Raw genomic sequence first — 57,671 nt, forward strand, 5'->3', positions numbered from 1 at the left:
ACCACCTTGGGCTTTTCAACATGGTTACACTTTTATACCTGAAGGAACAAGAGACAATATTAATTTTCGTGAAGACGAGCAAATATCTATTTATGGAAATTCTTTACCTCCAGCCAATAAGCAAGCGTATCATGATTATATAAAAGCGTTAATGACCGAGTTGGTGAATACTTATGGTGAAGAAAAAGTATTATCATGGCGTTTTAGAGTGGGGTCGGAAATAGAAACTCCCGATCATTGGTTTGGAACCAAGCAAGATTTTATTGAGCATTTTGAAAATACCGAAAAAGCAGTAAGATCAGTGTTGCCAAATGCAGTTATTGGTTTACATACAAGAGCTCCAGATTTTTTATATAAAAACGGGACCATATTAAATTATAAAGGAGAACCTTTTGCTTCTTTTGCTGAAGGATTGATAGAATACTGTTTCGATAATAATATAAGATATGATTTTTGGGGAGTGTCAGATTACGTGGTTTTAGGTAATGGAACTTTGCGTAATATGAGCATAAAATATGATAAACTTTTTGCAGATTTAATAAACCACCCAAAATGGAATGCAAATGCAATTATTGACTTAATGGAATATGCCACTGTTACAACTATGAATGGTGCTGATGACCAAGGACTTATTAATGCAGAAACAACACATTCTGAAATTGTTGAATTGTATTTTTCTAACATTTATTATAAAAATAAAGACAAAGGTTTAGATTTAATTTATAGATGGGGTAATAGAACAGGTTCTGAAGACCCTCCAGCTATTAGCATCTTAAACTCGATGAATACTAAAATTCATTATGATACCAATATTTCAGGTTCACCGGAAACGACAACAAATGACATTGATGCTATTTTTGCAAAACAAGATAATAGTGATGCCTATGATGTTTTACTGTACAATTACAATAACAGCTCGTTAAACTATAGAGATAACGAGGAAGTAAGCGTATCTTTTAAGTTAGGTTTGCCAGAGGGGACAACGCTGTACTACAGAAGTATAGCTTACAGTAAAGACAATAACAAGCTTCAAAATTTTTTGATAGAAAATTCTAGTTTTGTAAAAAGTGGATTTGATGATAAAGGTAGTCCAGATAGAATTTTAACCGAAGAGGGATTTACAGCTTATGAAGCTTACCAAAACCCAAATCCACATAGCTATTCAGATTGGAAAAGCATTGAAACAACAGCCAGAACAGATGGTGAATCAGGGTCTGTAATTACTTTGAATACAGAAATCCCTTCTTTTGCATTTGAAAAAATCGAATTTAGGACTAATACTAATTTAGTAACGGTACTAAATACGCCACAATATAAATGGACAACTAACGATGATTTTCAACAGTTTTCTACATCTCAAATGTCAACTACAATAGCTGGAGATATAATTAATATGACTATTAGTGGTAATTTTCCAAACCTGATTTATGACACATCACTTAATATTGATAATTTTGATAGGTTTAAGATTGATGTTAAAAACGTAACGGATAGTGATCTGTTTTGGTTTGTTTGGTATAAAGATGGTGTAAAAAATCAGCGTCGTTTTCGTCCAGGAATTAATGAAACTTCCTTTAATACCTATATTGTAGATTTGAGTGCAGATGCAGATTGGAATGGAACCATTGATTCTTTTAATGTTGAGGTTGCTAACAGGTCAAGTTTGGGCGGTACTGTAGAAATTAGTAGTTTGGAGTTAGTACTTAAGGCAGGAATTGAAGAGCATACCATAACTACTAATATTATTGAAGGTTCTGGTGTGGTTTCTCCTTCTGGCGGTACTGTTTTTACAGATGAGGAAGTTACGTTTAATGCTTATCCTGATGCGGGTTGGGTGTTTCAAGGTTGGTCTGGTGATATAGTTAGTACAGAAAATCCGTTAACAATAACAGTAAATTCAAACCTAAATATTACAGCAACATTTGCTCAAGATGGTTTGTCTGTGGATGATTTTCAACAAAGCAAAGCCTTTACTGTATATCCAAACCCAAGTAGAAGTGGTGTATTTACGTTAAAAAACCAGAACTCAGAAAACTGGGATGTTTATAATTTTACCGGAACCAAAGTATTATCTGGAAAAGGGGAAACTATAGATATTTCTAACTTTTCACATGGTATGTATATCATTAAAATTAATAATGCTTACAAAAAAATACTATTTAATTAATCCAAATTAAATTAGGATGAAAGTTTTTTCAAAAATTTCAATATTCATATTGTTAGCTATTCTTTTTTTAAGTTGCAATACATCAACTTCACAAAAAAAAAAGGCTGGTGATAAAAAACCAAATCTAATTTTTTACTTAGCAGACGACCAAGATGTATATGATTATGGTTGCTATGGTAATGAAAAAGTAAGTACTTCGGCAGTAGACCGTTTAGCAAAAGAAGGCATGCTTTTTAATAATGCTTTTACCGCTCAGGCTATTTGCGCCCCAAGTAGGTCTCAGCTTTTTACGGGTAATTATCCTTTAAAAAATGGCTGTTTTGCCAATCATACAGCTACTCGACCTGATATAAAAAGTGTAACCACTCAAATGAAAAATTTGGGATATGAAGTGGTTTTAGCTGGCAAAAGCCATGTTAAACCTACAAGTGTGTATCAATGGGATAGAGAATGGGAGCCCGTTCCTAAAAAAGATGTACCTAGAGATTATATTCCTTTAGACAGTATAGAAGGTTATTTCAAAGCGACCAAAAAGCCATTTTGTATGTTTATTACGTCAAAATATCCTCATGGGAAGTATTTTGATGTTGAAAACCCAAATGCTGATGATATCAAGTTTTATCCTTTTAATGAACACAAAAAGAAGGATAAAGCATATGTAAAATCTAAAGCAGGTTATTACCGAAGTATTGAGGAAGATAACACGCAAATAGAAAAGGTCTTAGAAATGGTTGATACGTATTTAGATGATAATACCTTATTTATTTACAGTGCAGATCATGGGGTTTCGGGAAAATTCACGGTAAAAGACATTGGTTTAAAAGTGCCGTTTGTAGCACGTTGGCCAAAAGTGATTAAACCTGGGACGACTTCAAATCAGCTCATTCATTATACCGATGTTCTCCCAACATTTATGAACATAGCAGGAGGGAAGTCAACAGATGGTATGGATGGAAAAAGCTTTTTACCCATTTTACAAGGCGAAGATGTTGAGGTAAATCAATACGTTTATGGCGTAAGAACCAATCAAAATATTTTGAATTCTGAAGTGTTTCCTTCAAGAATGGTTCGCAATCAACGTTACAAATACATTCGAAATTTTAATTCAATAGAAGTTGTTGAACAAAATTTAACAGGAAAACCTAATGTAGATTACTTCATACAAAGAGGTGCTCAAGCATTTAAGAACGAACCATTCGAGGAATTATATGATTTAGAAAATGACCCTTTTGAGCAACAGAATTTGGCTAATAATTCAGAATTGAAAGCTGTAAAAGAAAGGTTGGTAAAAGACTTGTTTGTGTGGATGAATGAGCAAGGTGATATTTTAAATGAAGAACTTGGCAATATGCCAATTATCACACCTAAAGGAAAAAAAGGATTTAAGCTAGATCAAGATACACCAAGACGACAAATACCAGATTCCATAAAAAACACACTTACTAAAGATGATTATATAGTTATTCAACACTGGTAAAAAAATACTTTCAAAATGAATAGATTTCTCAATCTCGCAATAGGTTTAGCAATTCTTTTTACTTCATGTAAAAATGAAAAAGAAACAACCATAGCCACTAAAGAACAACAACCAATGAACATCTTGTTTATTGCCGTTGATGACTTACGCCCTGAACTTAATTTTTATGGTGCTAATCATATGCAATCCCCAAATCTCGATAAGTTAGCTGATGAAAGTTTAGTCTTTGATAGGGCGTATTGTAACATACCTGTGTGTGGTGCGTCAAGAGCGAGTTTGCTTACGGGTTTACGTCCGACAAGACATCGTTTTATAAATTACAGTACAAGGGCAGATAAAGATGCACCTCAGGCAGTTTCATTACCTAATTTTTTCAAGCAAAATGGATACACTACGATTTCTAACGGAAAGATATATCATAAAAGAAATGATGATAGTTTAGCTTGGGATAATATTTGGTTCCCAAAAGGAAATATTCGCGACTATCAATTAGAAAAAAACAGAATTGAAAATGGAGATGCAAATTTAGCTGTTGCAGGAGCTGCTGCTTTTGAAATGGCAGAAGTTGATGATACCGCTTATTTTGATGGTGAAATAGCTCAAAAAGGAATAGCAGATTTAAAAATGCTTGCAAATAAAAAACAACCCTTTTTTCTAGCCCTAGGTTTTATGAAACCGCATTTACCTTTTAATGCTCCAAAAAAATATTGGGATTTATACGATAGGGCAAAAATTGAACTACCTGAAAGTTATGTACAGCCCAAAAGCACACCTAAACAAGCCTTTCACAATTTTGGTGAGTTACGCAATTATGGTAATGTTCCAAAAAAAGGAAACCTTACGGAAGATTTATCTAAAGAATTGATTCATGGTTATTATGCTTGTGTCAGTTATGTAGATGCACAAATTGGTTTGGTTTTAGATGAATTAAAACGCTTAGAGTTAGAAGATGATACCATAGTTGTTTTATGGGGAGACCATGGTTGGAATTTGGGAGACCATAAATTATGGTCTAAGCATTCCACATTCGAGACCGCTTTAAAAACACCTTTAATAATCAAAGTGCCAGGTAAAACTAAAGGCCAAAAAACAAATGCCATAACTGAATACGTGGATATCTATCCAAGTTTAGTGGAACTTGCTGGTTTTGATGCACCAAAGAACCTTGAAGGCCAAAGCTTTATGCCAATTTTAAATGGAGAAATACCAGAAAAAGACTGGGCTGTTAGCAAATTTAAAGATGCTGTAACCTTGATTAAAGGCGACTTATTTTATACCGAATGGACTAAAGACGATGGAATAGCCTTTGCACGAATGCTGTTTGATCATAAGACAGACCCATTAGAACTCGACAATTTGGCCGAAAAACCGGAGTATCAAGAAACTGTTAATCAACTTGCAAAAGAGTTGCGAGCAAAATGGGGAAAAGATTTTTTTAAAATAGAAAGTTGAATCATGAAAAGCGTATCAAATTATATAGGTCTTTTAATCTTTTTCTTAGTGATAACTAGTTGTAAAAACGAAGAAAAGAAGACGCTTACTACTAAAGAAATAAAACCAAACATCATATATGTATATGTAGACCAAATGAGTGCTAATATGATGAGTAATGCTGGTAACACGTATTTAAAAACACCAGCATTAGATTATATTGCCGATAATGGTATTCGTTTTACAAGAGCTTATACTACCAACCCTGTGTGTTCGCCAGCAAGAGTAAGCTTAATCACAGGCCGCTTTCCAAGTTATTTTAAAGATGATAAAGGAAACGAAATTCGAGAAAATAGAGGGTCCATGAAGATTCCGACGGTTACTGAAGAAGTGAAGAATACAACCATTGCTTCCTATCTGAAAAAGGCGAATTATGACTTGTATTTTGGTGGCAAAGAGCATTTACCAGAGTCCTTAACACCTGCAGCACTTGGTTTTAATAAATTTAGTGATGACGAAAGAGGTGAGTTGGTAAACAAAGCCGCTGAAATTATTAGTGAAAAGCATGAAAACCCATATTTCATGGTGGTTTCATTAATAAACCCACATGATATTTGCTACATGGCTTTACGGGAAAAAGCAACCAGTAAAAATGATGCCATACTCTTAAAACGTGCAAAAGTTGAATTAGCAACTTTAGATGAAGCAATGAAAATTCCAGAAGGTGTTAGTGAAGAAGAATTTTATGCAAGTTATTGTCCACCATTACCAAAAAATTACGAACCTCAAATTGATGAGCCTAAAGCTGTAAAAAGCTTAATTAATGCGAGACCGTTTCGTAAAAATGCCAGAGAACATTTTACAGATAACGATTGGAAGCGTCATAGATATGCTTATCATCGTTTGACGGAGGTTATGGATAAAGAAGTACAAGTGCTTATAGATGCTATAAAGAATAGCGGGCAAGAAGATAATACACTAATCATCTTTTCAAGCGACCATGGCGATATGAGTGCAAGTCATCGTATGGAACATAAGTCTACTTTATATGAAGAATCTGCAAACATTCCGTTTATGGCGATGTGGAAAGGCCATATTCCTGCCGGTCAGGTCAACGAAGTAGATTTGGTTTCTAATGGATTAGATTTACTTCCCACTGTGTGTGATTATGCCAATATTAAAGGTGTTTCTGATGTTCGTGGTAAAAGCTTAAGACCACTTTTTGAAGGTGCAGAAGTGGATTGGAGAGAGACCCTTGGTGTAGAAAGTGAAATTGGTAAAATGGTAGTTGATAAAAAGGGTTTGAAATATACGCGTTATGACGTTGATGAAATTGAAGAACAGTTGTTAAACTTAAAGGAAGACCCTTTTGAAACAACTCATTTTACTAATGATGTTGAATTTAAAGATGACCTAGAAAGATTGCGAAAGATATATAATACAGAATGGTTTAAGTAACAAGAACTGGACTATATTATAAAAATGATGTCGATGAAATTGAAATGTTTAAAATCAAATTTTAGGATTGTAGTATTGTTGCTACTCATTACTTTTAAAATGAGTAGTCAGGTTATAGAGCGTCCTTTTATTTTAGTAACATCTGAAGAACGAAGTCAAGTTCTTGAAAAAATAGAGACTCAAGATTGGGCAAAAGACATCTATACTAAACTAAAGTTAAAAACCGATTATCAGGTTGTATCCTTTAATAAGAATCCAAAGGCTTATTTAGAAAAATTACCTTTTAATTGGTCCAAAGGTCAAAAAAATAGCTTTCCCCCTTTTTATAAAACGTATCATATAGAAAATGGAGTTCAAAAAAATCTTGATAATGCCACAGATACAGAAAAGAAATATATGGAATTATTGGATAAATACTTGCAAGTGGCTATTGATTGTGGCTTGATGTATTATTTAACCCAAGATGAAAAATACGCATATGTGGGAAGTAGCATTCTATATTCTTTCACAAAATCAGTTCAAAAATCTAAGCTTTCAGACTGGCATGGTAGAGGAGGTTGGCTGTTTCCTTATGATGGTTTTAGAGAAGTACGTGTTATAGGTTATAAGATTCCTTTAATTTATGACTTTACTGCTTCTTATCTTAAAAAAGGAGGTAGAGTATTTAATATCATCAAAAATAAAAGAGTAGATTTTCCTGTAAATGAGCTTCAGGATGTATGTAGAACCTATGCAGATATCACAATCAATTACGGGCAAATAGGTTCAAATCATTCAGTTTTGGAATCTCCAAGTTTGGTATATAATGCTTTAGCGATGGATGACCAAAATGAACGAGAAACATTATTATCTTATTTTTTAACTAATAGTACTGGTAATCAAGACGCTCTTAATGTCATGGCAAAAAATTATAAAAAAAAGGAGATATTTGGCCTGAGACATCACAATATTTAAATCATTCAACTGCAATTTTAGCAAAGTTATTGTTGGTTGTCAATAAGTATGACCCTACTCTAAAACTAGGAAAAAAATATCAAAACATATTATATGCACTAGCAAGGTTAGACTATTTTGTATATCCAAATAATGAAATTATAAGGTGGGGCGATGGACATAGGAGAGCTCATGCACCATACGAAGCTTATGAAAATGCCTATGTGTTGTCAAAAATAGATAGTTTACCAAATTTGCAAAACAAATTTGCGCCACTAATAAAAAGAGCCTTGACTAAAGGTAAATACCATAGGGAAAATCCTGAAGCTTTGTTTTGGTTTGACAATGATATTAGTGAAGAAGTCGCTAAGATTGATTTACCAAGAACGGATAGAGTATATCACGCAGGTATTGTATTGCAACGTAACTTGAGTAATACTAATAAATCAAAAGATGGATTAATGTGTTTTGTTGGAGGTGCTCACATGGTACATGGACATGCTGAAGGTATGAATATTGAATTGTATGGTGAAGGACAGGTATTAGGTGTTGACCATGGTAGAAAGCGATACGGAAAAGATCTTCATGAAAATTATTCAAGAATTTTTGCAGCACACAATACCGTTATTGTAAATGGAAGTTCTCAAGGAGAAGGTGGATGGGTTAATTTGGGTATAAACAAAGTTGAGTTAATTTCTATGGAACCCCAAGTTGGTAAAGAAGGAGTTTCTCCATATCATTCTTTCAGTCAAACCAGTTTTGAAGATAATAAAGGAGACAAAGCAGAGGCTTCTCAAGAACGTACTTTAGCTTTAATACGTACTTCGCCAACAACAGGTTATTATGTGGATGTGTTTCGTTCGAAATCTAAGCTTTCAAATGAATATCATGATTATCTGTATCACAATATAGGTGATAAGATAGTTTTTGAAAATAGTGACATGGCTTTTAAGAAAACACCAAAGCGCTATATAGCAAATGCAAATGCAAATTGGAAGCATAATAAAGTATATAGGAATCCAGGTTGGCATTTTTTTAAGAATGTAAAAACATCAAAAAGCTACCATAATGATATTAAGGCGACATTTAATACTAAAAAATTAAGTACAGGAAGCGTCTTTATGCAACTACATATTCCAGGTTTTAAAAACAGAACATATACCAAAGTAAAAGCACCTATAACTTTTGAGTCGCCAAAACCGTATAGTAATTTGCCAACACCAACATTAATAATTAGAAACAATGGTTCTGCATGGGAAAATCCATTTGTAGTGGTTTATGAACCATTTAATAAAAATGAGAAACCCACAATTTCTTCGGTAAATAAAATAGAACAAGACGGTATTTATAAAGGATTAAAAATTGAAAGTAATACACCATCAAAAAAAATAATTCAATACATTATCACACAATCAAAAGGAGATATTTTCAAAAACGAAGCTTTAGGTCTTTATTTTAAAGGCTCTTTTGCTATAATAACTTTGGATGAAAAACAGAAGTTGCAAAACATTTATATTGGCGAAGGTCAAAAACTTGTTTATAAAAACAAAATTATTACAGCAAATGAGAATAGCACCTTTTACAAAGAAATGAGTAGGTGAAAATAGTTTGATTTTTAGATTAATTTACACACAAGTATATGAAAATCCAATGGTTATTTTGAATGTATACTACTTAAAGCAGAAACGCTCATTCTATAGAGAATCTCTATCAATAAAGTTAAAAGGCACTTTTACTTTTCCTTTGGTTTTATCTAGTATCATTTGAGCAGCAGTTTCTCCCATTACCTTAAAATCTGTTGAAATAACTGTAATTCCTAGAAGTTCTTTAAGTGGTGTGTCATTGTAGGATATAATACCAATTTCTTCACCGAGAATAAACTCGTCTTCTCTTACTCGCTTTACAAGGTTAACCAAGTCAGCTTCTTCAATGGTAATAAATAAATCGCCTTTTTTCAAAATCATATCATCATAAACTTTGTCTAGGATTTCAAAATCTAGTTTATGTTCAACACAAAATTTTCTAAACCCATGTAAAATCCTTCTTGGGTAAGGATATACTGCCTTTTCAGGGTAGATTAATACAATGTTTTTATATTTTTTTATTTTTGGTAATCCTTCTTTTAATGCAAAATAGATATCGTTTTCAAAATCTTGGTAGATTTCTACTAGACCACTATTTATATTTGGCTTTATATTATCTAAAATAACTAATTTGTCTTTAGGTATTTGTTTTAATGCTTTAATAACTCTATCAGTATGGCTTACATGTTTTAATTGATCTGTTTTAAAATGAGGCATAATGATAAAATAGTCATATGCAGATTTGTTTTTATCTAATAAATTTAAAAACAAGCTTTCATCACAGTGATAGATATGTAAATCAGTATGTGAATTTGCACCAATTGTATTTATAAAATGGTTATAAGTTCGTAGTTTATATGAGCTTAGTTTGTTTACTAAAAATAAGATATTAACTTTAGAAATTAATTTGGTTCTAGATATATAGTAGCCTTTACCTCGAATTGAGGTAATAATATTTCTATCTTTTAGTATACTATATGCTTTTTCAACAGTGTCTCTTGATAAATAAAACTCTTCACTAAACATATTTATAGAGGGAATCTTTTGGTCCATAGTTAAATTGCCTAAAGAAATATTATCTATTATAGAATCAATGATTTGTTGGTATTTTGGAACCCTTGAGTTTTCATCAATTTTTATGTACTTAATTAGATTCATTTTTTGAGAGTAAAATTTAATTTATGAAAAGTAAAGATTTTTCTTTAAAATAAAAGAAAATAATATACTAAAATACTATAAAGGTCTTCAGATAAAAAAATATAATGATTAAGTATAATGTATTTGTATTTTTTTTTAACAATAATGAGCTTCTACTACAATGACTAAAAGGCTAGTGCTTGCTTTTTAATTTTTTTAAAAAGCTACAAGATGTTGTTTGTTAAATTTGTATGTGATATATTTAATAACTGTGATATAAAGTGAGCTTTTTTTTAAGGGATAAAGACTAACTATTACAATACTTATCAAAATCTAAAAACATATTCCTTGTTAACTTAATTATTAGCAAAGGCAATTATTAATCATTGTTGTAGAATATATTTGAAATGCTAATATAGATTTAGTGAAAATATTAAGATACTGTAATTCAGTGTTTTATTTTGTGATAATTAATATTAAAGTGTTTTTTTTAACTTAATATTTACAATTACGGTACAGTACAGGATAGGAAAGTGTGTTTTCAAATATATTTTTGATATCATCATTTATTATAATATAAAACAATGGAGAAAAGTACTAAGAGTTTTAAATACGTAGATTATTTATGGGATGAATCAAAAGCATTGGCTTTAGGTGATAATCAAGTTGAATTATTTTTATATCGCTCAAATATTTTAGGAGCGGATTTAAGAATTACAAATTATGGAGGAGGAAATACAAGTTGTAAGACCATAGAAAAAGATCCTTTAACGAATGAAGATGTTGAAGTAATGTGGGTAAAAGGCTCTGGAGGAGATATAGGTACTTTAACTCGTTCTGGAATAGCAGGATTATATACAGAAAGGTTACGCGATTTAAAAAATGTTTACCAAGGTTTACACGATGAAGATAGAATGGTAGGCTTGTTTAATCATTGTATTTACGATTTAGACAGTAAAGCACCATCAATAGATACACCTTTACATGGTTTATTACCATTTGCACATATAGATCATTTACATCCTGATGCTTTAATTGCAGTTGCTGCAGCTAAAGATAGTGAGCAAGTAACCAAAGAAATTTGGGGAGATACAATGGGATGGGTACCATGGCAAAAACCAGGTTTTGATCTTGGCTTGCAATTAGAGAAATGTTTGGCTGATAATCCTGGAATAAGAGGTATTGTTTTGGGTAGTCATGGTTTATTTACTTGGGGAGATACATCTTATGAATGTTATATGAATAGTTTGGAAGTTATTGAAATGGCTTCTGATTATATTACAAACAAAATAAAAGAAGGTGGTCCTGTATTTGGTGGTCAGAAAGTAGAAAGTTTACCAAAAGAGGAGCGTTTAGAAAAAGCATCACAGCTAATGCCTCTATTAAGAGGTTTGTGTTCTTCTGAGAATAGAATGATAGGTCATTTTTCGGATACAGATGTAGTGATGCAATATATTAATAGTAATGACTTGGAAAGATTGGCACCTATGGGTACATCTTGTCCCGATCATTTCTTGAGAACTAAAATTCAACCTCTAGTATTAAAATTAGATAAAAATGAAGATTTATCAGATGCTGATGCCATTTTAAAGAAATTAGAACCAGCATTTGAAGCATATCGTCAAGAATATGTAGATTATTATAATACTTGTAAAAAAGATAATAGTCCAGCAATTAGAGATGCAAATCCAGTAATAATAATCTATCCAGGTGTTGGTATGTTTAGTTTTGCTAAAAATAAGCAAACAACACGTGTGGCTAGTGAGTTCTATATCAATGCAATCAACGTAATGCGTGGTGCAGAAGCTATTACTGAATATACATCTTTACCAAGACAAGAAGCTTTTGATATTGAGTATTGGTTATTAGAAGAAGCAAAGTTACAACGTATGCCAAAGGAAAAGCCTTTATCGCGTAAAGTAGCTTTAGTTACTGGAGCAGGTGGCGGAATTGGTAAAGCTATTGCTGATAAACTAGCAGCTGAAGGAGCAAATGTTGTTCTTACAGATATTAACGAAGAAGCACTTGTTAAAGCGAACAAAACATATGCAAGAGATGTATCTACTTATGCAATTTGTGATGTAACAAGTACAGAATCTATAGAAAATGCTTATAAGAAAGCAGTGATTGAATTTGGAGGGTTAGATATTGTAGTGCATAGTGCTGGTTTAGCAATCTCCAAACCATTATTAGATACAACAGATAAAGATTGGAATATATTACAAAGTATTTTAGTTAAAGGTCAGTTTGATTTAGCTAAGCAATTTTCAGCTATCACTCGTAAACAAGATTTAGGAGGAGATTATATCGCAATTGCTAGTAAAAATGGATTAGTAGCTGGACCTAATAACGTAGCTTACGGTACTGCTAAAGCTGCGCAACAACATATGGTACGTTTATTAGCTGCTGAATTGGCTAAAGATAAGGTTCGAGTAAATACAGTAAACCCAGATGGTGTAATTGTGGGAAGTAAGATTTGGGAAGGTGCTTGGGCAGAAGGTAGAGCAAAAGCCAATGGTATTACAGTTGAAGAGCTACCAGCATTTTATGCAAAAAGAAACTTGTTAAATGAAATTATTACGCCAGATGATATTGCTAATGGTGTATTCTCTTTAGTTGGTATTCTAGATAAATCTACAGGAAATATTATCAATGTTGATGGAGGAATGGCCAATGCATTTGTAAGATAAAATTAAAAAAGTATAGTAATTGTTTTTAGTTTAGTTGAGTAAAAAAAAGAAAGCTTCCATAGATTTTGTTTGAAGTTTATGGGGTTTTCTTTTTTTATTTTTGAAAGATATTAAAATTATGAAAGTACAAAAAGAGCAAATCTCAGATTATAATAAAAAGGACTTAGAAAGTCATAATGAGAATTTTGATTTCTTAGCTAATAAATTAAGTAAACAAGGTCATAATGTTTCTGATATTGTTACAAAATTAGCCAAATTTCAGGTAGCTATACCAAGTTGGGCATTGGGAGCTGGAGGAACACGTTTTGGTCGTTTTTCTTTTTACGGAGAACCTTCAAATCTTGAACAAAAAATAGAAGATGTAGGAATTCTTCATAGTTTAACTCAAACTGCTGGAGCTATTTCTTTGCACATTCCTTGGGATATTCCTTCTGATTATAACGCAATTAAAGAAAAAGCTAGTGCTTTAAATATTAAATTTGATTCTGTAAATTCAAATACTTTTCAAGATCAAAAAGATGCTCTAGAAACTTACAAATATGGTTCTTTAAGTAATGTCAGTAAAGCTGTTAGAGAACAAGCAATACAACATAATCTAGATGTAATTAATATTGGAGACAAATTAGGTTCTAAAAGTTTAACGGTTTGGTTAGCAGATGGCTCTTGTTTCCCAGGTCAAAATAATTTTCAAACCGCTTTTCAAAATACGCAAAATAGCTTAATAGATATATACAAAGGTTTACCAAGTGATTGGTCTATGTTGATAGAATATAAACCTTATGAACCAAATTTTTACAGTACAGTAATTCAAGATTGGGGAGCTTCCTTAATGCTTGCTAATGGTTGTGGAGATAAAGCTTATACTTTAGTAGATTTAGGGCATCACTTACCAAATTCAAATATAGAACAAATAGTATCTATCCTTCAATTAAAAGGTAAATTAGGTGGATTTCACTTTAATGATAGTAAATATGGAGATGACGATTTAACTGTAGGGAGCATAAAACCGTATGCCTTATTCTTGATTTTTAATGAACTGGTTTATGGAATGCAAAACAATCCACAAAACCCTGATTTAGCTTGGATGATAGATGCAAGTCATAATGTAAAAGATCCTTTAGAAGATTTAATACAATCCTTAGAGGCTATTCAAGAAGCTTATGCTAAAGCAATGCTTATAGACCAATCTGCATTAAAAGCAGCACAGTTAGATAATGATGTAGTTAAATGTCAAGAAATTTTGCAAGAAGCTTACAGAACAGATGTGAGACCTTTATTAGAAAAAGCTCGATTAAATGGTGGAGGTGTATTAAGTCCAATTGATGCTTACAGAACTTTAAATATTAGAGAAGGTCTAATAAAAGAAAGAGGTAAAAACACTGTAGCTACAGGACTATAAATTTTTCAAGAATGAAAAAAGTAACCGCAGTTTTTGATATTGGTAAAACCAATAAAAAGTTTTTTCTATTTGATAAGGATTTTAAAGAAGTCCATAAAGAATATGTTTCTTTTGATGAAATAGAAGACGAAGATGGACATCCAACCGAAAATCTTCCTGCACTCCAAAAATGGTTAAAAGACGTTTTTAATCGAATTTTAAAATCAAAAAAATTTGAAGTTAAAGCCATTAACTTTTCAACTTATGGAGCTAGTTTAGTTCATCTTGATGAAGATGGAAATCCATTAACCCCTCTTTATAATTATACTAAACCACTTCCAGAGAATATTATATCCTCTTTTTTTGAAGCTTATGGACCAAAAGAAGAATTTCTTAAAACTACAGGTTGTGCAGATTTAAGTATGTTAAATTCTGGACTCCAGTTATATTGGTTAAAAAATACAAAACCAGAAGTTTTTAAAAGGATAAAATTCTCATTACACTTACCTCAGTATCTAAGCTATATATTTACTGGTATTGCTTTAAGTGAATATACTAGTATTGGCTGTCACACTGCATTATGGGATTATAGTAAAAAAGATTATCATAATTGGGTTTATAAAGAAGAGTTTGATAAAATTCTACCACCAATAGTATCTACTGAAACAAGTATAAATATGAACTACAATGGCAATCGAATTAAGATAGGTGTTGGCATTCATGATAGTTCAGCTGCTTTACTTCCATATGTTAGAAGTATCAAGAAAAAATTTGTTCTAGTATCTACAGGTACTTGGAGCATTGTTTTTAACCCATTTACTGAGAATCCAATTTCTGAGGATATTTATAAAAAAGATGTACTTAATTACATGCGGATTAATGGAAAACCTGTTAAAGCAACACGTATATTTTTAGGAAATGAGTACAAAGTGCAAGTTGATAAACTTGATAAGCATTTTGGTGTTAGTGATGATTATCATCGTACAGTTAAGTTTGATTATGATACCTATTTTGAAATAATTCAAGATTTTAAGCATTGTTTCAGATGGGAGAGTATTACAGATGAAAGTATGCCTGAAAAAACTCATATTTCTTATCATAAATATGAACATGCATACCACCAGTTAATTACAGAACTTGTACTCTTGCAGATTAAATGTATTAAAGAGGCTCTTGGTGGTGATAATATTGCTAGAATATATGTAGATGGTGGATTTAGTAATAATGATATTTATATAAAGTTGTTATCCCATCATTTTAGAGAGAAAAAATTAAGTACAACAGATGCTTCTTTGGGTTCTGCACTAGGTGCTGCTATTTCAATTTCAGATAATAAATTGAATTCTAAGTTTTTGAAAAAGAATTATGCCTTGAAAAAGCACGTTCCATTTATAGTAAGTTAGAAGTTAAAGAAATTAAAATTACAAGTATTATGGCCTTAAAGTTTGATACAAGGTATCCTTCGATAGATGATTTACGAACTAGAGCTCAAAAAAAAATTCCAAAATTTGCTTTTGAATATTTAGATGGTGGATGCAATGAAGATGTTAACTTAATTAGGAATACTTCTGAACTTAGAGAGGTGCAGCTTAAACCAAATTATTTGCGCCAACATCACGGTTCGTCTTTAAAAACTAAGTTATTTGGTATAGACTATGATGCTCCTTTTGGAATAGCGCCAGTAGGATTACAAGGATTAATGTGGCCAAATTCTCCTGAAATTTTAGCTAAAGCAGCTTTTGAGCATAACATTCCATTTATATTAAGTACAGTTACAACAACAAGTATTGAACGAGCAAGTGAGTTAACAGAGGGTAAAGCTTGGTTTCAACTATATCATCCAGCAGAAGATAGGTTAAGAGATGATATTATTAAACGAGCTGAAGCTGCTGAATGTCCAGTTTTAGTTATTCTTTGCGATGTACCAACATTTGGATTCAGGCCAAGAGATATCAGAAATGGTTTGGCTATGCCGCCAAAAATGACGTTAAATAATATTTTGCAAGTTTTAGGTAAACCACATTGGGCTATGCAGACCCTAAAATATGGACAACCAAACTTTGAAACCTTAAAGCCATACATGCCAAAAGGGTTAGATTTAAAACAATTGGGAAAGTTTATGGATCAAACTTTTAGTGGACGATTAAATGAAGAAAAAATAAAACCTATCCGTGATATGTGGAAAGGAAAACTAGTGCTAAAAGGTGTGGCTTCAGAATATGATACTGAGGAAGCAATTAGATTAGGATTGGATGGTATCATAGTTTCTAATCATGGAGGTCGCCAATTAGATGCTGGACAATCTACAATTAAACCATTGTCTACCATTGCCGAAAAATATGGAGATCAAATAGAAGTTATGATGGATAGTGGTGTGCGTTCTGGTCCAGATGTAGCAAGAGCTATGGCGTCTGGAGCAAAGTTTACTTTTATGGGGCGCTCATTTATGTATGGAGTTTCTGCATTGGGTAAAAAAGGAGGGAACCATACTATATCATTGTTAAAAACAGAATTACAGCAAGTTATGGAACAATTATGTTGTGAGAAAACATCTGATTTTCCTAATCATTTAATTAAATAATTATTAACTAAACTAACTAATTATGAGTGATACATCGGTAGAAATAGAAGAAGTAGGCGGTGGCGAATTCGAAAGAACGCCAGTTCCTGGATCAAAATTAAAAGGATGGAAAAGTTTTATAGGTATGTATGCAGGAGAGCATGCAGCTGGAACTGAATTTATGATTGGTCCATTATTTCTCACAGCTGGTGTAAGTGCATTTGATTTGATTATTGGGTTATTAATTGGAAACTTATTAGCGGTATTAAGTTGGAGATTTTTAACTGCTGAAATTGCAGTAAAAAACAGGTTGACTTTATATTATCAACTTGAAAAAATATGTGGTAAAAAACTAGTTACTGGTTATAACTTAGCTAATGGAATTTTATTTTGTTTCCTTGCAGGTTCTATGATTACAGTCTCAGCAACAGCTGTTGGTATTCCTTTTAATATGCCAATGCCAAAGCTTACTGATACTATGCCAAATGGAGTAACATGGGTTATTATTGTTATTCTTATTGGGGCAGTAATATCAATAATAGCAGCTAGGGGATATGATACAGTAACTAAAGCAGCAAACTGGATGTCGCCTATAATAGTTATAGCATTTGTGGCTTGCGGTATTGTGGCTTTAAATCAATTAGGAGTAAGTAGTTTTTCGGATTTTTGGAATATTTGGGGAGAAGGCTCAGAGCCTTTTCCTGGGCAGATAAAATTCACGTTTTGGCACGTTGTTATATGGTCATGGTTTGCTAATGGTGCAATGCATATTGGAATGTCTGATTTATCGGTATTTAGATTTGCAAAAGAAGCAAAAGCAGGATGGGCAACTGCAGCAGGGATGTATGTAGGCCACTATATGGCTTGGATAGCTGCTGCATTATTATATGCTGTTTATTTAAAATCTCCAGAAGCTCAAGCTTTTTTAAGTGTTGGAGATGCTCCTCCAGTGGCTCCAGGTCCATTAGCTAATAATGCTATTGGTGTTTTTGGAATTATTGCAGTTGTATTAGCAGGTTGGACTACAGCAAATCCAACTATATACAGAGCAGGATTAGCATTTCAAGCTATTTTACCGAAACTTTCAACAGCAAAGGTTACCATATTAGCTGGTACAGTGGCTACAATTGCTGGCTTGTTTCCTGCGTTTGCTATGAAATTATTAGGTTTTGTTGCTCTTTACGGTTTCATTTTAGCACCATTTGGCGCAATTATAGTTTTTGAACACTTTTTCCATAAACAAACAGGTATAGTTAAGAATTATGCAGAAGCAGCTAATTTATCATTCAATAAATCTGTGTTTTGGGCTTGGGCTATTAGTTTTGGTATATTCTATTTTATATCTGTGCAATTTGATGTGTTTTTATCTTTTGTAACGTTACCTGCATGGTTATTATGTGGCGTTTTATTTTTAGTATTAAGTAAGTATTTTCAAAAGAAATAACACTTACTAAAAATCATTTAAGTTGTCTTTTAAAGATGAATTTGTTAAGTAACTATATATTGTAAAATGAAAATTCTAATAATTTTAATTTCAATATTACTGTTTGTGAATTTTCTTCTTGTAATTTTTAGTAGTAACTCAGATTCAAAACCAGAAGATAAAAGGTAGTTCATGTTGTTGATGGATGCAATGCTTTAGAATTCATGGTTACCTTTATTGGTTTCATATTTTTTTACTATCTAGGGTTTGTAGAAAAACTGTTAGCTAATCTTTAGATTTTAGTTGTTCATATATTAATATTATTAGATATTCTGGATTAACATATGTGCATTTTTATCATTAAAAATTAGCTCATCACTATTTGTTTAAAAATGTTATTTGTAGTGTTGTGTTTAATATTGATGGCGTATTTATGCAAAGTAGAATTTAATCAAAATTTTTTATTGAATAGTGAGAAGTTAACCTAATATTGTCTTTTATCTTTTTATCTAAAGGGCCTCATATTTGTTATTAATTTATAATATTTGATGACTCTCTTACAATCAATTCTGCATCTAAAATAATTTTATTTAAAGTTTGTTCAATCGTTTTTTTCTTAGTGTATGAGAGAAATGTAAGTGCTGCTTGCTTACCAATTTCAGCGCTGTGTTGGTTTATACTTGAAATTGTAGGTGTTACCATAGCTGTAAAAGGCTCATCTCCAAATCCAACTAAAGCGATATCTTCAGGGATCTTAATTTGATGCTCATTCAGAACTTGCAAAGCTCCTAGTGCAGCGTAATCACTTGCCACATAAACGGCATCAGGTCTGTTTTTGAGTTTTAATAATTGAGCCATTTTTTCTTTACCATCCTCAGTTGTCAGACTACTTTCTATAAGGAGCTCATTATCTAAAGGCAAGTTATGTTTTTTTAAAGCATCAATATAACCTCTAATTCTATTATTAAAAATTCGAGTACGTTTATAACCTCCAATATGCGCAATTCGTTTGCGGCCTTGATTTACAAGATGTTCTACAATTACATGGCTACTATCATAATCATTAATGCCAATATAATCTACGTTTAAATCATTTTCACCACGATCAAATAATATTAATGGAATACCTTTGGCTTTTACTTTTTCATAATATTCTAAATTAGTAGTTTCATTTGCCATAGAAGCAATAATACCATCAACTTGAGTAAATAATAATGTGTCAATATTATCACACTCTTTTTTATAAGATTCGTTAGATTGAGTAATGATAATGTTGTAACCTTCTTTATTTAGAACTTGTTCTATATTTTGAATAACAGAAGAAAAAAAGTTACTGTTGGTTCTGGGTACAATAACACCAACTAAATTACTTTTTCCTTTCCTTAAAGCACTAGCAAGATGATTGGGCTGATAATTTAAATTCTTAGCAACTTGTTTTACTGCCTTTTTCGTTTTTTTACTGATTCTAGAATCATCGTTTAAAGCTTTTGAAACAGCAGCTGCAGAGATATTTAACACATTGGCAATATCTTTTATTGTAGTTTTCTTTTTGATATTTATTTTTTTTATATATTTGCTCAATCGTTTAAGCAAATATACCGTATTAAATAATTGAATCAAAATCTTAATAGAAATATAGGTTTTGATTTATTTTTAAACTTTTGGTTAAACGTTTAACTAAAACTAAAAATTTATTAAATAAGATCAATTAAAATGGGTAAAGTAGTAACATTCGGAGAAATCATGTTAAGATTAGCTCCACAAGGATTTTTAAGATTTTCACAAGCAAATAATTTTGATGCAATCTACGGTGGTGGAGAATCAAATGTAGCAGTTTCATTAGCTAATTATGGAGTTGATGTTGATTTTGTGACACGTTTACCAAAAAATGATATCGGTGAATGTGCTATGATGGAAATGCGTAAAAGAGGTGTTGGTGTTGATAAAATCGTTTACGGTGGAGATCGTTTAGGTATTTATTTCTTAGAAACAGGAGCTGTGTCTAGAGGTTCAAAAGTAGTTTACGATAGAGCACATTCTGCAATTGCTGAAATTGAATCAGGAATGATTGACTGGGATGCTGTTTTTGATGGAGTTGAATGGTTTCACTGGACAGGTATTACACCAGCAATTTCTCAAGGTGCTGCTGACGTTTGTTTAGAAGCAGTTAAAGCTGCAAGTGCAAAAGGTATTACTATTTCAACAGATTTAAATTACCGTGCTAAGCTTTGGAAATATTGCAGTGATTCGCATAGAGAGTCTGTAATGACTGAATTAACATCTTACTGTGATATCGTTCTTGGAAACGAAGAAGATGCTGAAATGCATTTTGGTATCAAACCAGAAGGTATCACAGTACAAACTCAAGGGCATGATGTTAAGGCTGAAGCTTTTTTGTCTGTTTGTCAACAAATGATGGAAAAATTCCCAAGAGCTAAAAAAGTAATTACAACTTTAAGAGGTTCTATTTCTGCTTCTCATAACACATGGGCAGGGGTTTTATACGATGGAAAGAAAATGTACGAAACACGTCAGTATCAAATTACAGATATCGTTGATAGAGTAGGTGGTGGAGATTCATTTATGGGAGGTTTAATCTACGGATTATTAAAGTACCCAGAAGATGATCAAAACGCTTTAGATTTTGCTGTTGCTGCATCTTGTTTAAAACACACTATTAAAGGTGATGCTAACTTAGTAACAGTTTCTGAAGTTGAAAAACTAATGGGAGGCGACGCATCTGGTCGTGTAGCTAGATAATAAAATAAGTTTATTTGTTGAGCTGTTTAGTCGTTTATGCGGTTAATACAGCTTAACAACTTTACGACTTAACAAATAACATTTATAAAAAAGATGGCACAATTTTCAAGATTAGAAGTAGCACAAGCAATGAAAGATACAGGGATGATTCCTTTGTTTTTTCATAACGATATAGAATTAAGTAAAAAAGTATTAAAAGCTTGTTACGATGGTGGAGCAAGATTAATGGAATTTACTGCACGTGGGGATTTCGCTCATGAAGTTTTTGGAGAATTAACAAAATACGCTATTGCAGAATTACCAGGAATGATAATGGGTGTAGGTTCTGTAACTGATGGGGCTGCAGCTTCATTATATATGGCACTAGGTGCAAACTTTATTGTAACTCCAGTTTTAAGAGAAGATATTGCTATAGCTTGTAACCGTAAAAAAGTGCTTTGGTCTCCTGGATGTGGTACATTAACAGAAATAGCTAGAGCGGAAGAATTAGGATGTGAAATCGTAAAACTTTTCCCAGGTGATATATATGGGCCACAATTTGTAAAAGGAATTAAAGGTCCTCAACCATGGACGAGCGTTATGCCAACTGGTGGTGTTTCTCCAACTGAGGAGAACTTAAAAGGATGGTTTGATGCAGGTGTTACTTGTGTTGGAATGGGTTCTAAACTAATTTCAAAAGATATTATTGCTAATAAAGATTATGCTAAGTTAGAGCAGGATGTAAAAGCTGCACTAGCCATAGTAAAAGCTGTTAGGAAATAATTTCAGTTATATAATTATTTGAATTTAAAGAGTCGCCATTGTGCGACTCTTTTTATTTAAGAATATAATTTTATTCTATATAAGATAAATATTAAGTTTTTAATAATATTTTAACTTAATCAAGTGAGGTGAATTACTTTTTTACTCACTATAAATTTGTTACATTTGGCGTCAGAATAAAAAATATAAAAATGAAAATAATGAAATATTTAAGTCTTGTAGCAGTATTATTATTGCTTGTGTCATGTAATAAAAACGGAGTTGCACAAAAACCGATTAAAACAGAATTGGATTCTGTAAGTTATGCAATTGGTATGGATGTTGCTAAAAATGTTAAAGCAAGTTTTGATGATTTTGATAATGATTTGTTTATCCAAGGCTTTACAAATGCTTTAGATTCTACAGATATTTTATTAGACGAAGCTGAAGCTCAAAAAGTTGTTAGAGCTTATTTTCAAAAGAAGCAACAAGAAGAAATGGCTAAGCGTCAAGAAGAAGCTAAAGCTAATAAAGAAGCAGGCGAAAAATTCTTAGCTGAAAATAAAACAAAAGATGGTGTGCAGACTACAGAAAGTGGCTTACAGTATATAGTTTTAAAGGAAGGAACAGGTGAGAAGCCAACAACAGCATCTAAAGTAAAAGTGCACTATCATGGTACTTTGATTGACGGCACTGTGTTTGATAGTTCTGTTGATAGAGGTGAGCCTACAGAATTTGGTGTAACACAAGTTATTAAAGGCTGGACAGAAGGTTTGCAGTTAATGAAAGAAGGAGCTAAATATAAGTTTTTTATCCCTAGTGATATTGCATATGGTGCAAATCCAAGGCCAGGAGGAAAAATTAAAGCAAATGCTGCATTAATTTTTGATGTAGAATTATTAGAGATAGTAAAGTAGTTTACTTCTCCAAGAATATATTAAAAACAGGAAGTTATGCTTCCTGTTTTTTTTGTTTTAAGTATTATTTATAGAATGAATATTCAAATTGTAACTTTGTAGCAGATTTAATTAAAATTAGTATGAGTCATAAAGCAGGTTTTGTAAATATTATTGGTAATCCTAATGTTGGAAAATCAACATTAATGAATGCCTTTATTGGAGAGAAACTATCAATAATTACATCCAAAGCACAAACCACACGTCATAGAATTTTAGGTATTGTAAATGGTGAAGATTTTCAGGTTGTTTTAAGTGATACTCCAGGGATTATAAAACCTGCATACGAACTTCAAGAGTCTATGATGGGCTTTGTAAAGTCTGCTTTTGAAGATGCCGATGTGCTTATATATATGGTTGAAATTGGAGAAAAGGACTTAAAGGATGAAGCATTTTTTAATAAAATCACTAGCTCAAAAATTCCAGTTATATTATTACTAAATAAAATTGATAAATCAGATCAAGAACAACTAGAGAATCAAGTACAGACATGGTCTGAAAAAGTACCAAATGCAGAAATTTTTCCGATTTCAGCTTTGGAAGGCTTTAATGTGAAAGAAGTATTTAATCGTATTATAGAATTGCTTCCAGAATCACCACCATTTTATCCAAAAGATCAATTAACAGATAAGCCAGAGCGTTTTTTTATCAACGAAACTATTCGTGAAAAAATATTAATGCATTACAAAAAAGAAATTCCTTATGCTGTTGAAGTTGATACTGAAGAATTTTTTGAGGAAGAGAATATCATAAGAGTACGTTCTGTAATCATGGTTGAAAGAGAAACTCAAAAAGGAATCATTATTGGTCACAAAGGAACAGCTATAAAACGAGTAGGTGTTGAGGCTAGAAAAGACTTAGAGAAATTTTTTGGAAAGCAAATACATGTTGAATTATATGTGAAAGTGAATAAAAATTGGAGAAGCAATCAAAACCAACTCAAACGTTTTGGTTATAATAATTAGGAAAATATGTTTTAAGTTACTTTTTCTTGTTCAATTTTTAAAACAGTATGCATAAAATTATTTAGTAAACGCATATCAGTAGTGCTTGAAGCTTTTCCAATACTTCCTGCAAAATATAAAGTTACCCAAAGCAAAATCATTAGTAATGTGATACTAGCTTGTACAGCATAACTTTCTTTTAAAGACCAATTGGTATAAGTCCAAATGGCAAAAGCAATAAATATTCCAGCAATAAGAAAATGAAGAAACATAAATAATGTCCAAACAGTAGGATTGGGACCAAATAAACCATGAAGCCTACTAGAATTATCATCAATTTTATTGATTTCTAAATGCAATTGAGGTGTCCAAAACGTTTGTTTCTCTTTTGGGAATTTTATGAATACATGATCATCAACACGAGTTACAACAAAATCAGATTGAGTAGTTTTAGCATTTTCAAAATCACTTAAAATTGCCTCATTATATCTGGGAATCTCCATTTTAAATCTTGGGCGTAAAATAATGTCGTTACTTAATGGCATTCATGCTTAGTTTAGTCAAGTAAATTACTATTTTTTCTTTATAATTTCAATCTTTCTTAAAAAAGAACTTTGCGTCGTCTATATTTCCTATTTTTGCAAAATATTTCGGATAGAAATAATAAAGGCATCGGATAGATGTAAAACGTAATACAAAGAATATGAGTAATATAGTAGCAATAGTAGGAAGGCCAAATGTTGGAAAATCCACATTTTTTAATCGTTTAATTCAAAGAAGAGAAGCTATTGTTGATGCTGTAAGTGGTGTTACAAGAGATCGACACTATGGTAAAAGTGATTGGAACGGAAGAGAATTTTCTTTAATAGATACTGGAGGATACGTAAAAGGAAGTGATGATGTTTTTGAAGCTGAAATCGATAAGCAAGTTGAATTAGCTATTGATGAAGCTGATGCCATTATTTTTATGGTTGATGTAGAGTCTGGCGTTACAGGAATGGATGAAGATGTTGCTAGATTGCTTAGAAAGGTTACTAAACCTGTTTTCTTGGTGGTTAATAAAGTTGATAACGGGAAACGTGCTGAAGATGCAGTTGAATTTTATGCTCTTGGTTTAGGGGAATATTATACAGTTGCAAGTATAAATGGTAGCGGAACAGGTGAATTGTTAGATGCATTAGTTGAAGCTTTACCAGAAAAGGAAGAGGTTATTGAAGAAGATTTACCTCGTTTCGCAGTTGTTGGTCGTCCAAATGCTGGGAAATCATCATTTATAAATGCGCTTATTGGAGAGGATAGATATATTGTAACTGATATTGCTGGAACTACAAGAGATGCAATTGATACTAAATACAACCGTTTTGGTTTTGAATTTAATTTAGTTGATACTGCAGGAATTAGAAGAAAATCTAAAGTTAAAGAAGATTTAGAGTTCTACTCAGTTATGAGAAGTGTAAGAGCTATTGAGCATGCCGATGTTTGTTTATTGGTTTTAGATGCCAATAGAGGTTTTGATGGTCAAGTTCAAAATATTTTTTGGTTGGCTGAACGAAATAGAAAAGGGATTGTTGTACTAGTAAATAAATGGGATTTAGTTGAGAAAGATCATAAATCTGTTAAAGAATACGAGCGTGCTATTAAAAAACAAATGGAACCTTTTACGGATGTTCCTGTGATATTTATTTCAGCATTAACAAAACAGCGTATTTTTAAAGCTATTGAAACAGCTGTTGAGGTTTATAAAAACCGTACCAAAAAGATTAAAACAAGCCAGTTGAATGACATTATGTTGCCTCTGATAGAACGTTATCCGCCGCCAGCTTACAAAGGTAAATTTGTTAAGATTAAATACATCATGCAATTACCAACACCACAACCTCAATTCGCTTTTTTTTGTAACCTACCGCAATATGTTAAAGACGCTTACAAGCGTTATTTAGAAAATAAATTGCGTGAAAATTTTGGGTTTAATGGTGTGCCTATAAGTGTTTATATGCGTAAGAAATAAAATCCCTTCTGAAAATTAGGTTTTTTTTAAGAATAATCATACGAAATATGCTTTATATTCGTTAATAGTTAGCTATTAATAATATATATGAAAATTGGAATGTGTTTAATCATATCTCTTTTTTGTCTTTCCCTTTTTTCAAATCACAATTTTGTAATATCAATCAAACAATTATGAAAAAAATCGTTTATATCCTTTTTATAGGATTAGTATCATCTTATACCTTTGCTCAAAAAATCATTGAAAATCCAGAATACGGGTTCGCCTCATATCCAGGAGAAATTGCAAAAATTGAAATACGCGATACTACAACGGTGTTGCATTTCAAATTAAAAAAGTTGCCTTGGGGTTATTTTCATTTGCACGAAGAGTCTTACATCCAAGATTTAAGTGGAGATAAAAAATTATTTACTATTAAACTCACGGGAGCAAAATTCAAAAGAAATTATTTTCCAAAATCGGGAGAAGTCACATATCAACTATATTTTCCACCTTTAAGCAAAACTGCTAAAACTATTGAATTTGGTGTAGAAAAAAAAGGTGGTGGCGGTATTTATGATATTGTATTACAAGAAGATGAAAATAGTGTATTATTACCGAAAGAGCTTCGGGGGAATTGGTATTTAGCTGATGGTAGTAATCGTTGGGATTATGGTTTTAATTCGAAATATGCCATTTTAAATGGTATAGTTTGGAATTATAAATCTGTTGACCAAAAAGGAAAAAAATATACTATAACTTTAGAGAAAGGTGGTGAGGTTAAAACCATAAATGCAAAACTTGGGATAAATGGAATGGTAGCTTTTGGCGGTTCACCTAAGTCACTACAAGATTATAGTACAGAAAAGGTATTCAACCCAGATTTTAAAATGCAAAATGATGAGGCTTTTGAAAACGTTGAGTTTACAATAGGTTCTACAACTTATTCTGGAATGATTAATGGGTTTTCTAAAAAAATGAAACAAAAAACTGGAATGCTTCATGTCAATAATACATTTTTAGGAGGCCAAGAATCTCATTTGGTTAAAATAAGCGAGGATGGAAGTTTTAAAGTGAAGCTAGCATTAACGCATCCACAAACGGTTTATGTAAAAATGCCAACTGGCAGATACGATGTGTTTTTAGAACCTAATAAAGAAGCGTTTCATTACATACATAACAAAGATTCCTATTTTATGGGAGATAATGCCCAAATTAATACCGACTTACAAAATTTAAAAACCATTAGGTTTGGGTTAAGTAAGAAACAGTATAAAAAAATAGGAGAAACATCTCCAGAGGATTATACTAAATTATGCCAAGAACTAAAGGAAGAAACACTGGGCAAGCTCAGTGCATTTCAAAAGGAAAACTTCGTTAATAAAAAAGCATTACAAATAAAGAACGTAGAAATCGAATTGGGATATTACGATATGCTACTGAGTTACGATATGTATCGCAGTTCCATAGTTAATAAAAATAAAAAAGCCAAAAACGAAGAGGATAAAGTGCCTTATGAGGAGTTTGAGGTGAGTGATAAATATTATGATTTTTTATCTAATGATATTTTAGATAATCAACTGTTAACATTATCGAATAGCTTTTACTTTTTTGCTAATAGGTTAATGCATGCCAATATTTTTAATGAAAAAAGGCTTACAAACTTAAGCAAAGTTGAGATATCTTATTGGTTACAGAAAAAAGGCGTTGAATTAACTACAGGAGAACTTAACATGGTAGAATTCAGTAAGCAAATTGAAACTCCTGAAATGCTTGCTAAAGAGGGAAAGTTCCAAAAGACTTATGGAGACACCAGACAAGCATTCTTCAAAAAATATAAGAAACATTTTAAGGATGTATCAGCATATACAAAGAAACAAGACCAACCGAAACATGACTTTATTCTTAATGTAGTGGGCTATTTAAAAACTATTAATATTGCAATTACAGAAGAAGAAGCAAAAATGGTAGAAGCCTTAGAGGTTTTAAAGACACCTATTGAAATTGAAGAAGAGCACTTATTTAATAAACAGTTTACAGGTGTACTTAAAACATTTTATGATAAATTTAATGAACATACATCTGAGATTTTTAAGGCACGCCTGAATGAAGTAAGAGATAAAAAAATGCAAGCGTTTTTCGGAAGGCAGAATTCCTTTTTGCAGGATATTATGAAAATGCAAAACCTATGCAAACAATTTGAAGATTATAAGTTTTATGAAGATGATATGTTGGCGGTTGCTCAGGAAGAGTTGCAAACATCGTTTTTAAAAGACTACTTGACATTTTGTAATACGCAAACCAAAGAAAAGATTGAACGAAATAAGACAAAAGGAGGGTACACTATTCATAATGTTGAAAACAATGAAGGAGATGAGCTATTTAACTCCATGCTTAAAAAATTTAAGGGCAAAGTGGTTTATGTAGATTTTTGGGCTACCTGGTGTGGGCCATGTAAATCAGGCATAAAAAAAATTGCACCACTAAAAGAAGTAATGGCCGATGAAGATGTGGTGTTTTTATACATCACCAATCAAACCTCGCCAGAGGGAACATGGAGGAATGCTATTGCCAATATTAAAGGCGAGCATTATCGAGTATCTGCTGACGAATGGAACTATCTACAACAAAAATTTAATATTTCTGGTATTCCGCATTATGTTCTTGTAGATAAGTTGGGAGAGGTTGTAAAGCCTAAAATGAAATACACATCTAACAGTAAGTTAAAACAAATATTTCAGGCTGAATTATCAAAATAAAATATACGGGATATTAAACAGAAAAAAGAGAGGTTAAATTACCTCTCTTTTTTCTATCATTTAAATTTAGTTTATCTCATGTTACCACCCCCCAGAAGCACCGCCGCCTCCAAAGCCGCCACCGCCGAAGCCACCGCCAAATCCGCCACCTCCGCCAGAGGACCATCCACCGCCGCCAGAGCTTCCGCCCCAACCACTAGATCCTCTTCGATAACTGCCACGTCCCATATTGCTTAAAATTATGGCTTCTAATAAATCACTTCCCGAAGAGCGGTTTCCACGATTACCACCGCCACCACGTCTATTTTTAGAAATTGATATTAAGATGATAATAAATATGAAAATCAGTATGAAGATTAATCCAATAGGGAAATCACTTTGATTAGATTGACGAGTGCCTTTGTATTCGCCATTCATGACTTCAAATATCGCATCGGCACCTCTGTTTAATCCACCAGGGTAATCGTTTTGTTTAAAGTAAGGGATAATGTCTCGCTCGATAATGCGTTTAGACATCGCATCAGTTAATAAATGTTCTACACCGTAGCCTGTATTTATAGCAATTCTTCTGTCTCCTTTTGCTAATAGTATTAGTATACCATTATCTTCTTTTTCTTGTCCAATACCCCATTTTTGTCCCCATTTAGCACCTAAATAATTTATGTTTTCACCATTGGTGGAATTGATAATAGCAACAACAATTTGTGTTGAGGTAGTGTCAGAATACTTTACAAGCTTTCGTTCTAAGTTATTTTTTTGTGAGGAAGAAAGTAAGTTTATATAATCGTAAACAGCATCTGGATTTGCTTTTGTTGGTTTTTCAGGAATATCGTACTGCGCAAAAGAAAAACTAAGAGAAAATAAAGTAAATAGTAGCGCGAGTATAATATTGTTTTTAACATTATACCACGATTTAATACTAAATACTGAGTGATTTGGCATGCTATCCTTTAGAGATTTCGTTTGTTAATTCGTTTGAATCAGAATCAGTATAAGGGAAATATTTTTTAAGCTTTTCTCCAGATTTTAAAACACCTTCAATTAAACCTTCTTTAAAGTCTCCTTTTTTGAAATGCAATTGCATAACATCTTTGGTGCTATTCCAAAAGTTATCCTCAACCATATCGTTTATACCTTTATCACCATAAATAACAAAGGTTTTGTCTTCAATAGCTAAATATATTAATACCGCATTTTGAAGTTTGGTATTATCCATTTTCAGCGTATGAAAAAGGTCTAAAGCGCGATTTGTAGCATCGCCCTTACATGTTTTTTCAATATGTACACGAATTTCTCCTGAAGTATTTAATTCTGCAACCCGAATAGCTTCAACAATCTCTTGTTCTTCAGATGCAGTTAGAAAATCTTCAACGTTATTTGGCATGTTAAAACTCTACTTTAGGAGCATTTTCACTACCTGGAGCACTTTTAAAACGCGCCATTTCTTCAAATCCGAACCAACTTGCAAAAAGTTTTCCAGGAAATTTTGTGGTGTGTTTATCATAGATATTTACCTTCTCATTAAAACGATCTCTGCTGACATTAATTCTATTTTCAGTTCCTTCAAGTTGTGATTGTAATTCTAAAAAACTTTTATCAGCTTTTAAATCTGGATAACGCTCTACAGTAACTAGTAATCTAGATAATGCACCGCTTAAACCTTGTTGTGCTTGTTGAAATTGAGCCATTTTTTCAGGAGTTAAATCGCCAGCATCAATAGTTGTTTTTGTTGCTTCAGAACGGGCTTTTATAACGCCTTCTAAAGTTTCTTTTTCATGAGCAGCATACCCTTTTACAGTGGCAACTAGATTTGGTATTAAATCTGCACGACGTTGGTAGGCACTTTCAACATCTGACCAAGCTGTTTTTGCATCAGCTTCATATTCTACTGCCGTATTGTTAAAATTATAAGCGAAACCTCCTCCAACTAGAACTAAAACTATTAGCCCTATTACTATTAAGGCTCCACAGCCTAACCCTGCAATTACTCCTTTTTTCATGATAAATATTTTAGTGTGTTATTATTAATTGTTAGACACAAATTTTATGTAAAAGTTACTTGAGTTTAATATTTTTTCCATTTTTAATGGATATTAAACTTTTAAAGATGCTGCTTGATTTTGATAAGCTGATTTTTAACATCTTCTAGCTTACTAATAATTTCAAAATTATTAAGTGCTTGTTTTTTTTCTTCTTTTAGATGTGTTTTGGCACCTTCAAGCGTGAACCCACGTTCCTTAACCAAATGATAAATAAATTTAAGATTTTTAATATCTTCTGGTGTAAACTTACGGTTGCCTTTTGCGTTTTTTTTAGGTTTAAGAACATCAAATTCTTTTTCCCAGAATCTAATTAAAGAGGTATTCACCCCAAATGCTTTGGCAACTTCGCCAATACCGTAATATCGTTTTTCTGGTAAGTCTATATGCATTAATCGAGGGATTGATTTTCTAAAGAAGCATGCTCTAGAAGTTTGTTAAATTCTTCCGCAGTTAAACTACCATAATAGAAGTTTATGGGATTAATACGGTCTCCGTCTTTAAATATTTCATAATGTAAATGAGGAGCTTCAGAGCGTCCTGTGCTACCTACAAAACCTATTAAGTCGCCTCGTTTTACTTTTTGATTTTTTCTAACATTGTATTTGTACAAGTGGGCATACAAACTGGTGTATCCATAACCATGGTTTATTCTAATGTGCTTACCGTACCCAGATGAGTTACTGTCTGCACGTTCCACAACGCCGTCTCCACTAGCATAAACAGGTGTACCTCGAGGTGCTGTAAAATCCATACCCCAATGCATTTTTCTAACTTTAGTAAAAGGGTCAGAACGCATACCATATCCAGAAGCCATTCGTGTTAAATTTTCATTGCTAACAGGTTGTATTGCAGGAATTGCTTCCAAAAGTTTTTCTTTTTCTTCAGCAAGTATTTTAATTTCATCAAGCGATTTAGATTGTACTACAATTTGCTTTTGTAAAATATCTAATCGTTTATTGCTTTCAATAATTAATTTTGAATTGTCAAACCCTTCCAGATTTTTATATCTATTAATACCTCCAAATCCAGCTCGACGTTGTTCGTCAGGAATAGGATTTGCTTCAAAATAAACACGATAAATATTATTATCTCTATCGGCAATATTTTCTAAAACGGCTTCAGCATGCTCCATTTTTTTATTAAGCAATTCAAACTGCAATTGTGCATTTTGAAGCTCTCTTTTTAAAGCACGTTCTTTTGGAGATTCAACATACTGACTAGCAATAAAAACAAAAATAAATGCAAAAAAAGCAGCAGCTAAAATAAATATAGTAGCATACTTAAATGTAGTACGCTTTTTACGCTCAATTTTACGGTAAGAGAGTGATTCTTTATCGTAGTAATATTTTACCTTACTCATTCCTTAAATTATACTATTTTTGCAACTAAATTTAAACAGCATAAGTGCTGTTTCTAGTATGTAAACGAACAAACCTACGAAATTATTTTTATAGTAATTACACTAAAAATTTAATTACAGGTTAACAGTCTCCTTTATTTTAAATAATTTTGGAGAGTAAATATAAAAATTGTTTCCTATTAAAAAGAATTTAATAGAGACAAAGATGCTCAATAACGATAGATGAAGTCACAAGAAGTACGATCGAAATTTTTAAGTTTTTTTGAAGAAAAGAAGCATAGCATAGTGCCATCTGCACCTATGGTTTTAAAAGACGACCCAACTTTAATGTTTGTTAACTCAGGGATGGCGCCTTTTAAGGAGTATTTTTTAGGAAATGCAAAGCCTAAAAGCAACCGTATTACAGATTCTCAAAAGTGTTTACGTGTTTCAGGAAAGCATAACGATTTAGAAGAGGTTGGATATGATACATACCACCATACACTTTTTGAAATGCTTGGAAATTGGAGTTTTGGCGATTACTTTAAAAAGGAAGCTATTGCTTGGGCTTGGGAGCTTTTAACTGAAGTTTACGGTATCGATAAAGAGATTTTATACGTTACTGTTTTTGAAGGCGATGATACTGATGGTATAGGAATGGATACTGAGGCTTATGATATTTGGAAGCAGTACATTTCTGAAGATCGCATTTTAAAAGGAAATAAAAAGGACAATTTCTGGGAAATGGGCGATCAAGGACCATGCGGACCTTGTAGTGAAATTCATGTAGATATTCGTTCTGCAGAAGAAAAAGCGAAAATTTCTGGTAAAGATTTAGTAAACGAAGACCACCCACAAGTAGTTGAAATTTGGAACTTGGTTTTCATGCAATACAACCGAAAAGCAAATGGTTCGCTAGAAACGCTTCCAAATAAGCATATTGATACTGGTATGGGATTTGAGCGTTTGTGTATGGTACTTCAAGGCGTACAGTCAAATTATGACACCGATGTTTTTACGCCACTTATTAGAGAGATTGAAACGATTACAAATAAAAATTACGGTAAAAACGAAAAGGCAGATGTGGCCATTCGTGTTATTTCAGACCATGTTCGTGCGGTAGCCTTCTCAATAGCAGATGGGCAATTGCCAAGTAATACAGGAGCAGGTTATGTTATTAGAAGAATTTTACGTCGAGCGGTACGTTACGGTTTTACATTTCTTGACAAGAAGGAACCTTTTATTTATAGATTAGTTGATGTTTTGAGTAAAAGAATGGGAAAAGCATTCCCTGAATTGAAAGCTCAAAAGCAACTTATTGAAAATGTAATTAAAGAAGAAGAACAGTCTTTTTTAAGAACTCTAGATCAAGGTTTAGTGTTACTAAATAGAATTGTAGACGAAACAAATGGTGATACCGTTTCTGGCGAAAAAGCTTTTGAATTATATGATACTTATGGGTTTCCAATTGATTTAACAGCATTGATTCTTTCTGAAAAAGGATTAAAACTTGATGAAGAAGGCTTTAATGTTGAGTTACAAAAACAGAAAAGTAGATCTCGTGCAGCAAGTGAAATGTCTACTGACGATTGGACTATTTTAGTTGATGATGCAGAAGAAGAGTTTGTAGGCTATGATACTTTAGAGGCGAATGTGAAATTAACACGATACAGAAAAGTGACCTCTAAAAAAGATGGAGACATGTATCAGTTAGTATTTAATTTAACACCGTTTTATCCAGAAGGAGGTGGACAAGTTGGAGATAAAGGGTATTTGGAAGATACACATGGTGATGTGGTTTATATTTTAGATACCAAAAAGGAAAATAACGTGATAATCCATTTTGCTAAAAACTTGCCTAAGCATATTAATGAGTCGTTTAAAGCCGTTGTAGATTCTAAACAACGACATAGAACAGAATGTAATCATACTGCAACACATTTATTACATCAAGCATTACGAGAAGTTTTAGGAACGCATGTAGAGCAAAAAGGGAGTGCAGTACACTCAAAATATTTACGTTTTGATTTTTCACACTTTTCAAAATTAACTGTTGAAGAATTAAGAGATGTTGAGAATTTTGTAAACAGACGTATTGAAGGGAAATTACCATTGGAAGAAATGCGTAATGTGCCAAAAGAAGAAGCTATTGCAGAAGGTGCTATGAGTTTATTTGGTGAAAAATATGGAGATACGGTTCGCGCCATCCGATTTGGGAAATCAATTGAACTTTGTGGAGGTACGCATGTAAATAATACTGCTGATATATGGCATTTTAAAATAGTTTCGGAAGGAGCAGTTGCTTCTGGTATTAGAAGAATTGAAGCGATTACCAATGATGCTGTAAAAGATTTCTATTTTGAAAATAACCGTGCTTATTTTGAAATGAGAGATTTGTTGAACAATGCAAAAGAGCCTGTAAAAGCACTTCAAAATCTTCAAGAAGAAAACACAAACCTTAAAAAGCAAATTGAAAGCTTACTTAAGGATAAAGCTAAAAACGTAAAAGGCGAACTTAAAAACGAATTGGAAAATATTAATGGTGTTAACTTCTTAGCAAAAAAGCTAGACTTAGACGCTGGAGGTTTAAAAGATGTGGCTTTTGAATTAGGAAGTCAGTTTGATAACCTATTCTTGCTTTTAGCTACCGAACAAAATGGTAAAGCATTATTGTCTTGCTACATTTCAAAAGAATTAGTTGTAAGTAAGGATTTAAATGCTGGACAAGTCGTTAGAGAATTAGGTAAATACATCCAGGGAGGTGGTGGTGGACAACCATTTTTTGCTACTGCTGGTGGGAAGAACCCTGGCGGGATTGACGATGCTTTAAAAGCTTCCAAAGGATACATTTTATAATTTTTTTAAAACAATGAAGACAAAAATTATTTTACTAATAGTGATGCTTTTTCCAACAGTTTTTTTGGCTCAGCAATTTCCAACGGCACCAACTAGAGTTCAAATAAATAATCATATGCAAGGGCAACAACAGATGATGCAGCAGCAAATGCAAATGATGAGAATGTTACAAAATAATATTCAGACAGATGAACAAAAGTTATATAAAGAAGAAAATAAAAAAATAAAACTCAAAAAAAGGATTAACATTTTAAATACAAATTTAGAAAAGTTAAATAATGAGTTATCTCAAGTTAGAAGTTTGAAACAAGAATCTAATAGAGAATCTGAAAAAAAGAAGGAAAAGATAAAAAAATCCATAGATAAAGTTCAAAGTCAAATAAGGAAAAATACTGAAAAGTTAGAATTTTCAAATAAGAAAATTGAAAGTTTAAAAAGTAATATTGAGAGAACAAGGATCAAATTAGATAAGAAAAAGAAAGAAAGAGAAAGAAAGAAACTTGAAAAAGAAAAGCAGAAGAAAGATAAAAATTAGTTGATAAATTGAATCTTCAAACCAAAATAAAATTAGAAAAGCAGTCTAATAATCAAATAGACTTTAACTCCAATATATTTTTGCTTGGTTCTTGCTTTTCAGAAAATATAGGTAAAAAACTAGATTATTTTAAGTTTCAAAACTTTCAAAACCCTTTCGGAATATTATTTCATCCAAAAGCTATTGATGCTTTAATTAAAAATTCAATTGAAAGTAAACAGTATACTGAAAAGGATGTGTTTTTTCATAATGAGCAGTGGCATTGTTTTGATATACATTCAAAATTAAGTTGTTCTTCAAAAGAAGATTTATTAAATAAGTTGAATTCTCAAATTGAGCTTACCAGTACACAAATCAAAGAGTCAACACATATTATTATCACTTTAGGAACTTCTTGGGTATACCGTGATATAAATACAGATAGCATTGTTGCAAATTGCCATAAAATACCTCAAAAACAATTTAAAAAAGAGTTATTGTCTGTTGAAGCTGTTTCAAACTCTTTAAAAAATTCACTTAGTTTAATAAGAAGTATGAACAATAATGCTTCAATAATCTTTACGGTATCTCCTGTGCGTCATTTAAAAGATGGTTTTGTTGAGAATACGCAAAGTAAAGCTCATTTAATTGCTGCTATTCATCAAGTTGTAAAAAATCAATCATTCTATTTTCCGTCTTATGAAATAATGATGGACGAACTTCGTGATTATCGTTTTTATAACGAAGATATGATTCACCCAAATCAATTAGCTATCAATTATATCTGGGATATCTTTAAAACAGTTTGGGTTTCTGATAAGTCTTTTAATATTATGGATGAAGTAGATACTATTCAAAAAGGACTTCAGCATAAACCATTCAATCCTCAATCTCAATCTTATAAAACATTTCTTCAAAATTTAGAAGCAAAGAAAAGAGTACTTCAATCTCAATTTCCTCGCATTAAGTTTTAACAGGAATCTATTTCCGTAATTCAAAAATCTTCCATCGTAAATCAAAATATACGTAATTCTTCGTATTGATTCCACTTCTCTTTTGTTGCAGTTTTGTAAGACTATTAATCATATAAATAATTCAACAATGAGAAATTTAAAACAAATTATGTTATTCGTAATGGTGGGATCATTACTAACATTTACATCATGTTCAAAAGATGATGACAACTCTGGTTCTGGCGGAGCAGTAGGCTCTGGAACTATGACAGCCGATATAGATGGCGCTGGATTCAAGAATTTTAAAGATTTAGGTCAAGCTACGGTTGCAGACTTAGGAGGGCAAGGAAAAACGCTTACGATTCAAAGTAGTAATTCTGATGGGCAATCTATAAATATCGTTATCTGGAATTATACTGGAGAAGGTACTTATAAGATTGATTCTTCAGGATTAAATTCAAATACAGGTATTTATACTGAAACAGATGTAAGTAATCCAACAGATCCAAACAGTACAAATATTTGGAGTGCACCTTATGAAAATAGCGCTGAGGAATCTGTAATTATTACTAAAGAAACCGATAGTAATATTGAAGGGGAATTTTCTTTTAAAGGTAAAAACGCTAAAGATAGTTCGGTTAAAGATGTAGCTAACGGAAAGTTTAATCTTTCTAGAATGGATGTCTAATACTAATATATCGCATTCTATTAATTGTATAGGGTGCGATTATAATTTAAAACAAATTCAACAATGAAAAATTTTAAAATATTTGTTTTTCTATTAGCTGGTACGCTAATGTTAAACGCACAAAAAGCAGAAACACCTGACCAGAATTATGATTTAGGTGCAAAGATAGGAGAGATGACTATTACAGACGGTGGCACCGTTATAGTAACCACAAATGATGGGTTAGCAGCCATAAAACCTGGGCAAGAAGGTTTGCTGTTTAATTTTACTGACTATGGGAAAATAAATCCAGAAACGGAATTAGAGATTGTTTCTGGGGCTCCTTATGTTATTGTAAGTAAAGCAGGTTTTGGAGTAGGATTGGTAAAGAAAAGGTCTATAATAGATTACATGTCTGGAAAAACAATTTTTAATGCAGAAGAAAATGGATGGAAATCTATAAGCAGAACTAAATTGTTATTGTCTCAAAACAGGCTTATGGTAACGGGTCAAAGAAAAGTCGGGATGCTGTTTCCACAGGCTTTGGCCATGTATGATTTGGCTTCGGGTAAAGAATTAAGTCAATATATATTTAAAGGAACTAAGGCTGTAATGGGAACACCATTAGTGCTTTCTGATGGAATTATCATACCAACTACAAAAGGTTTGATGAAAGTAGATATGAATTCTGGAAAAGTTATTTGGGAGAATGAATTGAAAAATATAGGCTGGATGGTTGCTGATAAAACAGAAAAAGATATTTATGCTTTTGCTGAAACTTCTAATAGAAAAAACACAAAGATTTTTAAAATTGGAGCTAATGGTGCTTCTACTTGGGCTGAAGAACGCAAAGTAAAAGGGCAGATATCTAATTTTGAAATTATACCTCAAGGAATTGCTGTTGTTAGTGATGTAGCAGATTCTGGAAAAAAAGGACTAGCAAAATTAGCTGCTGCAAAAGCGGAGTCTAAAATTACGTTATTAAGTGCTGCAAACGGTGTTGACCTTTGGGAAAAAGCTCCAAAAACTCAAGGATATGTTCAGCATTTTTACATCATGGATGATGGTATTCTTTTTGGAATTCAAGAAGGAGGTATTAATAAAGTAGCTTATGATGGTACTACACTATTTAAAAAACCATTAAAAACTGGAGAAAATATTCTTACCATGGCAACAACGCCTCAAGGTTTGATTTATATTACTTCAGAAGATGCCAATATTGTTAATTTGAATACTGGAGATCAAATATGGAAAAAACCACTCAAGTTTAAAAGAGCAAATAGAGTAAGTTCTGATTATGATGCGAAAAATGATAAGTATTTAATCCTTGCTGATGAAAAACTATTCAGTATTGATGCTAACTCTGGAACTTCAGAATTGTTAATGGAAGCAAATTTTGATGGTAAAGAAGATCCAACAGATATAGAAGTTAGAGATAGTGGTATTTTATTGTCATCAGATCAAAACATGATGCTTTTAGATTGGGATGGTAAACTAAAGTGGCATGAATACAAAAGAGCGCCAGGTAAAAGTGCTTTTGGAGCAGTTTTAGCAGGAGCAATGGCTTTAGCGTCTGCAACAGCATCTGCCTCTGCAGCTTATGAGGCAGGTTATGAGCGTAATTACATTGGTCAGTACACTGCCAGAGGGGAACGTTTAAATAATATGGCTCAAGGTATGGCTAATATTTCAAGCGCATCAGTGGCTGAAATGTTAAAACGTTTTACGGCAACATCAGCAACTCAAGATGCACAATTTGTTTTAACAAAACTAGATGATGGTGTTGGTTTAATGAAATTGGATAAAGATACAGGAGATGTTGAGAAAGAAATTTTAATAAAAGACAAAAAGCCGGAATATAAAGTTGATGAATTTGGTGGTGTATTGTATTACAAGCCAAACGATAAAACTATATATGCTTACGACCTTAAAAAATAAATCTTGTTGTTGAGATTTGTTTGATTAGGCGTGGTAATCAGATTATTGCGCTTAATCTTTTTTTATCACACTTAAACGAAAATTTTAATGAGATATCACTTTAAATTGTAGATTTAAAATGCTATTAATCAGTTCATATCAAAAAGCACCAATACTATTAATCAAGAAATTGATTGGTACTTGGTGCTTTTTTTATGGGCTACTTTATCGATTAAATCAAACTAAAATTCTTTGCGGATATGGTGTTTGATTGGTTAGGAGTCGTAATCTTTTTTGTAGTATTCTTAGTGCTTATTTGTACTTTAAAAGTAAGTTTTGATTTTTATCTAATTAAAAAAAAAGGATATATGGATTATGCTTTACTTATAGAGAAGTATAATTTAGAGCGTAATAAAAATCATTTAAACACTCAAAAAGTAAAGCTTTTAAGCGATTTTAATAATTCAATTTTAGAGCGTTTACTATTTATTACTAAAGAATTAATTTCGTTTCAAAATCTTATATTTGGTAAGTAACTAGGCTTTTATGAAAAAAACAGTTCTCTCATTCTTATTTGTTTTAGTAAGTTTCCATTGTATTTCTCAAAATAATTTAAAAATAATTGATAGTTTAAAACTAGTTATTGAATCAAAACCTAACGACTCAATTAAAATTAAAACTTATAGTGATTTGTGCTGGTATTACGGAAGGATTTCAAATGATTCAGCATTTCATTATGGAAATTTAGCACTCAAGTTATCTCAAAAAACCAATAATGTTGTTGGAGAAGCTCAAGCTTATAATGATTTAGGTATAATTCATACTTACTCTTCTAATTTTGATGAGTCAATTAAATTGTACCGTAAGGCGTTAAAAATCAGAAAAACTATTAATGATTCCATGGGGATTGCGAGTATATATAATAAACTATGCTATGCTTATCATAAAAAATTCGAAATGGATTCTTGCCTTACCTATAACCTAAAGGCACTAGATATTTATACAGCTCTTGGTAGTAAAAGACACATTTTTTTAAGTAAAGGGAATGTAGCTGCAGTATATGAATCAATGAATCAGTATGATAATGCTTTAAAGGTGCATTTTGAAACTTTGGAAATGTCTAAAGATATTAGTGATTCTCTCGGTTTGTCTAATATTTATTTAAATATTGGGAATACTTATCTTTCAAAAAAAGACACATTAAAAGGGTTAAGTTATTACGATAAATGTATTAAAATTGGAGAATTAAATGGTTATGATAATACATTAGCAATAGTGTATTCAGATTATGGTATAATTCTCGAAGGTCAAAAAAAGTATAAGGAAGCTTTAAAATTTTATCAAAAGTCTTATCAACTTAGTAAGAAAATTGATGCTGATGTGGAATTATCTGAGGCGTTGTTAAATTTAGGGAACATAAATACAATAACAGGAAATTATAATGATGCAAAAGCAAAACTATATGAAGGTTTAAAGTTATCCAAAAAAACACAAGCTAAAGATAATGAGTTAAAGGCATATGAGCTTTTATTGCATTACTATTCAAAGAGAAAAAACACAGATAGTATTTTGCATTATTATAGCGCACATAAAAAACTAAATAGTAGTATTTATAGTAATCGAGTAACTGAGGAAATTGCAGAAGTACAAGAGCGGTATAATACTGCTGAGCGTGAAAAAGAAATTTTAACACAACGTGCTGATATAGCTGAGAAAGAGCTTAACTTAAACAAGAAGAACACACAACTTATTGGTTTAGGCGTTTTAGCGATTGTTTTATCAGTTTTAGGGTATTTATTATTCAGTCAGCAAAAACTTAAAAATCGTCAGCTCCAAAAAGAAAAGGAACTTAGTGAAGCATTAATTAAAATTGAAACCCAAAATAGATTGCAAGAGCAACGACTGAGAATTTCCAGAGATTTGCATGATAACATTGGAGCACAACTTACATTTATTATTTCTTCCATAGAGAATTTACAGTATGGATTTAAAATTAAAAATGAAAAGCTAACTAATAAGTTGTCCAACATTAGTGGTTTTACAAAAGAGACCATCTATGAATTACGTGATACTATTTGGGCTATGAATAAAAACGCTATTTCTTTAGAAGATTTAGAAACACGTATTTCAAATTTTATTGATAAGGCTGATGTTTCGGCAAGTTCAATACAGTTTGATTTTAAAATAGATAAAGCCATTTCTAAAAATATAAAATTCACTTCAGTTGAAGGCATGAATATTTATAGAATTATTCAAGAAGCAGTAAATAACGCTATTAAATATTCTGAAGCAAAAACCGTATTGGTTAATGTTTTTAAAAAAGACCAAAGTGTTCAGATTGAAATACAAGATGATGGTAAAGGTTTTGATTTGAATATGCAGAAAGACGGCAATGGACTTAATAATATAAAAAAACGTGCTCAAGATATTGATGCACTATTAAGTATTACATCCTCAGAAAATAAAGGAACATCGATTATTCTTCAGCTGTAAGCAATTTTTTTTATCTTCACTATGCTATTATTAAATCAATTATCTTATGTGGAGATTAATTTTACTGTTTTTTCTCTTTTTTTTTAATCTAGTATTTCCTCAAAAAAACTTAAAAATAATTGATAGTTTAAAATTAGTAATTGAATCAAAACCTAACGACTCAATTAAAATTAAAACTTATAGTGATTTGTGTTGGTATTATAGAAACATATCCACTGATTCTGCTTTCAATTATGGTGGTTTAGCACTCAAGCTTTCAATAAAAACAGAAAATAAAATTGGTGAAGCTCAAGCTTATAATGACATAGGTATTTTACATTATGGACTTGCAGAATATCCTAAAGCAATTGATGTTTACCAAAAATCATTAAAAATAAGACAGAGATTAAATGATTCTTTAGGGGTTGCCAGTTTGTATAATAAAATGGGGCTTGTTTATCAGAATACTTTTAAAATGGACTCAGCAATCTTTTATGCAACTAAGGCATTGAAAATTTATGAAGCAAAAAACAATATAAGATATGCTACTGCCTTAAGGAATAATATTGCTAATATTTATAAGGGCCTAAAACAATACCAAAAGGCATTGAATGCGCATTTGGAAATAGCAAAGATAAATGCTGAAATTAAAGATGATGAGGCTTTAGTTAAATCATACAATAATATTGCTAATGCATATTTGTTTTTAAAGGATACTTTGAATAGTATTTCATATTATAAAAAAGGTATGGAATTAGCCGAAAAACGACGTAATAAGAATGAAATGGCTACACTATATAATAATTATGGAAGCCTATTGCAAAGTAAAAATGAAATCCCAGAAGCAATTAAATTCCTTAATAAATCTCTAGACCTAAGAAAAGAGTTAAATGATAAATTTGGTATAGCTAGTACTTCATTACATCTTGCTGGTTTAAATATCGATTTAGGCAAGTTTAACAATGCTAAAAGTAACTTAAAATTGGGTTTAAAACTTTCTGAAGAATCAAACGCTAACGAACTAAAAATGGATGCCTATGATAAATATGCTTACTATTATGTTTACAAGAAAAATTCTGATAGTGCTATTCATTATCGGGAATTATATAAAACTTTAAAGGATAGTATTTTTAGTAATCAAGTTCTTAAGGAAGTTGCAGAAGTACAAGAAAAGTATAATGCTGCTGAAAGAGAAAAAGAAATCTTATCTCAACGCGCAGATATAGCTGAGAAAGAACTTAATTTAAATAAGAAAAATACGCAACTTGTTGGTTTAGGTATTTTAGCAGTTGTAGTCTCTCTTTTAGGATATTTACTATTTAATCAACAGAAATTAAAAAATAGACAGTTAAAAAAAGAAGGAGAACTTAAAGAAGCCTTGGTTAAAATTGAAACTCAAAATAGATTGCAAGAGCAGCGTTTAAGAATATCTAGGGATTTACATGATAATATTGGTGCGCAACTTACTTTTATAATATCCTCTATTGAAAATTTACAATATGGATTCAAGATTAAAAATGAAAAGCTAACAAATAAATTGTCAAGTATAAGCGGTTTTACAAAAGAAACTATTTATGAATTACGTGATACTATTTGGGCTATGAATAAAAATGCCATTTCTTTAGAAGATTTAGAAACACGAATTTCAAATTTTATTGATAAGGCTGATGTTTCATCATCGGGAGTGAATTTTAAATTTAATAGAGTTGAATCTTTATCAAAAAATATGGAGTTTACTTCTGTAAAGGGAATGAACATTTATAGAATTATTCAAGAAGCCATAAATAATTCAATTAAATACGCTGATGCCTCAAAAATTAATGTAGATATTAAAAAACATGATAAAAAAATTGAATTTTGTATTACAGATGATGGAAAAGGGTTTAATGAAAATGAAGTTGTTTTGAGCAATGGAATTAATAATATGAGAAAGCGTGCTAAAGAGATAGATGCTTCTTTAAATATTGAAAGTGAAATAGATAATGGAACACAAGTTAAAATAATCCTACCATTAGAGATTTAGAATATACGATGAATTGCGTATAGGTTTTAAATATAATAATGAATAGATTTCAGTTTTTGAAATACACTAGATGAATGTAAAAATAGCCATAGCAGATGATAATACGTTTTTAATAAAAGCGGTTGAAGAGAAATTATCCTTTTTTGAAGATTTAAAGGTTAAATTTTCAGGGATGAATGGCTCAGAATTGTTAGAAAAACTTGAAGTTAATCATAACATAGATGTTATTTTAATGGATATTGAAATGCCAGTTTTAGACGGCATTGAAACTACTGAAATAGTAAAGCAAAAGTATCCACATATTAAAATAATCATGTTGACTATTTTTGATAATGATGAAAACATTTTCAACGCTATAAAAGCTGGAGCTGATGGTTATTTATTAAAAGAGGTAAATGCAGAAAAATTGCATGATGGTATTATCGAGACGTTAAATGGAGGCGCAGCAATGAATCCATCTATAGCATTAAAAACTTTGAAATTGCTAAGAACCCCTTTGCAAATAGATAATAGTCAAGAACAAGAAGATATTAAATTGACTCCAAGAGAAGTTGATGTTTTAGAGCAGTTAAGTAAAGGGTTAAGTTATAATGCGATAGCAGATAATCTTATTTTATCAGTTGGAACCATTAGAAAACATATTGAGAATATTTACAAAAAACTTCAAGTGCACAACAAGCTAGAGGCTGTGCAAAAAGCCAAAAAGAATAACTTAATTTAAACTAGGTTTAACTTTATGGTAACATGCGTAAAGCATAAAGTCTGTATTTTTGCAATGTTAGTTTAGTTTATTAATTACATTAATTTAGACTCCTTACGTCGGAGGAAATTGATGTTTTTTTTGCTCTAAATTTAAAGTGTTTATAGTTCGAAGTATTATAATTATTTCTAAATTAGTACATGCGAAAAATTCTGTTCGGTGTTATTATCACCTTAATTGTTCTCTTTACTTTCAAATATTGCGGTGATAAACGTGAAGACAAAATAGTGCTTCAAGAAAATTCAGCTTTAATTCAGCAACAAATTAATAATGTTGGAAAACTTATTGTAACAGAAGGCCATTTTAGTGAAGTTTTTAATTATAAGAGTTCCAAAGATATTTTTGGAGATTTACTCTCCGTTGAAAAGAAAGCTTTGGTAGTTGTAAATGCAGAAGTTACTATTGCTTTTGATTTAAGTAAAATTGAATTTGAAATTGATGAAGTAAATAAAACACTTACTATTTTAAGTATTCCAGAAGAGGAAATAAAAATTAATCCAGATTTGGAATATTATGATGTACAAGCAGATTATTTTAATCCATTTGAAGCCAAAGATTATAACGATATTAAAAATACAGTAAAAGCTACTTTGTTAAGAAAAATTGAAGCTTCAGATTTAAAAAAGAATGCAAAAAACAGATTAATTAGTGAGCTTTCTAAGTTTTATATTTTAACTAATTCTCTTGGTTGGACTCTGCAATACAATGAAACTCCAATATTCAATTATGAATCCTTAAAAGGTATTAAGTTATAAGTAATTTTAAATCTGCTATACCGCCTCCATTTATGACTTCAATTTTGTGAGCCTTTAAAAGCTTTGATGCTATAGCAGATCTTGCACCGCTTTTACAATGAACTACTATAGGTTTATTTATAGATTTAATTTCTTTAATATGATTTTTCAATGTATTTAATGGGAAATGAATAGCGTTGGAAATATGATCTTCATTCCATTCACGTTCAGTTCTAACATCAATAATAATGGCGCCTCTATTTAAGAATTCTATAATTTTATGCTTCTTATTTTTAAAAAAGTATTTTAAAAATTTCATTCTATTTTTTCTTTAAAATTAATGATTATTTAAATAATTTATCACACTAACTAAGCTATAATTGCATATTTTTTTGTGTATATTCAACCCGAGTAAATGCTATACTATTTATGGAAAACGCATACGTTACATTAACTATTGAAAACAAGGTAGGTTATATTGAGTTTTTTCATCCTAATAGAAATTCAATGCCTAGTCATGTTTTATCTGAATTAGAAAAAACAATTACTGAAGCTGGTAAAAATGAAGCCATACAAGTTATTGTTTTGAAAAGCGGTGGTGATAGAACATTTTGTGCTGGAGCAAGTTTTAACGAGGTAATTGCTATTGAAAATGAAGCTTCTGGAAAGCAATTTTTTATGGGGTTTGCTAACGTTATTAATGCGATGCGCAAATGCCCAAAATTAATTATTGGCAGAGTGCAAGGGAAAACAGTAGGAGGAGGTGTTGGTTTAGCAGCTGCAACAGATTATTGTTTAGCTACTCAATATGCATCTATAAGATTAAGCGAGTTAAGTATAGGAATTGGCCCTTTTGTTATTGAGCCTGCAGTATCTAGAAAAATAGGAGTTACAGCGATGTCTCAAATGACTATTGATGCGGAAACTTTTTTTACGCCACAATTTGCTAAAGATAAAGGCTTGTATGCTGATGTTTTTGAAACGATGGAAACATTAGATAACGCAGTTAAAACTTTAGCTGAAAAATTAGCTAGTTATAATCCTGAAGCTTTAAAAGAAATGAAAAAAGTTTTTTGGAAAGACACTGAGCATTGGGATACTCTTTTAAAAGAGCGTGCTGAAATTAGTGGAAAACTAGTACTAAGTGAATTTACTAAAAAAACGCTTAAACGGTTTAGGTAATTATTTTACTTTGCTTTTGTTTTTAATAATATATAACCCATCATCAATCAAATGGCCTACTTCGGGTTTATTTTCTTTTATTGCTTGTAAGTGATTCAGTATTTTTTCGCATAATTCAATTTCTTGTCCTAGATAAGCCAATTCATAAAGTTCAACTGGTAATAACCAATCATCTGAATACTCCTCAATTAATTGTTCTAATACTTTAGTACGAGAGATGGTTTTATTAATGCCTTGTCTGTAATCTCTAACTTGTTGGTATAAGGTTTCGAGTACTAATCTTTCTTTTGTTTTTTTTATGTGAATAGTGTTTGAAGATATTTTATGATTTATCAAATCGAAGCTATTTAAATCTGCAGGTCCTGAGAAAGCTGAAATAATTTCTTTACCAACTGCCATATCATAAATACCCCATTCAGGTTTAAATAATATTGTATTATGATGAGTTACAGTACAGTTTTTAAAACTGATTAAAATGATTTTTCCTTGAAGATTACGTTTTCCTGTGATGATTTCTCCTGAAACTTTTATACCACCTTCAAATTCTAGGTTTACAACACGTTCTTCATAAATATTGTAAGCAGCTAAATCTCGTGGACTCATATCTTCAATAGCCAGATTAATTCCTTTTAGTTTTCCGATAGGTGAGCCAAAACCGTCTTGATGCGTATGTGTGCCATGACCTACAAGTTCTTTTTCACGATAAGCTAAAGCTGTTTTATTTTTTGTTTGAATGTAAATAGGTTTCCCTTCATGTTCAATAGCATTAGTAAAAGCGCCTGAAATTTGTATACCAGTACTCAATTCAATAGTGCCTAGAGACTGAGATTCAATTAATTTATAAATTCCAGAGAGTCCTCCTTTACGTAAAGACATGGTATTTGCAAATTCTTCTAGTATTAAGCTTAAATGTGCAAAATCAGGTGTAACATATAGCTGAGGTTGTGGTTTTGTAATATCAAAATTTTTATAGGTTGTATTGATGTCATAGATTAGCTTTTTAACTTCATTAGTCATACACCAAGCACTTTCTCCTATTGATGAAAGTAAGCCAGCACCATAAATTTTTGGATTTTCAACGCTTCCAATTAAGCCATATTCAACGGTCCACCAATGTAAATTTCTAATGAGTGCCATTTCACTAGGTTCTCCCATATTTTTTTGTAACGTTTCTACTTTTGCTTCCGCGGAAGCGATATCGTCTTCTTTAGAATTTGGAGCTTCTTTTATTATGGATAAATGTCTTACGGCTTCATACAATTCATAATCTTTCGCTGAAGAAATAGCTTTACATCCAATTTCCCCAAAACGTCTTAAGTATTCAGCATATTCGGGGTTGGCAATAATGGGAGCGTGTCCAGCACCTTCATGAATAATGTCGGGTGCAGGGGTGTATTCAATATGTTCTAATTGCCTGATATCACTAGCTATAACCAAAACATTGTAAGCTTGAAATTCCATAAACGCATTTGGCGGAATAAAACCATCAACCGCAACAGCTGCCCAACCTATATCTTTTAAAATACGGTTCATGCCATACATATTCGGGATGCTGTCAATTGAAATACCTGTTTGCTTTAATCCTTCTAGGTAAGAACTATGGGCAACTTTACTTAAAAAATCTACATTTTTTCGCATAACGTATCGCCATACCGCTTGGTCAATAGCTGAATAGTCCTCGTAATTTTGAGGTTTTATAAACTGTTTCAAATGCTTTGGTAGCTTTTGAAGTATTTCGTTAGATTCAAATAATTCCGACATCTTTAATTTTTATGTGTAAATCCTTTATAAAAATACGAATTATTCATTAAATACCATATAATTTAGATTTTCTTTCAATATTATCATCTATTGCTTTATTCTGGTTAAGAAAGCCTTAAAGATTTCCATATATTTAGAACACCTAATTTTTTAAATAAACTTCATGTATACTAGACGAATATTTCCTGTTAGAGGCGTTTTAAAATGGACGCGCAGACACATTTTCTTATTCTTATTAATTGCGCTAATTCCTGTTGTATTATTTGATGTTGTTGGGTTGAAATGGTTGCATGTACCTTGGTTGCCTTTAGGTGTTTTGGGTACTGCTGTAGCATTTATTGTGAGTTTTAAAAACAATGCATCTTATGATAGATTGTGGGAAGCACGAAAAATTTGGGGTGGTATTGTTAATGCTTCTCGATCTTGGACGATTATGGTTAAAGATTTTATAGATAATACGCATGCGAAAGAAAAGAGAACAGATTTAGAATTGCAATCTATTAAACGAGAACTAGTTCACAGGCATGTAGCTTGGTTAACTGCGTTGCGTTATCAATTGAGAGAAGATAAGCCTTGGGAAATGCATTTGAAAGCAACAAAGTCTAATAGAGAGTTTAGAGAAAATTATTTTAGGGTTTGTGAAGATGAAATAATGCTTGAAGATGAAATAAAAAGGTATTTATCTGATGCTGATTTTAAAGAAATATTTGCAAAAGGAAATAAATCGTCTCAAATATTAGGTGTTCAATCCAGACGATTAAAAGAATTAATGAAAGAAGGTTTAATTGAAGATTTTAGGCATATGGAAATGGCAAACATGCTTGTTGAATTTTATACCTTACAGGGTAAAAGTGAGCGTATAAAAAACTTCCCATATCCTAGACAGTTTGCTACTCTAAATTATCTTTTCGTGTGGATTTTTATTATTCTGTTGCCATTTGGTATTATGGAAGGCTTTGAATCTATTGGAGATCATATTTTAGAAGATTTAGCCAATCATGAATCGCATACATCGCTTGGACATTTGATACAAGAGTTTATTGCGAAACATTTTGTGTGGTTTTCAATTCCTTTTAGTGCATTAATTGCATGGGTATTTCATACTATGGAGGCTATAGGCGAAAATACCGAAAACCCATTTGAAGGAGGACCTAATGATATTCCTATTACAGATATGAGTAGAGGTATTGAAATTGATATTAGACAACTTATTGATGATACTGATATTCCTCAGCCTTATGAATGGAAAAATGATATTGTGATGTAATAAAAAAGGCAACTCAATGAGTTGCCTTTTTTATTTTTTATTGTTGAGCTCCTGGAGGATATTTCTCCATAATTTTAGTAACAAATTCATTGATACGTGCTTCCTTCTTTTCCATATTTCTAGTTAAGTAACCAGTCCCCATACCTTGCCATACTAATTCTTTTTTTGCATGGTCAATCAAGTCTATATATAAATGTCCTTGAGTACTTGTTGAAACGCTAGGTTGGTTCCAACCCCAGCCCCAACCTGGACCAAAGCCTCCCCATCCACCCCAACCCCAGGCACCATTGCCCCAAGAGTTGTTGTAAACATCAACACGCTGTTGTGATTTTGTAAACAGACTTACTAATAAATCTGGGTTTTCAGATTTTGTAAACCCTTTTGCTAAAAGTTCTGCTTCAATTGCACGAAGTATTCTACGTTTATCTAAATCGCTAATTTCTGCTTTATCAATACCCGTTTTGAAGAATGCAAAAGTTTTGTATTCACTAAATTTTGCTTCTTTATCGTAATCTGCAGCTACTCTTACAGAACTGCATGAGGATACTATTATCACTAATACTAGAAACGGTAAGATTTTAATAATGTTTTTCATAATACAATTTTTTAGGGTTGCAATAGCTGTAAAATAATATTCTATGCAGCTGTTTTTTTAATAACTTAATCTTTTTAAATAGTATCAATAATCATACCAAGATATCTGTTAAAAAGGCATCTAAATTACTTTTTTATAGAGTTTGTTGCTTTGTTATATCCGTATGGACAATGCCTACAACCACTCTCACAACAATAACCGCGTTTTAAATGGTATTGCTCTGTAAAACATCGATAACCTTCAGGTGTTAGGTAGTAATCGCCTTCTTCAATGGGGATAATCTTTTTCATTATTAGCAAAGATAATGTAAATTGGATTGATTTTTGAACCTGTATAATCATGATTTTTATTTCAAAATATTTAGTACCAAAAGGCTATACGGGAATAACCATATTTCCGTTTGTATTTTTAAAAACAAAAACATTAAAGTTAAATAGTGTTTTAATTAATCATGAAAGTATTCATTTAAGGCAACAGTTAGAATTATTAGTTGTCCCTTTTTATTTATTATACAGCATAGAGTTTTTAGTGCGATTGGTTCAATATAAGAATTGGCAAAAAGCTTATAGAAATATTTCATTTGAACGAGAGGCTTATTTAAATGAATCTAATTTAGAATATCTAAATAATCGAAAGTTCTGGAGTTTTTTAAATTATCTTCGCAGCCATGATATTTAAGCTTGAAGATAGCGTCAATCAGCACATACAATTACTTAATCAGCCCGTTGAGCTGTTCATAAAACGCGAGGATAAAATCCATCCATTCGTATCTGGAAACAAATACAGAAAGTTAAAATATAATCTTCTAGATGCAAAAAAAAAGGGATTTGAAACATTGCTTACTTTTGGTGGCGCATATTCAAATCATATTGCTGCGGTGGCTTCTGCAGGTAGTCTATTAGGTTTTAAAACTGTTGGAGTTATTAGGGGAGACGAGTTGAAAGAAAAAATAGCATCGAATAGTACCTTGAGTTTTGCAAAAGAAAAAGGTATGCAATTTAAGTTTGTATCCCGTGAAGCTTATAGGAATAAAGTATCTGAAACTTTTTTGAATAGTTTAAAAGATGAATTTGGTGAGTTTTATACAATTCCCGAAGGCGGAACAAATCCATTAGCTGTTAAAGGTTGCGAAGATATTTTATCAGAAGATGATAAAACATTTGATTATATCTGTTGTGCAGTAGGCACTGGAGGCACTATTTCAGGACTTATAAATTGTTCAAAACCTAGTCAACAAGTTTTAGGTTTTCCTGCTTTAAAGGGCAACTTTTTAAAAGAAGATATTAGTAAATTTGCAAAACAATCCAATTGGAAACTCATTACCGAGTATCATTTTGGAGGCTATGCCAAAATAAATGAAGATTTGGTGACGTTTATCAATCAGTTTAAGCTTAATTATAATGTCCCTTTAGATCCTGTTTATACAGGAAAAATGCTGTTTGGAATTATGGATTTAATTGAGAAAAAATATTTCCCAAAAGGGTCTAAGGTTCTTGTTATTCACACAGGTGGTTTACAAGGAATAACAGGCATGAATGAAGTTTTAAGGAAGAAAAATTTATCAATAATTATTTAGATTAATGAATAGAATCATTATCATTTTATGTGTTGGATTATTAGTGTTTAGTTGTAAATCTAAAAAAGGCATTGTAACTAGAAAAACTAATGATGCATCAAAGCAAGTAGAGACAAAACAAGTAGATAAACATGTTGCTACCAAAACTTATGCAAATAATACTGAGCGTTATATTGATTTGCATAAAGCCACAGCACAACAAGAAATGAATTTATACGGTATTCCAGCAAGCATCACTTTAGCACAAGGTATTTTAGAATCTGGATCAGGAAATGGTAGATTGTCTGTTGAAGCTAATAACCATTTTGGTATTAAATGTCATGGATGGACAGGGAAAAAGATTTATCATGATGATGATGCAAAACAAGAATGTTTCAGGAAGTATAAGGATGCAAAATATTCATTTAGAGACCACTCGTTGTTTTTAACTGAAAGAAAGCGTTACTCAAAACTGTTCAAACTCAAAAAAGAAGATTATAGAGGTTGGGCTAAAGGGTTGAAAGCAGCTGGATATGCAACAGATAGAAAATATCCACAGAAGCTGATTAGCTTAATTGAGCGTTATAAATTGTATAAGTTTGACAAAGAGGTATTGGGTGATAGTTATGTTAAATATGAAAGCACCATAGTTAATGAGGCTGTAACTTACACAGTTGTAAAAGGAGATACCTTGTATTCTATTTCAAAACGGTATAATATTTCAGTAGAGAAACTTCAAAATATAAATGGTTTGCCTGATGCGGCTTTAAGTGTTGGGCAGGTATTAGTAGTAAAACCATCATCAAAAAATTAATAAAAATTCATGATTTATAAGAGAAGCAGTGCGTTGTTCGCTGAAGCAGAAAAAGTAATTCCTGGGGGAGTAAATTCACCGGTAAGAGCATTTAAAGGAGTTGGCGGAACTCCAGTTTTTGTTGAAGAAGCCAAAGGGGCTTATTTGTATGATGCTGATGGTAATCGTTTAATTGATTATATCAATTCTTGGGGGCCTATGATTTTGGGTCATGCACACGAGCCTGTTGTTAATGCGGTTGTAGAAAAAGCTAAAAAAGGAACCTCTTTTGGGATGCCAACAGAAATTGAAACGCAAATAGCAGAATTAGCAGTTTCTATGGTTCCAAATATTGATAAAATTCGTTTTGTAAATTCTGGAACAGAAGCTTGTATGAGTGCGGTGCGTTTAGCAAGAGGTTTTACTGGAAAGGATAAAATTATCAAGTTTGCGGGTTGTTATCACGGACATTCAGATTCGTTTTTAATTCAGGCGGGAAGCGGTGCGAGTACGTTTGGAACTCCAAATAGTCCTGGGGTTACAAAAGGCACTGCAAAGGATACGTTGTTGGCGAGATATAATGATATTGAAAACGTTACCGAATTAATTGAGGCTAATAAAAACGAAATTGCTTGTATCATTATCGAGCCTGTTGCTGGAAATATGGGTTGTATTCCTCCAAAAGAAGGGTTCTTGAAAAGCTTAAGAGATTTATGTGATGTCAATGATATATTATTAGTGTTTGATGAGGTGATGACAGGTTTCCGTTTGGCAAAAGGTGGCGCACAAGAATTGTATGGTATTAATGCCGATATTGTTTGTTTTGGAAAAGTAATTGGTGGCGGATTACCAGTTGGTGCATTTGCAGCAAGAAATGAAATTATGAATCATTTAGCGCCTTTGGGGCCTGTGTATCAAGCAGGGACTTTAAGTGGGAATCCATTGGCTATGTCTGCTGGTTTAGCGATGCTTACTGAGTTAAATAATGATACTGAAGCATTTAATAGACTAGAAGAAAAAACAGCCTATTTGCATGAAGGTATTGCGAAAGTTTTAAATGATAATAACATTGTGCATACTATAAATAGAGTAGGTTCTATGATTTCTGTGCATTTTGATGAAGGTGCTGTTACTGATTTTGATACTGCAGCAAAAGGAAATAATGACAGGTTTAAAAAATTCTTTCATGGGATGCTTAATGCTGGCGTTTATATTGCCCCAAGTGCTTTTGAAACTTGGTTTATAACCGATGCTTTAAGTTATGAGGATTTAGATTTTACTATTGAAGCTGTTGAAGCTGTTGCGAAAACATTATAAAAAAAACGCCTCCTAAAATCACAGGAGGCGTTTTAACATCAACTAAACTATAATCAAATTAACTAACTAAATCTTTATTGTTTTTGTTTGTTTTTTCTTTTTTGTAAACCTTTGTTTTTGCCTTTCATAGCCATTTTACTTTGAGCTTTTTCCCATTTGGCATATTGTTCGTCGTTTAAAATGTCTTTCATTTTAGCTTTCATGGCAATTTTATGGTCTAATTTTGCATTTGCCATTTTAAGACGTTCTTCTTTTGATGGTTTTTGAGCATTTTCGCTTTCTTTTCTAGCTTTACGGGCTTCCATCATGGCTTTTCTTTTTGTAGCGTTTTCTAAATTGATTGCATGAATCTTGGTTTGTTGTGATTCATTTAAATCATAATGTAAAGTCATTTTCTTGGTTTGCAGTGTTGCAATTTCTTCTGCTGAAAGATTCATCATTTTTTGAGCTCTTTCTCCTTTTTTATGATTTTCTCTTTTTTGTTCTTGTGCAGTAACTTGTAATGCTAACAATGCTACGGCAATTACTATTAGTTTTTTCATTGTATGGATTTTTAAATGTATTTGTCTTTTGGACTTAGAAATTTTAAAAGGGTTTAATTGGGGTGCTTTTTTTAACTTGATATTAACATATTTGTTGGGGTGAAGAGATAAGAGAGAAGAGAGAAGATGGGACAAATGTTTGTTTACGAATATGCTATAATTACTTTTAATTGATACTGTCAATTGCCGATTAACCCGAGTTAGGGATTGCAGAGGAAAGCCCACAGCCAGACGTAGGAGGTGCGAGGACTTGTAAAGAAACATTTATGTTCATGAATTCAAAAATTTAAAATAGAAATGCATGAATAAAAGCCTTACCCTTGTGGTAACGGCCAAATAATTTATTTTTTTATGGGGATTTTTAGGTTGATGCCTGTTTGAAAATCGGGGGCGTTGTTTACTAGGAAATCTTGTTTTGCAAAAATGGATAATAGGAATTTTGGTGTGCCGTAGGTGTAGATGAAATTCCAGGTAACTTGCGGTTCGTAAAGTGTGAATACCCCGTTTTGCCAACCGGCATTTATTTCTCGCCATTTACCTAGGAGTTTAAAATAGTCGGCTTCTTCTTTTTTGTTGTAGCGAGATTGTGCTTGATAATTGATTCCGAAAGCGTTGAAGTTGCCTTTTATTGTGTATTTGGTTATTTCTACTTCTCCTTCTAGAGTGCCTAGGTAGGGGTTGGTGCCTAAATCGATAACCTCTTTGAAATTGATGAGATTTTTACGTAATAAGTTGGCGCCAAATGCAAAATTTAACTCGTAATTGTTTTTTAATGGGAGTTTTTTTATGGCATTTGCTGAAATTCCGCCGTCTATAGAAGCATTGAATCTAGAGGTGTTCCACGCTAAGTGTGTGCCGAAATTCAAGTAAATGTTTTTTGTTTTGTTGATGGTGAGTTTTGGGTAATAGTAATGACTTACCTCGAATCCGCCAATAAAAAAGGCGTTATTGTTTAGGTTTAATGTGTTTCCGTTTCTGTCTTGATAGGTGAAATTCACTTGATTTAAACCGTAGTAACGCCTCCCAAAAGGGTCTTCGCCTCCTGCTATGTTGGAGTGGATCCACTCGATGCCTTCATCACTTGTGAATAGTGAAAATGGATATTTTCCTTTGGTTATTAAATACGAGCGCATGGTTATGGCTAGTTCATGCTGATTGTTAATTGGGATGCTTGTGTTAACTCTAAACTCTTTTATTACAGCATCTATAACAATATTCATGTAATCTGCAGGTGTGGTTTCTTGATCGATAAAATTAAATTGACGAGTAAACCATTCGGCATTACTAAGTGTTTCTCTTACCTGAGGGTCTTTAGGGAAGTACGCTTCTACAAAAGGGTGGAAGTTATTTCCGCTGGTGTAATTGAATGATAGGGTTGGTTTTTTTGATGGTCTATATTTAAAGTTTGTGTTGATTCTAGAACTAAATATACCAAAGTGATGTGTAGATAAAAGACTTGGGTTTTCTATTCCGTTTTTTATTGATAGACTATCTTTTTCTTGAGCGTTTATAGTTAAACAGCTTGAACAAAGAATAACGAGAAGTATTTTTCTAAGCATTGCGCTAAAATAAGTAAAGTTTAAATAATAACTAAGTGTCGTTAAATTCTTGTTGCGCTTGGGTTATTAGTTTTAATGTGGTTTTGTATAAGTCTTCATTATTCATTTTGCTTTTTAGCCAGCTGTAAAAACTTATTACAAAAATATCTTCTTTGTGTGTTTCTAACCAATCAAAAGCATGTTCAACTTTGTTTTTAAAAGCTTCTGAAGTAACCTGTTCGGGGTTTTTATAATACATTTCTACAAAACTTAAATATGTTATTACACGCTTTTGATTTATGTCTTCTAAGTAAGGGTAATAACTTCTTTTGAAACTTCGCAATTTTGACTCTGCTAAATTTATATTTTGTGACTCTATATGAAGTAAGATTTCAACTAGATTTTTTTTGATAACCCATTCAATCCCTGCTTTTTCTTTATACCATTGGTCTGAATGATTGAATTTTGAAAGTAAATTATGTGCTTTTTTTAAATTGTTTTTTTGAAAGTGAAATACAAGTAAACTTAAGTGAATATCTAATAACACCTCTGTATCTTGATGTTTTTTATAGATTATAGGCTCTAGAATTTCTATAGCAAGGTCTTGTTGGTTGTTGTAGTTCGCATTTAAAGCTTTTAGTAACAGGTATTTTAATTTGAACGTGTTATAATACTTCCTTTTATGCGAAATCATTTGTTGAAGCATAAGATCTAAATAGAATAAGGATTCTTTAAATTTTTTATTTCTGAACAAAGTATTGGCTATGGCGTATAAAATTTGAATATGATAATACCCTTGTTTTTCTGTGTTTTTATTTGCGAGTATAGATTGGTAATTAGAAATTAAAAAGGGTTCTATTTTTAAATAGTCTTTGGTTATAAATGCTGAAATACTAGAAATAGTAATTAATTGATATAATGCTTTAAATGATATAATAGCGTTTAAATTTATTTTATGCGCTTTTAAAGTATTGTTTAAAATGGTTTGAAAATCTAAAACTTTGGCTTGATATGAAATGCTATTTAAGGTTGTTTTGATTTTAGCATAAACAATATTAAGCTCGTCTTCTAATAAACTATTTTTCTGATTGTTTTTTAATTTTAAAGAAAGTGAGTCAATATCTACTGAAGGGTAAGCATGAGCAAACTGAATTTGAGTGTTGTAAATTTCATTTAAAAACGGAAATAAATCATGTGCTTTAGCTAGTTTTTCCGCTTTGTCTAAAATCTTATAAGCAATTTTAAAATGTTTTTGTTGCAAAAAAGATTTGGCTGCTAATATGTATTTAATGATTTGCATGTCTGTAGAATTCTCTTCTTGGAGACTTTGGTTTGCGGTAAAATCTATTAAAGATTCATATAAGCGTTTTCTTAAAGCGTGGTAAGCATCTTTTTTCTGACTGCCATAAAGTGTCTTGCAAATAGTATTTGAGTTTTGTTCTTTTTTTAATAGTAGTTTAAATAACGCAACGTTTTTCGTGTCATTTCGTTTGTTCTTTTTTGCTAAATACGAGATGAATTTTTGTTGTTCTTCCGTAGAAAAAGTTGAAATTATTGTATTTAGTTCAGTCATTTAATAGTCAGTAAATTATGTTTATTGATAATAAATATAATAATTTATAGTGTATAATTGATTTTTATATCATCAGTTTTTTAAAAATATTGTGTTTTTATATGCTATTGCATTTCGCAGTTTTGCATCATAATCATTAAAAACAAAAAAGATGAATTATCAAACAACAGTTTCAATAGATGAAAAATCAAAAGAAACAAAAGTTAAAAAAGAAATTAAAGTGTATGATCAAAAACCAACAGCAGCATTTATAGGAGCTTCATGGACTGCCTTGTTAGTTGGAATGACTTCGTATTGTATTGGTTTATGGAATGCTGATATGATGCTTAACGAAAAAGGGTATTACTTTACGATATTGCTTTTTGGTTTATTCTCTGTAATCTCTGTTCAGAAGGCAGTAAGGGATAAAATGGAAGATATTCCAGTAACTGATATCTATTATAGTATTAGTTGGTTTACAACTATGGCCTCTATTGTGCTGCTTGTTATTGGGCTTTGGAATGCCGATTTACTTTTAAGTGAAAAAGGGTTTTATGGGATGTCTTTCCTTTTAAGTCTATTTGCTGCTATTGCTGTTCAGAAAAACACTAGAGATGCGCAGTATATTGACAGGAATAATGATGAATCTAAATAGTTTAAATAAGGTCTCAAAGCAAAAAATATAATGGGTTGTTTTGATGATTGGTTAGTTAACCCAAAACCTCGTGACTTTTGGTTGCGGGGTTTTAAAATAATCATATAATGAATAAGGTTCAAATAAATCAAAATAAAGAAAAAATTGGGTTTTATGTTATAACAATTTTTGCCATTACAATTATGTTTTTGATGCCCCCAATTAATCAGGATGGCTCATATCATCAATTTGTTGATTCTAATAAAATAGCAAA

The 57,671-nt window shown here is 31.7% G+C and carries 50 protein-coding genes (2 of these 50 cut by a window edge); 35 read left to right on the top strand and 15 right to left on the bottom strand.

The window, feature by feature from the left end; all coding sequences use genetic code 11:
- The 6 genes in view from DIS18_RS08060 to DIS18_RS08085 are tightly spaced (at most 33 nt apart) and all read left to right on the top strand, a layout consistent with a single transcriptional unit that may run on beyond the window.
- Nucleotides 1-2,167, top strand: the 3' portion of a protein-coding gene (locus DIS18_RS08060; protein ID WP_109352468.1) for a T9SS type A sorting domain-containing protein. Its footprint begins 389 nt before the window's first position; the window shows 2,167 of its 2,556 coding nt (coding positions 390-2,556); the start codon falls outside the window, past its left edge; it ends in the stop codon at nt 2,165-2,167.
- A gap of 16 nt (nt 2,168-2,183) precedes the next feature.
- Nucleotides 2,184-3,644 (top strand): sulfatase family protein, encoded by a 1,461-nt coding sequence (locus DIS18_RS08065; protein WP_109352469.1) that lies wholly within the window; start codon nt 2,184-2,186, stop codon nt 3,642-3,644.
- A gap of 15 nt (nt 3,645-3,659) precedes the next feature.
- Nucleotides 3,660-5,096, top strand: coding sequence for a sulfatase (locus DIS18_RS08070; protein WP_109352470.1), 1,437 nt, complete (start codon nt 3,660-3,662; stop codon nt 5,094-5,096).
- Nucleotides 5,097-5,099: 3 nt separating this feature from the next.
- The gene (locus tag DIS18_RS08075) at nt 5,100-6,533 is read left to right on the top strand and encodes a sulfatase family protein (protein ID WP_109352471.1); all 1,434 of its coding nucleotides are present in this window, start codon (nt 5,100-5,102) and stop codon (nt 6,531-6,533) included.
- Nucleotides 6,534-6,566: 33 nt separating this feature from the next.
- Complete coding sequence (locus DIS18_RS08080; RefSeq protein ID WP_146191810.1) at nt 6,567-7,487, top strand: hypothetical protein; 921 nt, start codon at nt 6,567-6,569, stop codon at nt 7,485-7,487.
- Between the two features lie 14 nt (nt 7,488-7,501).
- On the top strand, nt 7,502-9,067 hold the full coding sequence (locus DIS18_RS08085) for an endo-acting ulvan lysase-like protein (RefSeq protein ID WP_483860582.1): 1,566 nt from the start codon (nt 7,502-7,504) through the stop codon (nt 9,065-9,067).
- A 93-nt stretch (nt 9,068-9,160) separates the two neighbouring features.
- Here DIS18_RS08085 and DIS18_RS08090 read toward each other — a convergent pair whose 3' ends face one another.
- Entirely contained in the window at nt 9,161-10,207 is a 1,047-nt protein-coding gene (locus tag DIS18_RS08090) for a GntR family transcriptional regulator (protein ID WP_109352474.1), read from the bottom strand.
- A gap of 563 nt (nt 10,208-10,770) precedes the next feature.
- Between DIS18_RS08090 and DIS18_RS08095 the strand changes: the two genes are divergently transcribed.
- From DIS18_RS08095 to DIS18_RS08115, 5 genes are all read left to right on the top strand, one after another.
- Complete coding sequence (locus DIS18_RS08095; RefSeq protein ID WP_109352475.1) at nt 10,771-12,876, top strand: bifunctional aldolase/short-chain dehydrogenase; 2,106 nt, start codon at nt 10,771-10,773, stop codon at nt 12,874-12,876.
- 118 nt (nt 12,877-12,994) lie between these two features.
- Nucleotides 12,995-14,275: a sugar isomerase gene (locus DIS18_RS08100; protein ID WP_109352476.1), complete on the top strand. Its 1,281-nt coding sequence runs from the start codon at nt 12,995-12,997 to the stop codon at nt 14,273-14,275.
- 11 nt (nt 14,276-14,286) lie between these two features.
- Nucleotides 14,287-15,657, top strand: coding sequence for an FGGY-family carbohydrate kinase (locus tag DIS18_RS08105; RefSeq protein ID WP_109352477.1), 1,371 nt, complete (start codon nt 14,287-14,289; stop codon nt 15,655-15,657).
- A gap of 29 nt (nt 15,658-15,686) precedes the next feature.
- Nucleotides 15,687-16,835 carry an alpha-hydroxy acid oxidase gene (locus DIS18_RS08110; protein ID WP_109352478.1) on the top strand — a complete coding sequence of 383 codons (1,149 nt, stop codon included), beginning with the start codon at nt 15,687-15,689 and terminating at the stop codon, nt 16,833-16,835.
- A 22-nt stretch (nt 16,836-16,857) separates the two neighbouring features.
- Nucleotides 16,858-18,258, top strand: a complete 1,401-nt coding sequence (locus DIS18_RS08115) for a purine-cytosine permease family protein (RefSeq protein ID WP_109352479.1) — start codon at nt 16,858-16,860, stop codon at nt 18,256-18,258.
- Between the two features lie 510 nt (nt 18,259-18,768).
- Here the strand turns inward: DIS18_RS08115 and DIS18_RS08120 are convergent.
- Nucleotides 18,769-19,818, bottom strand: a complete 1,050-nt coding sequence (locus DIS18_RS08120) for a LacI family DNA-binding transcriptional regulator (RefSeq protein ID WP_425428171.1) — start codon at nt 19,816-19,818, stop codon at nt 18,769-18,771.
- A gap of 132 nt (nt 19,819-19,950) precedes the next feature.
- Here DIS18_RS08120 and DIS18_RS08125 point away from each other — a divergent pair, with 132 nt between their 5' ends.
- From DIS18_RS08125 to era, 4 genes are all read left to right on the top strand, one after another.
- Nucleotides 19,951-20,997 carry a sugar kinase gene (locus DIS18_RS08125; protein ID WP_109352481.1) on the top strand — a complete coding sequence of 349 codons (1,047 nt, stop codon included), beginning with the start codon at nt 19,951-19,953 and terminating at the stop codon, nt 20,995-20,997.
- A 93-nt stretch (nt 20,998-21,090) separates the two neighbouring features.
- Nucleotides 21,091-21,759 (top strand): bifunctional 4-hydroxy-2-oxoglutarate aldolase/2-dehydro-3-deoxy-phosphogluconate aldolase, encoded by a 669-nt coding sequence (locus DIS18_RS08130; protein WP_109352482.1) that lies wholly within the window; start codon nt 21,091-21,093, stop codon nt 21,757-21,759.
- 191 nt (nt 21,760-21,950) lie between these two features.
- Entirely contained in the window at nt 21,951-22,655 is a 705-nt protein-coding gene (gene bamJ / locus DIS18_RS08135) for a BamJ family beta-barrel-assembly machinery protein (RefSeq protein WP_109352483.1), read from the top strand.
- Nucleotides 22,656-22,777: 122 nt separating this feature from the next.
- Nucleotides 22,778-23,659 carry a GTPase Era gene (gene era / locus DIS18_RS08140; RefSeq protein ID WP_109352484.1) on the top strand — a complete coding sequence of 294 codons (882 nt, stop codon included), beginning with the start codon at nt 22,778-22,780 and terminating at the stop codon, nt 23,657-23,659.
- An 11-nt stretch (nt 23,660-23,670) separates the two neighbouring features.
- Here era and DIS18_RS08145 read toward each other — a convergent pair whose 3' ends face one another.
- A complete protein-coding gene (locus DIS18_RS08145) occupies nt 23,671-24,183 on the bottom strand; it encodes a GTP-binding protein (RefSeq protein ID WP_109352485.1) in 513 nt (170 codons plus the stop codon).
- Between the two features lie 158 nt (nt 24,184-24,341).
- Here DIS18_RS08145 and der point away from each other — a divergent pair, with 158 nt between their 5' ends.
- Nucleotides 24,342-25,646 carry a ribosome biogenesis GTPase Der gene (der, locus tag DIS18_RS08150; RefSeq protein ID WP_109352486.1) on the top strand — a complete coding sequence of 435 codons (1,305 nt, stop codon included), beginning with the start codon at nt 24,342-24,344 and terminating at the stop codon, nt 25,644-25,646.
- Nucleotides 25,647-25,819: 173 nt separating this feature from the next.
- Nucleotides 25,820-28,384, top strand: coding sequence for a TlpA family protein disulfide reductase (locus tag DIS18_RS08155; protein ID WP_109352487.1), 2,565 nt, complete (start codon nt 25,820-25,822; stop codon nt 28,382-28,384).
- Nucleotides 28,385-28,465: 81 nt separating this feature from the next.
- Here DIS18_RS08155 and DIS18_RS08160 read toward each other — a convergent pair whose 3' ends face one another.
- The 5 genes from DIS18_RS08160 to DIS18_RS08180 all read right to left on the bottom strand — a co-directional run bounded on the left by DIS18_RS08160 (nt 28,466) and on the right by DIS18_RS08180 (nt 31,786).
- Complete coding sequence (locus DIS18_RS08160) at nt 28,466-29,326, bottom strand: TPM domain-containing protein (protein WP_109352488.1); 861 nt, start codon at nt 29,324-29,326, stop codon at nt 28,466-28,468.
- 1 nt (nt 29,327) lies between these two features.
- Nucleotides 29,328-29,768, bottom strand: a complete 441-nt coding sequence (locus tag DIS18_RS08165; protein ID WP_109352489.1) for a TPM domain-containing protein — start codon at nt 29,766-29,768, stop codon at nt 29,328-29,330.
- A gap of 1 nt (nt 29,769) precedes the next feature.
- Nucleotides 29,770-30,384, bottom strand: coding sequence for a LemA family protein (locus DIS18_RS08170; RefSeq protein WP_109352490.1), 615 nt, complete (start codon nt 30,382-30,384; stop codon nt 29,770-29,772).
- A gap of 101 nt (nt 30,385-30,485) precedes the next feature.
- Entirely contained in the window at nt 30,486-30,815 is a 330-nt protein-coding gene (locus tag DIS18_RS08175; protein WP_109352491.1) for a MerR family transcriptional regulator, read from the bottom strand.
- Complete coding sequence (locus tag DIS18_RS08180; protein ID WP_109352492.1) at nt 30,815-31,786, bottom strand: M23 family metallopeptidase; 972 nt, start codon at nt 31,784-31,786, stop codon at nt 30,815-30,817. Before DIS18_RS08180 ends, DIS18_RS08175 begins: the two co-directional genes overlap by 1 nt.
- Before the next feature lie 222 nt (nt 31,787-32,008).
- Between DIS18_RS08180 and alaS the strand changes: the two genes are divergently transcribed.
- From alaS to DIS18_RS08230, 10 genes are all read left to right on the top strand, one after another.
- Nucleotides 32,009-34,621, top strand: a complete 2,613-nt coding sequence (alaS, locus tag DIS18_RS08185) for an alanine--tRNA ligase (RefSeq protein ID WP_109352493.1) — start codon at nt 32,009-32,011, stop codon at nt 34,619-34,621.
- Between the two features lie 13 nt (nt 34,622-34,634).
- On the top strand, nt 34,635-35,156 hold the full coding sequence (locus DIS18_RS08190) for a hypothetical protein (RefSeq protein ID WP_109352494.1): 522 nt from the start codon (nt 34,635-34,637) through the stop codon (nt 35,154-35,156).
- 8 nt (nt 35,157-35,164) lie between these two features.
- Entirely contained in the window at nt 35,165-36,109 is a 945-nt protein-coding gene (locus DIS18_RS08195; protein WP_109352495.1) for a GSCFA domain-containing protein, read from the top strand.
- A gap of 127 nt (nt 36,110-36,236) precedes the next feature.
- Nucleotides 36,237-36,776 (top strand): DUF6252 domain-containing protein, encoded by a 540-nt coding sequence (locus tag DIS18_RS08200; RefSeq protein ID WP_109352496.1) that lies wholly within the window; start codon nt 36,237-36,239, stop codon nt 36,774-36,776.
- A 63-nt stretch (nt 36,777-36,839) separates the two neighbouring features.
- Complete coding sequence (locus DIS18_RS08205) at nt 36,840-38,693, top strand: outer membrane protein assembly factor BamB family protein (protein WP_109352497.1); 1,854 nt, start codon at nt 36,840-36,842, stop codon at nt 38,691-38,693.
- Between the two features lie 239 nt (nt 38,694-38,932).
- Nucleotides 38,933-39,208, top strand: coding sequence for a hypothetical protein (locus DIS18_RS08210; RefSeq protein WP_109352498.1), 276 nt, complete (start codon nt 38,933-38,935; stop codon nt 39,206-39,208).
- A gap of 10 nt (nt 39,209-39,218) precedes the next feature.
- On the top strand, nt 39,219-41,165 hold the full coding sequence (locus tag DIS18_RS08215; protein ID WP_109352499.1) for an ATP-binding protein: 1,947 nt from the start codon (nt 39,219-39,221) through the stop codon (nt 41,163-41,165).
- A gap of 46 nt (nt 41,166-41,211) precedes the next feature.
- Nucleotides 41,212-43,167, top strand: coding sequence for a tetratricopeptide repeat-containing sensor histidine kinase (locus DIS18_RS08220; RefSeq protein ID WP_109352500.1), 1,956 nt, complete (start codon nt 41,212-41,214; stop codon nt 43,165-43,167).
- 70 nt (nt 43,168-43,237) lie between these two features.
- Nucleotides 43,238-43,888 (top strand): response regulator, encoded by a 651-nt coding sequence (locus tag DIS18_RS08225; RefSeq protein ID WP_109352501.1) that lies wholly within the window; start codon nt 43,238-43,240, stop codon nt 43,886-43,888.
- Nucleotides 43,889-44,067: 179 nt separating this feature from the next.
- Nucleotides 44,068-44,682, top strand: coding sequence for a DUF4230 domain-containing protein (locus tag DIS18_RS08230; protein ID WP_109352502.1), 615 nt, complete (start codon nt 44,068-44,070; stop codon nt 44,680-44,682).
- Here DIS18_RS08230 and DIS18_RS08235 read toward each other — a convergent pair.
- On the bottom strand, nt 44,672-44,980 hold the full coding sequence (locus tag DIS18_RS08235) for a rhodanese-like domain-containing protein (protein WP_109352503.1): 309 nt from the start codon (nt 44,978-44,980) through the stop codon (nt 44,672-44,674). The genes DIS18_RS08230 and DIS18_RS08235 overlap by 11 nt on opposite strands.
- A gap of 110 nt (nt 44,981-45,090) precedes the next feature.
- On the opposite strand from DIS18_RS08235, the gene DIS18_RS08240 reads away from it, so the two are divergent.
- Nucleotides 45,091-45,843, top strand: a complete 753-nt coding sequence (locus DIS18_RS08240) for an enoyl-CoA hydratase/isomerase family protein (RefSeq protein WP_109352504.1) — start codon at nt 45,091-45,093, stop codon at nt 45,841-45,843.
- On the opposite strand, the gene DIS18_RS08245 is transcribed toward DIS18_RS08240, so the two are convergent.
- A complete protein-coding gene (locus DIS18_RS08245) occupies nt 45,844-47,604 on the bottom strand; it encodes an aromatic amino acid hydroxylase (protein WP_109352505.1) in 1,761 nt (586 codons plus the stop codon).
- 163 nt (nt 47,605-47,767) lie between these two features.
- On the opposite strand from DIS18_RS08245, the gene DIS18_RS08250 reads away from it, so the two are divergent.
- Complete coding sequence (locus DIS18_RS08250) at nt 47,768-48,871, top strand: bestrophin family protein (protein ID WP_109352506.1); 1,104 nt, start codon at nt 47,768-47,770, stop codon at nt 48,869-48,871.
- Between the two features lie 37 nt (nt 48,872-48,908).
- On the opposite strand, the gene DIS18_RS08255 is transcribed toward DIS18_RS08250, so the two are convergent.
- Both DIS18_RS08255 and DIS18_RS14945 read right to left on the bottom strand, forming a co-directional pair.
- Complete coding sequence (locus tag DIS18_RS08255) at nt 48,909-49,466, bottom strand: DUF4136 domain-containing protein (protein WP_109352507.1); 558 nt, start codon at nt 49,464-49,466, stop codon at nt 48,909-48,911.
- A 125-nt stretch (nt 49,467-49,591) separates the two neighbouring features.
- On the bottom strand, nt 49,592-49,756 hold the full coding sequence (locus DIS18_RS14945; protein WP_181364007.1) for a C1orf53 family protein: 165 nt from the start codon (nt 49,754-49,756) through the stop codon (nt 49,592-49,594).
- A gap of 49 nt (nt 49,757-49,805) precedes the next feature.
- On the opposite strand from DIS18_RS14945, the gene DIS18_RS08265 reads away from it, so the two are divergent.
- Genes DIS18_RS08265 through hemL form a run of 4 tightly spaced genes read left to right on the top strand, consistent with a single transcriptional unit; the run spans nt 49,806 to nt 53,131 of the window.
- Nucleotides 49,806-50,144 carry a hypothetical protein gene (locus DIS18_RS08265; RefSeq protein ID WP_109352509.1) on the top strand — a complete coding sequence of 113 codons (339 nt, stop codon included), beginning with the start codon at nt 49,806-49,808 and terminating at the stop codon, nt 50,142-50,144.
- On the top strand, nt 50,134-51,042 hold the full coding sequence (locus DIS18_RS08270; RefSeq protein ID WP_109352510.1) for a 1-aminocyclopropane-1-carboxylate deaminase/D-cysteine desulfhydrase: 909 nt from the start codon (nt 50,134-50,136) through the stop codon (nt 51,040-51,042). Before DIS18_RS08265 ends, DIS18_RS08270 begins: the two co-directional genes overlap by 11 nt.
- Before the next feature lie 4 nt (nt 51,043-51,046).
- Nucleotides 51,047-51,835: a glucosaminidase domain-containing protein gene (locus DIS18_RS08275; protein WP_109352511.1), complete on the top strand. Its 789-nt coding sequence runs from the start codon at nt 51,047-51,049 to the stop codon at nt 51,833-51,835.
- A gap of 9 nt (nt 51,836-51,844) precedes the next feature.
- Entirely contained in the window at nt 51,845-53,131 is a 1,287-nt protein-coding gene (gene hemL, locus DIS18_RS08280) for a glutamate-1-semialdehyde 2,1-aminomutase (RefSeq protein ID WP_109352512.1), read from the top strand.
- A gap of 74 nt (nt 53,132-53,205) precedes the next feature.
- Here hemL and DIS18_RS08285 read toward each other — a convergent pair whose 3' ends face one another.
- The 3 genes from DIS18_RS08285 to DIS18_RS08295 all read right to left on the bottom strand — a co-directional run bounded on the left by DIS18_RS08285 (nt 53,206) and on the right by DIS18_RS08295 (nt 56,784).
- Nucleotides 53,206-53,673, bottom strand: a complete 468-nt coding sequence (locus tag DIS18_RS08285; protein WP_109352513.1) for a hypothetical protein — start codon at nt 53,671-53,673, stop codon at nt 53,206-53,208.
- 341 nt (nt 53,674-54,014) lie between these two features.
- Nucleotides 54,015-55,232: a hypothetical protein gene (locus DIS18_RS08290; protein ID WP_109352514.1), complete on the bottom strand. Its 1,218-nt coding sequence runs from the start codon at nt 55,230-55,232 to the stop codon at nt 54,015-54,017.
- Nucleotides 55,233-55,263: 31 nt separating this feature from the next.
- Nucleotides 55,264-56,784: a hypothetical protein gene (locus DIS18_RS08295; RefSeq protein WP_109352515.1), complete on the bottom strand. Its 1,521-nt coding sequence runs from the start codon at nt 56,782-56,784 to the stop codon at nt 55,264-55,266.
- A gap of 151 nt (nt 56,785-56,935) precedes the next feature.
- Here DIS18_RS08295 and yiaA point away from each other — a divergent pair, with 151 nt between their 5' ends.
- Nucleotides 56,936-57,418, top strand: a complete 483-nt coding sequence (yiaA, locus tag DIS18_RS08300) for an inner membrane protein YiaA (protein ID WP_109352516.1) — start codon at nt 56,936-56,938, stop codon at nt 57,416-57,418.
- Nucleotides 57,419-57,525: 107 nt separating this feature from the next.
- Nucleotides 57,526-57,671, top strand: partial view of a ceramidase domain-containing protein gene (locus DIS18_RS08305; RefSeq protein WP_109352517.1) — the 5' end (the start) only. 607 nt of this gene lie beyond the right edge of the window; only the first 146 of its 753 coding nucleotides appear in the window; the start codon lies at nt 57,526-57,528; its stop codon lies beyond the right edge, outside the window.

The sequence above is a fragment of the Algibacter marinivivus genome (genome assembly GCF_003143755.1).
GTDB lineage: Bacteria > Bacteroidota > Bacteroidia > Flavobacteriales > Flavobacteriaceae > Algibacter_B > Algibacter_B marinivivus.

Coding starts and splice junctions, on each gene's coding strand:
- DIS18_RS08065 (WP_109352469.1), top strand. CDS start 2,184: ATGAAAGTTTTTTCAAAAATTTCAATATTCATATTGTTAGCTATTCTT.
- DIS18_RS08070 (WP_109352470.1), top strand. CDS start 3,660: ATGAATAGATTTCTCAATCTCGCAATAGGTTTAGCAATTCTTTTTACT.
- DIS18_RS08075 (WP_109352471.1), top strand. CDS start 5,100: ATGAAAAGCGTATCAAATTATATAGGTCTTTTAATCTTTTTCTTAGTG.
- DIS18_RS08080 (WP_146191810.1), top strand. CDS start 6,567: ATGAAATTGAAATGTTTAAAATCAAATTTTAGGATTGTAGTATTGTTG.
- DIS18_RS08090 (WP_109352474.1), bottom strand. CDS start 10,207: ATGAATCTAATTAAGTACATAAAAATTGATGAAAACTCAAGGGTTCCA.
- DIS18_RS08095 (WP_109352475.1), top strand. CDS start 10,771: ATGGAGAAAAGTACTAAGAGTTTTAAATACGTAGATTATTTATGGGAT.
- DIS18_RS08100 (WP_109352476.1), top strand. CDS start 12,995: ATGAAAGTACAAAAAGAGCAAATCTCAGATTATAATAAAAAGGACTTA.
- DIS18_RS08105 (WP_109352477.1), top strand. CDS start 14,287: ATGAAAAAAGTAACCGCAGTTTTTGATATTGGTAAAACCAATAAAAAG.
- DIS18_RS08110 (WP_109352478.1), top strand. CDS start 15,687: ATGGCCTTAAAGTTTGATACAAGGTATCCTTCGATAGATGATTTACGA.
- DIS18_RS08115 (WP_109352479.1), top strand. CDS start 16,858: ATGAGTGATACATCGGTAGAAATAGAAGAAGTAGGCGGTGGCGAATTC.
- DIS18_RS08125 (WP_109352481.1), top strand. CDS start 19,951: ATGGGTAAAGTAGTAACATTCGGAGAAATCATGTTAAGATTAGCTCCA.
- DIS18_RS08130 (WP_109352482.1), top strand. CDS start 21,091: ATGGCACAATTTTCAAGATTAGAAGTAGCACAAGCAATGAAAGATACA.
- bamJ (WP_109352483.1), top strand. CDS start 21,951: ATGAAAATAATGAAATATTTAAGTCTTGTAGCAGTATTATTATTGCTT.
- era (WP_109352484.1), top strand. CDS start 22,778: ATGAGTCATAAAGCAGGTTTTGTAAATATTATTGGTAATCCTAATGTT.
- DIS18_RS08145 (WP_109352485.1), bottom strand. CDS start 24,183: ATGCCATTAAGTAACGACATTATTTTACGCCCAAGATTTAAAATGGAG.
- der (WP_109352486.1), top strand. CDS start 24,342: ATGAGTAATATAGTAGCAATAGTAGGAAGGCCAAATGTTGGAAAATCC.
- DIS18_RS08155 (WP_109352487.1), top strand. CDS start 25,820: ATGAAAAAAATCGTTTATATCCTTTTTATAGGATTAGTATCATCTTAT.
- DIS18_RS08160 (WP_109352488.1), bottom strand. CDS start 29,326: ATGCCAAATCACTCAGTATTTAGTATTAAATCGTGGTATAATGTTAAA.
- DIS18_RS08165 (WP_109352489.1), bottom strand. CDS start 29,768: ATGCCAAATAACGTTGAAGATTTTCTAACTGCATCTGAAGAACAAGAG.
- DIS18_RS08170 (WP_109352490.1), bottom strand. CDS start 30,384: ATGAAAAAAGGAGTAATTGCAGGGTTAGGCTGTGGAGCCTTAATAGTA.
- DIS18_RS08175 (WP_109352491.1), bottom strand. CDS start 30,815: ATGCATATAGACTTACCAGAAAAACGATATTACGGTATTGGCGAAGTT.
- DIS18_RS08180 (WP_109352492.1), bottom strand. CDS start 31,786: ATGAGTAAGGTAAAATATTACTACGATAAAGAATCACTCTCTTACCGT.
- alaS (WP_109352493.1), top strand. CDS start 32,009: ATGAAGTCACAAGAAGTACGATCGAAATTTTTAAGTTTTTTTGAAGAA.
- DIS18_RS08190 (WP_109352494.1), top strand. CDS start 34,635: ATGAAGACAAAAATTATTTTACTAATAGTGATGCTTTTTCCAACAGTT.
- DIS18_RS08200 (WP_109352496.1), top strand. CDS start 36,237: ATGAGAAATTTAAAACAAATTATGTTATTCGTAATGGTGGGATCATTA.
- DIS18_RS08205 (WP_109352497.1), top strand. CDS start 36,840: ATGAAAAATTTTAAAATATTTGTTTTTCTATTAGCTGGTACGCTAATG.
- DIS18_RS08210 (WP_109352498.1), top strand. CDS start 38,933: ATGGTGTTTGATTGGTTAGGAGTCGTAATCTTTTTTGTAGTATTCTTA.
- DIS18_RS08215 (WP_109352499.1), top strand. CDS start 39,219: ATGAAAAAAACAGTTCTCTCATTCTTATTTGTTTTAGTAAGTTTCCAT.
- DIS18_RS08220 (WP_109352500.1), top strand. CDS start 41,212: ATGTGGAGATTAATTTTACTGTTTTTTCTCTTTTTTTTTAATCTAGTA.
- DIS18_RS08225 (WP_109352501.1), top strand. CDS start 43,238: ATGAATGTAAAAATAGCCATAGCAGATGATAATACGTTTTTAATAAAA.
- DIS18_RS08230 (WP_109352502.1), top strand. CDS start 44,068: ATGCGAAAAATTCTGTTCGGTGTTATTATCACCTTAATTGTTCTCTTT.
- DIS18_RS08235 (WP_109352503.1), bottom strand. CDS start 44,980: ATGAAATTTTTAAAATACTTTTTTAAAAATAAGAAGCATAAAATTATA.
- DIS18_RS08240 (WP_109352504.1), top strand. CDS start 45,091: ATGGAAAACGCATACGTTACATTAACTATTGAAAACAAGGTAGGTTAT.
- DIS18_RS08245 (WP_109352505.1), bottom strand. CDS start 47,604: ATGTCGGAATTATTTGAATCTAACGAAATACTTCAAAAGCTACCAAAG.
- DIS18_RS08250 (WP_109352506.1), top strand. CDS start 47,768: ATGTATACTAGACGAATATTTCCTGTTAGAGGCGTTTTAAAATGGACG.
- DIS18_RS08255 (WP_109352507.1), bottom strand. CDS start 49,466: ATGAAAAACATTATTAAAATCTTACCGTTTCTAGTATTAGTGATAATA.
- DIS18_RS14945 (WP_181364007.1), bottom strand. CDS start 49,756: ATGAAAAAGATTATCCCCATTGAAGAAGGCGATTACTACCTAACACCT.
- DIS18_RS08265 (WP_109352509.1), top strand. CDS start 49,806: ATGATTTTTATTTCAAAATATTTAGTACCAAAAGGCTATACGGGAATA.
- DIS18_RS08270 (WP_109352510.1), top strand. CDS start 50,134: ATGATATTTAAGCTTGAAGATAGCGTCAATCAGCACATACAATTACTT.
- DIS18_RS08275 (WP_109352511.1), top strand. CDS start 51,047: ATGAATAGAATCATTATCATTTTATGTGTTGGATTATTAGTGTTTAGT.
- hemL (WP_109352512.1), top strand. CDS start 51,845: ATGATTTATAAGAGAAGCAGTGCGTTGTTCGCTGAAGCAGAAAAAGTA.
- DIS18_RS08285 (WP_109352513.1), bottom strand. CDS start 53,673: ATGAAAAAACTAATAGTAATTGCCGTAGCATTGTTAGCATTACAAGTT.
- DIS18_RS08290 (WP_109352514.1), bottom strand. CDS start 55,232: ATGCTTAGAAAAATACTTCTCGTTATTCTTTGTTCAAGCTGTTTAACT.
- DIS18_RS08295 (WP_109352515.1), bottom strand. CDS start 56,784: ATGACTGAACTAAATACAATAATTTCAACTTTTTCTACGGAAGAACAA.
- yiaA (WP_109352516.1), top strand. CDS start 56,936: ATGAATTATCAAACAACAGTTTCAATAGATGAAAAATCAAAAGAAACA.